Source organism: Castellaniella sp. UC4447_H14, assembly GCF_052978285.1.
In genome coordinates this window covers 1299284-1356344 of the sequence record NZ_CM129666.1, presented here as the reverse complement: position 1 = coordinate 1356344, position 57061 = coordinate 1299284, and the positions used below count along the sequence as shown (strand labels likewise).

The 57061-nt window shown below is 65.1% G+C and carries 52 protein-coding genes (2 of these 52 cut by a window edge); 30 read left to right on the top strand and 22 right to left on the bottom strand.

Features of this window, described 5'->3' with window-relative positions:
• A protein-coding gene (locus ACVCMJ_RS06535) for a hydantoinase B/oxoprolinase family protein (RefSeq protein ID WP_447080626.1) crosses the window boundary here: on the top strand, positions 1-179 show its 3' end. The gene continues 1483 nt to the left of window position 1, outside the view; 179 of the gene's 1662 nt are visible here — the last part of the coding sequence; the start codon falls outside the window, past its left edge; the stop codon is at positions 177-179.
• A 29-nt stretch (positions 180-208) separates the two neighbouring features.
• Positions 209-1579 carry an FAD-dependent oxidoreductase gene (locus ACVCMJ_RS06530; RefSeq protein WP_447080625.1) on the top strand — a complete coding sequence of 457 codons (1371 nt, stop codon included), beginning with the start codon at positions 209-211 and terminating at the stop codon, positions 1577-1579.
• A gap of 75 nt (positions 1580-1654) precedes the next feature.
• On the opposite strand, the gene ACVCMJ_RS06525 is transcribed toward ACVCMJ_RS06530, so the two are convergent.
• From ACVCMJ_RS06525 to ACVCMJ_RS06500, 6 genes are all read right to left on the bottom strand, one after another.
• The gene (locus tag ACVCMJ_RS06525) at positions 1655-2095 is read right to left on the bottom strand and encodes a DUF2231 domain-containing protein (RefSeq protein WP_447080624.1); all 441 of its coding nucleotides are present in this window, start codon (positions 2093-2095) and stop codon (positions 1655-1657) included.
• 346 nt (positions 2096-2441) lie between these two features.
• Positions 2442-3830 carry an NAD(P)/FAD-dependent oxidoreductase gene (locus ACVCMJ_RS06520; RefSeq protein ID WP_447080623.1) on the bottom strand — a complete coding sequence of 463 codons (1389 nt, stop codon included), beginning with the start codon at positions 3828-3830 and terminating at the stop codon, positions 2442-2444.
• 124 nt (positions 3831-3954) lie between these two features.
• Positions 3955-4407 (bottom strand): hypothetical protein, encoded by a 453-nt coding sequence (locus ACVCMJ_RS06515; RefSeq protein ID WP_447080622.1) that lies wholly within the window; start codon positions 4405-4407, stop codon positions 3955-3957.
• A gap of 37 nt (positions 4408-4444) precedes the next feature.
• Positions 4445-5242 (bottom strand): EcsC family protein, encoded by a 798-nt coding sequence (locus ACVCMJ_RS06510; RefSeq protein ID WP_447080621.1) that lies wholly within the window; start codon positions 5240-5242, stop codon positions 4445-4447.
• Between the two features lie 19 nt (positions 5243-5261).
• The gene (locus ACVCMJ_RS06505) at positions 5262-6572 is read right to left on the bottom strand and encodes an MFS transporter (protein WP_447080620.1); all 1311 of its coding nucleotides are present in this window, start codon (positions 6570-6572) and stop codon (positions 5262-5264) included.
• A 99-nt stretch (positions 6573-6671) separates the two neighbouring features.
• Positions 6672-8447: a monovalent cation:proton antiporter-2 (CPA2) family protein gene (locus ACVCMJ_RS06500; RefSeq protein ID WP_447080619.1), complete on the bottom strand. Its 1776-nt coding sequence runs from the start codon at positions 8445-8447 to the stop codon at positions 6672-6674.
• 357 nt (positions 8448-8804) lie between these two features.
• Here ACVCMJ_RS06500 and coxB point away from each other — a divergent pair, with 357 nt between their 5' ends.
• Genes coxB through ACVCMJ_RS06475 form a run of 5 tightly spaced genes read left to right on the top strand, consistent with a single transcriptional unit; the run spans position 8805 to position 14257 of the window.
• Complete coding sequence (gene coxB / locus ACVCMJ_RS06495; protein WP_447080618.1) at positions 8805-9743, top strand: cytochrome c oxidase subunit II; 939 nt, start codon at positions 8805-8807, stop codon at positions 9741-9743.
• A 24-nt stretch (positions 9744-9767) separates the two neighbouring features.
• Complete coding sequence (gene ctaD, locus ACVCMJ_RS06490) at positions 9768-11756, top strand: cytochrome c oxidase subunit I (RefSeq protein WP_447080617.1); 1989 nt, start codon at positions 9768-9770, stop codon at positions 11754-11756.
• On the top strand, positions 11753-12355 hold the full coding sequence (locus tag ACVCMJ_RS06485) for a cytochrome c oxidase subunit 3 (protein WP_447080616.1): 603 nt from the start codon (positions 11753-11755) through the stop codon (positions 12353-12355). The genes ctaD and ACVCMJ_RS06485 overlap by 4 nt, the downstream gene beginning before the upstream one ends.
• A gap of 10 nt (positions 12356-12365) precedes the next feature.
• The gene (locus ACVCMJ_RS06480; protein ID WP_447080615.1) at positions 12366-12896 is read left to right on the top strand and encodes a hypothetical protein; all 531 of its coding nucleotides are present in this window, start codon (positions 12366-12368) and stop codon (positions 12894-12896) included.
• Between the two features lie 5 nt (positions 12897-12901).
• The gene (locus ACVCMJ_RS06475; protein WP_447080614.1) at positions 12902-14257 is read left to right on the top strand and encodes a c-type cytochrome; all 1356 of its coding nucleotides are present in this window, start codon (positions 12902-12904) and stop codon (positions 14255-14257) included.
• A gap of 74 nt (positions 14258-14331) precedes the next feature.
• Here the strand turns inward: ACVCMJ_RS06475 and ACVCMJ_RS06470 are convergent, their stop codons facing one another.
• From ACVCMJ_RS06470 to ACVCMJ_RS06450, 5 genes are read right to left on the bottom strand one after another with little or no spacing between them, the layout of a single operon-like run.
• Entirely contained in the window at positions 14332-14706 is a 375-nt protein-coding gene (locus ACVCMJ_RS06470; RefSeq protein ID WP_447080613.1) for a sensory rhodopsin transducer, read from the bottom strand.
• 50 nt (positions 14707-14756) lie between these two features.
• Positions 14757-15800: an SDR family oxidoreductase gene (locus tag ACVCMJ_RS06465; protein WP_447080612.1), complete on the bottom strand. Its 1044-nt coding sequence runs from the start codon at positions 15798-15800 to the stop codon at positions 14757-14759.
• A gap of 12 nt (positions 15801-15812) precedes the next feature.
• Positions 15813-18806 carry an FAD-binding and (Fe-S)-binding domain-containing protein gene (locus ACVCMJ_RS06460; protein WP_447080611.1) on the bottom strand — a complete coding sequence of 998 codons (2994 nt, stop codon included), beginning with the start codon at positions 18804-18806 and terminating at the stop codon, positions 15813-15815.
• A gap of 15 nt (positions 18807-18821) precedes the next feature.
• Entirely contained in the window at positions 18822-19958 is a 1137-nt protein-coding gene (locus ACVCMJ_RS06455) for an enolase C-terminal domain-like protein (RefSeq protein ID WP_447080610.1), read from the bottom strand.
• A 1-nt stretch (position 19959) separates the two neighbouring features.
• Positions 19960-21759 carry a thiamine pyrophosphate-requiring protein gene (locus ACVCMJ_RS06450; protein WP_447080609.1) on the bottom strand — a complete coding sequence of 600 codons (1800 nt, stop codon included), beginning with the start codon at positions 21757-21759 and terminating at the stop codon, positions 19960-19962.
• 289 nt (positions 21760-22048) lie between these two features.
• Here ACVCMJ_RS06450 and ACVCMJ_RS06445 point away from each other — a divergent pair, with 289 nt between their 5' ends.
• A complete protein-coding gene (locus tag ACVCMJ_RS06445; protein WP_447080608.1) occupies positions 22049-23701 on the top strand; it encodes a phospholipase D family protein in 1653 nt (550 codons plus the stop codon).
• Positions 23702-23783: 82 nt separating this feature from the next.
• Here the strand turns inward: ACVCMJ_RS06445 and ACVCMJ_RS06440 are convergent, their stop codons facing one another.
• Complete coding sequence (locus tag ACVCMJ_RS06440; RefSeq protein WP_447082691.1) at positions 23784-24866, bottom strand: tartrate dehydrogenase; 1083 nt, start codon at positions 24864-24866, stop codon at positions 23784-23786.
• A gap of 399 nt (positions 24867-25265) precedes the next feature.
• On the opposite strand from ACVCMJ_RS06440, the gene ACVCMJ_RS06435 reads away from it, so the two are divergent.
• Together ACVCMJ_RS06435 and ACVCMJ_RS06430 are read left to right on the top strand one after the other, a co-directional pair.
• On the top strand, positions 25266-26600 hold the full coding sequence (locus tag ACVCMJ_RS06435) for a hypothetical protein (RefSeq protein ID WP_447080607.1): 1335 nt from the start codon (positions 25266-25268) through the stop codon (positions 26598-26600).
• Positions 26601-26930: 330 nt separating this feature from the next.
• A complete protein-coding gene (locus tag ACVCMJ_RS06430; RefSeq protein ID WP_447080606.1) occupies positions 26931-27641 on the top strand; it encodes a TerC family protein in 711 nt (236 codons plus the stop codon).
• A 109-nt stretch (positions 27642-27750) separates the two neighbouring features.
• Here the strand turns inward: ACVCMJ_RS06430 and ACVCMJ_RS06425 are convergent, their stop codons facing one another.
• Together ACVCMJ_RS06425 and ACVCMJ_RS06420 are read right to left on the bottom strand one after the other, a co-directional pair.
• On the bottom strand, positions 27751-28401 hold the full coding sequence (locus tag ACVCMJ_RS06425) for a hypothetical protein (RefSeq protein WP_447080605.1): 651 nt from the start codon (positions 28399-28401) through the stop codon (positions 27751-27753).
• Positions 28402-28444: 43 nt separating this feature from the next.
• Entirely contained in the window at positions 28445-29278 is an 834-nt protein-coding gene (locus tag ACVCMJ_RS06420; protein ID WP_447080604.1) for a TrmB family transcriptional regulator, read from the bottom strand.
• A 166-nt stretch (positions 29279-29444) separates the two neighbouring features.
• On the opposite strand from ACVCMJ_RS06420, the gene ACVCMJ_RS06415 reads away from it, so the two are divergent.
• Both ACVCMJ_RS06415 and ypfH read left to right on the top strand, forming a co-directional pair.
• Positions 29445-30389 carry a ketopantoate reductase family protein gene (locus ACVCMJ_RS06415; RefSeq protein WP_447080603.1) on the top strand — a complete coding sequence of 315 codons (945 nt, stop codon included), beginning with the start codon at positions 29445-29447 and terminating at the stop codon, positions 30387-30389.
• Positions 30390-30443: 54 nt separating this feature from the next.
• Positions 30444-31172 carry an esterase gene (gene ypfH, locus ACVCMJ_RS06410; RefSeq protein ID WP_447080602.1) on the top strand — a complete coding sequence of 243 codons (729 nt, stop codon included), beginning with the start codon at positions 30444-30446 and terminating at the stop codon, positions 31170-31172.
• Positions 31173-31300: 128 nt separating this feature from the next.
• Here ypfH and ACVCMJ_RS06405 read toward each other — a convergent pair whose 3' ends face one another.
• The 7 genes from ACVCMJ_RS06405 to ompA all read right to left on the bottom strand — a co-directional run bounded on the left by ACVCMJ_RS06405 (position 31301) and on the right by ompA (position 36580).
• Positions 31301-31642 (bottom strand): carboxymuconolactone decarboxylase family protein, encoded by a 342-nt coding sequence (locus ACVCMJ_RS06405; RefSeq protein WP_447080601.1) that lies wholly within the window; start codon positions 31640-31642, stop codon positions 31301-31303.
• A gap of 111 nt (positions 31643-31753) precedes the next feature.
• Entirely contained in the window at positions 31754-32314 is a 561-nt protein-coding gene (locus ACVCMJ_RS06400; RefSeq protein WP_447080600.1) for a DUF924 family protein, read from the bottom strand.
• 80 nt (positions 32315-32394) lie between these two features.
• Positions 32395-33546 carry an ABC transporter ATP-binding protein gene (locus ACVCMJ_RS06395; RefSeq protein ID WP_447080599.1) on the bottom strand — a complete coding sequence of 384 codons (1152 nt, stop codon included), beginning with the start codon at positions 33544-33546 and terminating at the stop codon, positions 32395-32397.
• Positions 33498-34487, bottom strand: a complete 990-nt coding sequence (locus tag ACVCMJ_RS06390; RefSeq protein WP_447080598.1) for a diaminopimelate dehydrogenase — start codon at positions 34485-34487, stop codon at positions 33498-33500. Before ACVCMJ_RS06390 ends, ACVCMJ_RS06395 begins: the two co-directional genes overlap by 49 nt.
• Before the next feature lie 21 nt (positions 34488-34508).
• Entirely contained in the window at positions 34509-35210 is a 702-nt protein-coding gene (gene gph, locus ACVCMJ_RS06385) for a phosphoglycolate phosphatase (RefSeq protein ID WP_447080597.1), read from the bottom strand.
• A 2-nt stretch (positions 35211-35212) separates the two neighbouring features.
• Entirely contained in the window at positions 35213-35920 is a 708-nt protein-coding gene (gene ubiG, locus ACVCMJ_RS06380; protein ID WP_447080596.1) for a bifunctional 2-polyprenyl-6-hydroxyphenol methylase/3-demethylubiquinol 3-O-methyltransferase UbiG, read from the bottom strand.
• A 93-nt stretch (positions 35921-36013) separates the two neighbouring features.
• Entirely contained in the window at positions 36014-36580 is a 567-nt protein-coding gene (gene ompA / locus ACVCMJ_RS06375; protein ID WP_447080595.1) for an outer membrane protein OmpA, read from the bottom strand.
• Between the two features lie 396 nt (positions 36581-36976).
• Here ompA and gyrA point away from each other — a divergent pair, with 396 nt between their 5' ends.
• From gyrA to cysM, 15 genes are all read left to right on the top strand, one after another.
• Positions 36977-39655, top strand: coding sequence for a DNA gyrase subunit A (gyrA, locus tag ACVCMJ_RS06370; protein ID WP_447080594.1), 2679 nt, complete (start codon positions 36977-36979; stop codon positions 39653-39655).
• A 19-nt stretch (positions 39656-39674) separates the two neighbouring features.
• Entirely contained in the window at positions 39675-40805 is a 1131-nt protein-coding gene (gene serC, locus ACVCMJ_RS06365) for a 3-phosphoserine/phosphohydroxythreonine transaminase (protein WP_447080593.1), read from the top strand.
• Positions 40798-41886 (top strand): prephenate dehydratase, encoded by a 1089-nt coding sequence (pheA, locus tag ACVCMJ_RS06360; RefSeq protein ID WP_447080592.1) that lies wholly within the window; start codon positions 40798-40800, stop codon positions 41884-41886. The genes serC and pheA overlap by 8 nt, the downstream gene beginning before the upstream one ends.
• A 10-nt stretch (positions 41887-41896) precedes the next feature.
• On the top strand, positions 41897-43018 hold the full coding sequence (hisC, locus tag ACVCMJ_RS06355; protein WP_447080591.1) for a histidinol-phosphate transaminase: 1122 nt from the start codon (positions 41897-41899) through the stop codon (positions 43016-43018).
• Positions 43019-43022: 4 nt separating this feature from the next.
• On the top strand, positions 43023-43916 hold the full coding sequence (locus ACVCMJ_RS06350; RefSeq protein WP_447080590.1) for a prephenate dehydrogenase: 894 nt from the start codon (positions 43023-43025) through the stop codon (positions 43914-43916).
• Positions 43913-45241, top strand: a complete 1329-nt coding sequence (aroA, locus tag ACVCMJ_RS06345) for a 3-phosphoshikimate 1-carboxyvinyltransferase (protein WP_447080589.1) — start codon at positions 43913-43915, stop codon at positions 45239-45241. Before ACVCMJ_RS06350 ends, aroA begins: the two co-directional genes overlap by 4 nt.
• Before the next feature lie 40 nt (positions 45242-45281).
• Complete coding sequence (gene cmk, locus ACVCMJ_RS06340) at positions 45282-45956, top strand: (d)CMP kinase (RefSeq protein WP_447080588.1); 675 nt, start codon at positions 45282-45284, stop codon at positions 45954-45956.
• Between the two features lie 104 nt (positions 45957-46060).
• Entirely contained in the window at positions 46061-47773 is a 1713-nt protein-coding gene (gene rpsA, locus ACVCMJ_RS06335) for a 30S ribosomal protein S1 (protein ID WP_447080587.1), read from the top strand.
• The gene (locus tag ACVCMJ_RS06330; protein WP_447080586.1) at positions 47773-48132 is read left to right on the top strand and encodes an integration host factor subunit beta; all 360 of its coding nucleotides are present in this window, start codon (positions 47773-47775) and stop codon (positions 48130-48132) included. The genes rpsA and ACVCMJ_RS06330 overlap by 1 nt, the downstream gene beginning before the upstream one ends.
• 134 nt (positions 48133-48266) lie before the next feature.
• Entirely contained in the window at positions 48267-48590 is a 324-nt protein-coding gene (locus tag ACVCMJ_RS06325) for a LapA family protein (protein WP_447080585.1), read from the top strand.
• A 13-nt stretch (positions 48591-48603) separates the two neighbouring features.
• On the top strand, positions 48604-49818 hold the full coding sequence (lapB, locus tag ACVCMJ_RS06320; RefSeq protein WP_447080584.1) for a lipopolysaccharide assembly protein LapB: 1215 nt from the start codon (positions 48604-48606) through the stop codon (positions 49816-49818).
• Positions 49815-50750: a D-glycero-beta-D-manno-heptose-7-phosphate kinase gene (rfaE1, locus tag ACVCMJ_RS06315; RefSeq protein ID WP_447080583.1), complete on the top strand. Its 936-nt coding sequence runs from the start codon at positions 49815-49817 to the stop codon at positions 50748-50750. The genes lapB and rfaE1 overlap by 4 nt, the downstream gene beginning before the upstream one ends.
• Positions 50747-51745 (top strand): ADP-glyceromanno-heptose 6-epimerase, encoded by a 999-nt coding sequence (rfaD, locus tag ACVCMJ_RS06310; RefSeq protein WP_447080582.1) that lies wholly within the window; start codon positions 50747-50749, stop codon positions 51743-51745. The genes rfaE1 and rfaD overlap by 4 nt, the downstream gene beginning before the upstream one ends.
• Positions 51746-51854: 109 nt before the next feature.
• Positions 51855-52277 carry a ComEA family DNA-binding protein gene (locus ACVCMJ_RS06305; RefSeq protein WP_447080581.1) on the top strand — a complete coding sequence of 141 codons (423 nt, stop codon included), beginning with the start codon at positions 51855-51857 and terminating at the stop codon, positions 52275-52277.
• A gap of 39 nt (positions 52278-52316) precedes the next feature.
• Positions 52317-53228 (top strand): cysteine synthase CysM, encoded by a 912-nt coding sequence (gene cysM, locus ACVCMJ_RS06300; protein ID WP_447082690.1) that lies wholly within the window; start codon positions 52317-52319, stop codon positions 53226-53228.
• 56 nt (positions 53229-53284) lie between these two features.
• Here cysM and mltB read toward each other — a convergent pair whose 3' ends face one another.
• Positions 53285-54442 carry a lytic murein transglycosylase B gene (mltB, locus tag ACVCMJ_RS06295; RefSeq protein WP_447080580.1) on the bottom strand — a complete coding sequence of 386 codons (1158 nt, stop codon included), beginning with the start codon at positions 54440-54442 and terminating at the stop codon, positions 53285-53287.
• A 10-nt stretch (positions 54443-54452) separates the two neighbouring features.
• Between mltB and ACVCMJ_RS06290 the strand changes: the two genes are divergently transcribed.
• From ACVCMJ_RS06290 to ACVCMJ_RS06280, 3 genes are all read left to right on the top strand, one after another.
• Entirely contained in the window at positions 54453-55376 is a 924-nt protein-coding gene (locus tag ACVCMJ_RS06290; protein WP_447080579.1) for a histone deacetylase family protein, read from the top strand.
• Between the two features lie 73 nt (positions 55377-55449).
• Complete coding sequence (locus ACVCMJ_RS06285) at positions 55450-56199, top strand: electron transfer flavoprotein subunit beta/FixA family protein (RefSeq protein ID WP_447080578.1); 750 nt, start codon at positions 55450-55452, stop codon at positions 56197-56199.
• Positions 56200-57061 carry the 5' portion of an electron transfer flavoprotein subunit alpha/FixB family protein gene (locus ACVCMJ_RS06280; protein ID WP_447080577.1) on the top strand. 68 nt of this gene lie beyond the right edge of the window, so 862 of the gene's 930 nt are visible here — the first part of the coding sequence; its start codon is at positions 56200-56202; its stop codon lies beyond the right edge, outside the window.

Here is a 57061-nt window from a genome sequence, read left to right as displayed (position 1 = left end):
GCATCGGCTCCAAGGATTCATTTGAGCTCCGCAAGGGTGACGTCGTCGAAATTTTCCTGGGTGGCGGCGCTGGCTATGGGGTGCCGAATGAGCGCGACAAGGAAAGTGTTCGGGCTGACGTCCGAGAGGGCCTGCTGTCAACGCAGTCGGCGAACGAGGTTTATGGGGCGGGGTTCTGACGGGTTCGACGCGTGCAGGGCTCAAGTTGATGAATCGGTGGTTTGACTGGAAGGGTGACATGAAAAATACGATACACGAGGCAGCACGTGATGTGCCGGTGCGGGCTCGACCTGATGTTCTGGTCGTGGGGGCGGGTGCCGCCGGGATGATGGCGGCGTGCGCCGCGGCGCGTGCCGGAGCCGACACCTTGCTGATCGATTCCCATGGAAGTTGCGGTGGAACACTGGCGCTGACCACCTTGGGCGGATTTTGCGGAACCCACGCAATCATCGACGATGAAAGGCTTGGACGTACCGTCGGGGGCCTCTATCTGGATCTGGAGGATCGTCTCAGGCACCGTGAGGCGTTGCTGGCGCCACGGCGCCATGGCAAGATCATCGGTGTTCCCTATGATGCGGTTGTCCTGCGCCTGGTAGCGGATGAGTTGCTGCAAGCCCATGGCGTCAAGGTGCTGCTGAACACGTTTGCCGTCGATGTCCAGGCTGATGACGGTCGTGTGCGCGCAGTGCTGATAGAGAACAAGGGCGGTCGGGGCGCCATTGTGCCGAAGGTCGTCATCGATTGTTCGGGAGATGGGGATGTGGCGGTCAGGGCTGGTGCGGCATTTGCCCTGGGCGATCATGGCGAGACTCAGTACGGTTCGGCAATGTTCCGGCTGGCCAATGTGGATCAGCAGCAAGCGGAGCGATTGACGCGCCCCCTGATTCGGGAGCGACTTGAACAGGCCGTAGCGGATGGCTACGTGCTGCCGCGAACGGCCGTCGGGTTTCACGTCAATCCAGTTCCTGGCCTGGTCCATTTGAATGTCACGAAACTCGGGGCGGCAGATGGCTCCCCGTTCAATTTGGTCGATCCGGGACAGCTGAGTGAAGCCGAGCGTGAAGGACGCCGGCAGATATGGCTATATGAAGAGGTGTTTCGTAAGTACGTGCCAGGTTTTGAGCATGCGCGAGTGGTGGATATCGGTGCCAAACTCGGCATTCGCGAGACACGGATGATTGGGGGAGATAGTGTCCTGACGGAAGAAGATGTGCGCGGTTGCCGCAAGCCCGACGATCGTATCGCCTGCACCAGCTGGCCTCTGGAGGTCCATGGCAGGGGACAGGGCACCCATTGGGAATTCCTTCCGGATGGCGAATATTATGGTCTGTCCTGGGGAACCCTTCTGGTGAAGGGCTTCGATAATCTCCTGGTGGCGGGCCGTAACCTCTCGGCCACCCATCTGGCGCAATCGTCGGCTCGTGCGGGGGGTATATGTTTCGCGATGGGAGAGGCCGCTGGGCTTGGCGCGGCACTGAGCCTGAGCCAGGCGGACAATGATATCCGTTCCGTGCCAATCGGGGCGCTGCAGAATCAACTGGAGCGCCAGGGCGCCATCCTTACGCCCGAACTTGTTTAGGTGGCGAGGGGCTGGGCGATGGCGTTCACATGGATGTCACTCTCGCCCGGCCCGGATGTGATATCACTTTCGCGGCTATTCGCGCGTACTCACGCCGACGCCATGAACATGCACCATCTGGCCTCCGATCCAGCCGGATACGGCAATCAGCACGACGCCGACGATGGACAAGGTGAGAGGCGCCTTCATGCTCGTGGGGTGGCCGCTTCGGATCCAGATATTGATGATATAGAGGACCACGGCGACGAGGTTGATGACCATGTGGGCTACCGCAAGCTTCTGAACCGAGGGGACGGCTTTGAGCGAGACGAGATCCACGAGCCCCGGGATGGCGGCACACAACGCGCCGACCGTTCCGCCCACCATGGTATAGAACGCTACCGTCTGCCACGTCGCGGGCGTGCTGGCCCATGTGCTGATCACGTCGCAGATGAGCGAGAAAATCCACAAGCCGATCGGGAAAACCACCAGCATTGGGTGGATGGGATGTTGGGCAATGCTCGCAGGGGTGCGCATGGGATGTTCCTCTTCGCCATAGACGACGCGGGTCGGGGCTTGTTGTCATGTTGCGCCCGCTCGTCGTGACGGGCCCGCAATCCACTCCGCCCAGCCCGTACTTGCTCCGTTACATCATTTCGGCAGCAAAACTCGTGCCTGCGGCCCCGGTCGCCGAATCCGTGATATACAGTGATTGCAAAGTTTATGGTCTATCAAGCGGTCACGCCGGGGGAAACATGAGCAAAAGTCAGGACGCCAAAAAGTCTCAGAAAAAGGAACCCACACGGACTCCGAAGGAGAAAAAGGAACTCAAGCGGCAGAAGAAAGAGGCGGCCGGTCGTTAGTTCCGACCGATACGCGTCCCTCAATGCAGCTTCACACGCGGGTTGCCGCGGTTGAGCAATAGCCGCCCGAGGGCGATCGCGCCGGTCCGTACCACCCCTAACACTACCAGGTGGTGCCTGAGATGCAAGCTCATGTACATGAGGCGGGCCAAGAGACCTTCGACGAACCAGCGTTTATCGAATAACACGCCCATCAGGCTGCCCAGCCCGTCCGAGCGCCCTATCGAGACCAGTGAGCCGTGGTCGCGGAAACGAAATGGCGTTGTCCCCGGGGGATGTCCCTTGATGCGCGCCTGCAACGTGTCATAGAGATACGCAGCCTGCTGGCTGGCTACCTGGGCCTTGGCCGGTAGCGACTGGTTTTGGCCCGCCCAAGGTGCTTGGGCGCAATCGCCGAATGCAAGAATATGAGGATCGCTTGCCTGCAATCGTTCGTCCACCACGATTTGGTGGCGCCGGTTGGCCTCCAGGCCCAGTTCCGACAAAATGGACGGCGCTTCTATCCCGGCCGCCCACACGCACAAATCGGCCGGGTAGCGGTGTCCCTCGCTGTCCTCGAGGCAGTCCGCGTGGACGGCGGCCACTCTTACCGACGTCTTCACGATGATGCCGCGTTCGAGCAATAGCTGTTGCGCCTTGGATGACACCTTTTCCGGTAGGGCGGCCAGGATGCGGTCCCCACCCTCGAGCACGGTGATCGCCACGTCGCGGGCAGGGTGCAGATCTTCCATTCCGTAATACGCGAGGCCTGCCAGCGAATCGACGAGCTCTGCCGCAAGCTCGACGCCGGTCGCTCCGCCGCCCACGATGGCAATATTCAGTGCGTCGTTCTGCCGTACGGCAGTGTGGTCATCAGCGGCCGCATCCCGGGCGGCGTCGACACCCTCCGGTGTGCCGGCGCGCGCGTCGACCTGTTTTGCGATCCTTCTCCCGTTGAGCAGCGCAAGGGCCCGCAATATGTTTTGACGAAAGTGTTCTGCATCGGCGGTGGAATCGAGCGCAAAGGCATATTGGGATGCGCCCGGCGTACCGAAGAAATTGGACTTGCTGCCGATTGCCAACACCAGGGTATCGTAGGGTACGGTGCGCGCCGGGAAAATCTGTTCTCCGCCAGCCTCATGCACGGGCGCCAGCAGGGCGTGTCTTGTGTCGCGGTCTATGCCCCGAATCGACCCATGCAGGAAGGTGAATCCGCAGTCGCGTGCCACCGTGAAATACGACAGCGCTTCGCGGTGGACGTCCAAGGTGCCGGCGGCCACCTCGTGCAGCGACGGCTTCCAGATATGACTGTCCACCTTGTCGATCAGGATAACGTTTTCGGGACCGAATCGGTGTCCCAGGCGGGCCGCCAGTTCCAACCCGCCGGCTCCGCCGCCAACGATGACGACCCGGTGCGCATGCTGCCTCATTCCTGTTGCTCCTTGTGCGGGGAGCCACGCCTGAGCCGGTGGCGCCCTCCGAGCCCCTCGCTGCGGCTCTACAGAAGCATCGCACAGCACGCCGCATGCCGCAGGGCGCCATCGGAACTTACTGTCACGGTGGGCCGACAAAATCTCCCGCGGCATCTTCCTGTGCGTTGATATCGCTCATGCTCACGCCGGCAAGGAGCTTCCCGGCCTCCTTGCACGCCTTGTGCATCACCGGTTTTCGGCCTTTATACACGAGTAGGCCCTCAAAATTCCATCCTCTGCCGATACCGCTGTAGGCGACGTAGCTGTATGCACCATGGGTGAAGCGCACGTAGATGGCCCCGCCGCCGGAGAACATCGGTTCGGCCTTGTAAACCTGGCTTCCGGAAGCTGGGCCGGAAAGGGTCATTTCGATCTTGTCGGCCTGACCATAGGTGTAGGTGGGGCGGGTGTCGAGGCGGGTCAGGGCGAGCGTCCTGCCGTTGGTGAGGACGCAGCTTGTGTCGCGCGCTTCGGCGGATACCGCAAACAGCGAGGCCGCCGCAAAGACTACAGAAATAGCGGTGTTGAGCTTCACTGTTCTGATGCGATTCCTCGCCGAAGATCCCGGCATTTCATTCGGCTCCCAGCGCGAGATAGGCCGCATGGACCGCCTGCTCGCCGTATTTCCGCTCCAGACGGCGCACGGTGAAATGGCCGCGCGCCATATCCTGGAAGTGGTCGATGAACAGCGTGTTGACCAGGGCGCCTCCAGCGGCACCTAATGCGGGAATCGCCTGGGCGGCGAGCTTCTCGGTCACCTGGATGCCAAAGCGGTCAGCCACGGCTGAAATCAGCCGGGCGATTGCGGGAGCGGTCGCACTATCGACCGCCGCTTGTGCAGCCAGGTAGTCGGCGGCTTGAGCGACCGCCTGGACCAGCGCCACGCGCGCGGCGTAGTAACCGCTTTCCGCGGCGTTGTCGCTGGTGGATTGGCCGCCCAGCGCGAAGACGGAAAGGCACGCCTGGCGTGTGCCGGCATCTTGCAGGGATTCACCTTCGCTGCGAGCGATGGCCGCGATGGAACGCATCATCAGCGTGGTGGAGATCGGCAGTTCGACGGCGAGCCCCGCAATACCGAAGAATCCTCCGACACCGCCGGTGATGGCGGCTCCCCATTTATGCCAACGATCGGCGCTTTTGCTGCCGGGGGCGTCGTCCAGCGTGAAGATCGCGGCTTCTGTCGCCTTGCCGAGCGCCGTTCGCGTCAGATCTCCGATTCGCGCCGACCAGCCTGCGGGGAGCATGTCGAGCCCCTTTTCGATGGGCGTTCCGATCAGGTTGGTCATGCGCGCCGCGAGGCCTGGGTTTTCAAGCAGATGGCGCGCCGTGCGCAGGTCGTTCAGATCAGTGCTGTCCAAGGGCGTGTCCATATCTCCCGCCGATCTATCCTCAGGCGTGCGCCGACGAGTTCATCAATGGTGCTGTGCCGGCCGACTCTGCATTCGCTTCTTCGCCGGTCGGTGGACGTACGTCCGGCAGGAACACCGCCAGCAGCCCGATCAGCGGTAGAAACGAGCTGATTTGATAGACGAAATCAATGCCGTAGCGATCGGCCACCGCCCCGAACAGTGCGGCGCCGAGTCCGCCGAGGCCGAAGCTGAATCCGTAGAACAGGCCCGAGATCATCCCGATTCGGTGAGTGAGCATGTCCTGGGCGTATACGATGATGGCCGGATACGCGGACGCCAGCACCAGACCGATGACGACACTGAGCGCGACAGTCCAGCCCAGCCCCACGTAAGGCAGCATCAGCGTGAAAGGCGCGCAGCCGAGAATCGAGAACCAGATGACCCACTTGCGGCCGATACGGTCGCCCAGCGGGCCGCCGATCAGCGTGCCACCGGCGACCGCCAGGAGAAATACCCCCAGCAGATACGCGGCATTGTGGTCGGACAACCCGAAGCGGTGGATGAGGAAGAACTCGTAGTAGCTATTGATGCTCGCAAGGTAGAAGAATTTGGACACCATCAGGACGAACAGCACGCCGATCGTGCGGCGCACGACCGGCTTGGAGTAGCGGCGTGTCCCGTGTCTCCGCTTGGACTGGCGCAGGTTGAGATGATGCGCATACCAGCGGCTGACCTGCAGCAGGATCACGATTCCGATCAGGGCCGCAAGTGCGAACCAGGTAATGCGCGCACGCCCCTGCAGGCCGTACTGCAGCACGAGGGCACCGGCCACGATCGGGCCCAGGGCTTGCCCCGTGTTGCCGCCAATCTGGAAGAGCGACTGGGCCAGGCCGAAGCGTCCGCCGGCGGCCGTGCGGGCGACTTGCGCCGATTGCGGATGGAAGATGGAAGAGCCGCAGCCGATCAGCGCGACGGCGAGCAGCAGTAACGTGTAGTTGGGGGCCGCCGACAGAAGAATCACACCCGTCAGGGTGAAGCACATGCCGACCAGGGTCGCGTACGGCAGCGGATATCGATCCGTCACCATGCCCACGACGGGCTGCAGCAGCGATGCCGTCATCTGGAAGGTCAGCGTGATGAGCCCGATCTGGACGTAGCTCAGATGGAACTGCGCACTGAGCAGTGGGTAGACGGTGACGATCAGCGACTGCATGATGTCGTTCATCATGTGGCCGACGCTGACGCCCGCGATCACGGCGTAGTGGGTGTGGTGGGACGGTCGGCGCACGGCATGGGCCGATGGCTGGCTGCCTGCTTCAGGAGCCGTGGAAGTCGGGATGTTCGAACTCATATGAGAGGTGGCATTTTTTGATGCGCGGAAATCCGCCCTTTCGCAGCATAAACCAGATCGGGAGGACGCCTGCAACGCTGATCGGGCACCGTTTTTGGCTCAACGTCCCTTGCGCGCGTCCTCGGACAGCAACTGTTCGAGCTCCTCGGCCACTTGCCGCGTGGTTTGCAGCAACTGCTTCTCGTCGTGAAAAACCGCGTACTGTCGATCCAGCAACTCGTGATCGTAGCGTCGGAAGCGCTCGAGCGCGTCTCGCGTCTCATGAGCGGGCTGGCCCAGTCCCTCCAGCACATTCTTGGTCAGTTCCAGGCTCGAGTACAGCGTCTCCCGCACGCTGAGCTTCACGCCCAGTTCGCGCAGCAGGTGAGCATGATGCCGGTTGCGGGCACGCGCGTAGATCTGCACGCCTGGAAAATGATTGCGTACAAGGGTCGCCACATGGACCGAGTCCTGCACGTCATCGATGGCCAGCACGAAGATCCTCGCCGCGGCCACATGCGCGGCGCGCAGCAGGTCGAGCCGCGTGGCGTCGCCGAAGTAGACCTTGTTGCCGAAGCGGCGAATCGTGTTGACTTCATCCAGATCCGCGTCCAGCGCCGTGAACGCGATGTTCTGCATGGCGAGCACGCGCCCCACGATCTGCCCGAATCGTCCAAAGCCGGCGATGACGACTTCCGTGCCCTTGTCGGTGATGACATCGAATTCAGGCGGCGCGTGGCGGGCCGCGCGAACGTCCAGCACCTTCTCGTTGACCATCACGAGGAATGGCGTCGCCACCATGGAGAGCGTCACGGCCAGATTGAGCAGGTCGGCGGTGTGCCGGGGGAGCATGTGATACGCCGCCGCCGTGGCGAAGATCACGAAGGCGAACTCGCCCCCCAGTGCCAGCACCGCGGCGAAGTGGCGCGGCGCCGGCGCCGGCAGGTTAAAGAGGCGGGCCGCTCCGTAGAGCACCAGCGCCTTCACCACCAGGAACCCCGCCGTGACGCCCAGCACCCGCAGCGGAATGGCGGCGAGCAAACCCAGGTTCACCGACATGCCCACGGCCACGAAGAACAAACCCAGCAGCACCCCTTTGAACGGTTCGATGTCGGCTTCGAACTCGTGTCGGTACTGCGAGTCGGCCAGCAACATGCCGGCCACGAATGCGCCCAGCCCCATGGAGAGCCCCAGGCGTTCGGCGGCGAGGCTCGCGCCGATGACGATCAACAGCGCCATGGCGGTGAAAATCTCCGGGGTGCCGAAGCGCATGATGAAACTGAACGCCCAGCGCACCACGTATCGGCCGCCCAGGAACAGCAGCGCCACGGCAGTCGCGACGATCAGCAGCGCCGATGCAAGGCTGGTGCCGGGCTCGCCACCCCCGCCGCCCGAGAATACCTTGAGCAGGGCGAGCACCGGTATGGCGGCGATATCCTGGAACAGCAGCGTGCCGAACGCCGCACGGCCGTGATGGGTGGTGAGCTGCTTTTTCTCGGCCAGCATTTGCAGGACGAAGGCGGTGGAGGAGAGCGAAAGCCCGAATCCCGCGATGAGGGCCGGCACCCAGGCCACGCGGAGCGCACGGGCGGCCAGCACCAACAAGACGGTCGTCGCCGCCACCTGCAGCGCCCCTACGCCAAACACGGTGCGCCGCAGTGCCCACAAGCGGGACGGCTGCAGTTCCAGCCCGATGATGAACATCAGGAGCACGACGCCGATCTGCGAAAAGCTCAGCAGTGCACCCACCCCGGTGATGAGCCGCAATCCCCACGGCCCGATCAGAACGCCGGCAATCAGATAGCCGAGGACAGAACCGAATCCCGACTTGCGCGACAGAGGCACCGCCACGCAGGCGGCAATAAGGAAAATGAGAACCTGGGGCAGGAAGGTCATGGGCGGCGGCTCTCTGCTTCTTTTCTATGCGGAAGGGCGGCCATGGAGCCGCAATCAAGGCTACAACAAAAGAGTGCGGCTCTGCATCCGCAAAATGGGATGCGTCAGGCGAAAGTGCGCTCCTGACGCAAGCGGATACACACGTCGCGTTGCGACGCACGCGTGCCTATCCCACAATGACAGGGTAGTCTGGGCGGGCGCCAGCGTGTCAGACGTCGTCGCTCCCACAGTTCTGGGTGATTGGACCCATTCAGGAGGCCATGAGTCACGACTGATCTGATCTCCATCATCGGTTGGCGCCTGCTTGCAGCGGCGGGCCTGCTCGCTGGGTCGGCGTCCGCGGATGCCGCCACGCCCATGGGCTACTTTTCGCAGGCGTCCGGGCCCGCCGCAGTCCCGACGATGCACTTGGCCTGGGCCATCACGGCGCTGTCTGTTGCGGTCATCGTCATCATTGCCGTGATGCTGGCCGCGGCGCTGCTCAGGCACCGGCCGCCGGCAGAGTCCGATGCAGTAGGTCCCGACCATGGCGGCATGACATTCGTCTACGTCAGTGTGGGCGTCTCCGTGGTTGCATTGCTGGCGGCGCTGGTCTACACGCTCATGACGCTGGAAGCCGTCGCCCGGCCGTCGTCCGCACCGGCCTTGACGATTACCGTGACCGCCCACGACTGGTGGTGGGAGGCCCGCTATCAGGACTCCTCGGAGCCGGGCCGGTATTTCGTCACCGCCAACGAGATCCATATCCCGACGGGCGTGCCCGTCCGCATCGAACTTCAGAGCGTGGACGTCATCCATTCATTCTGGGTGCCGCATCTGGCGGGCAAGACGCAGGCGATACCCGGCCAGGTGAATCATCAGTGGATCCAGGCGGACGCGCCGGGCGTCTATCGGGGCCAGTGCGCCGCCTTCTGCGGCGCGCAGCACGCCCACATGGCATTTGAAGTGATCGCGCAGGCGCCGGCGCAGTTCGAGGCCTGGCGCGACGCTCAGCTGCGGCCGGCCGAGGATCCTGCGGACGTTCCCGGTCGCACGGGCCGGAAATTTTTCATGGAACGCTGCGCGGGTTGCCACACGGTACGCGGCACCGAGGCGCAGGGTGCTTTCGGGCCGGATCTGACGCATCTGGGTTCGCGCCGGCGAATCGCCGCTGGCACGCTGGCCAATACGCCTGAAGAGTTGCTGGATTGGGTCCGTCATGCGCAAAAGATCAAACCCGAATCCCTCATGCCCAGTTTCTCGCTGAAGCCGCGGGAGGCGGCGGCGCTGGGCGCCTATCTGGCGACGCTGCACTAGCGCCCGCGCCCCGAGGAGACCCGCATGCCCCATGACGCGCCGAATTCCCTGGACCTGCATTTGACCCGTGAGCCCGAGATCGGCGGGCTCGCGCAGGGGTCGGAGCGGGAACAGAGGTTGCGCGAATTATGGGAAGGCCGCTCGGGTTGGCGCGGCTGGCTCGCCACCGTGGATCACAAGCGCATCGGCCTGCGTTATATCGTCACGGCGTTCATTTTCCTGATGGTGGGCGGCATCGAGGCGCTGATCATGCGGGTGCAGCTGGCGCAACCCGGCCTGCATGTGGTGTCGCCCGAACAATACAGCGAGCTCTTCACGATGCATGGCATCACGATGATCTTCCTGTATGCCTCGCCGATCCTGTCGGGGTTTTCCAATTATCTGTGGCCGCTGGTGCTGGGTGCGCGCGACATGGCGTTCCCGCGCCTGAACGCCTTGTCCTACTGGGTGTTTCTGTTTGCGGGCATTTTCCTGTATGCCAGTTTTCCGCTGGGACAGGCGCCGGATGCCGGCTGGTTCAATTACGTGCCGCTGTCGGGGCTGACGTATGACCCAGGGCCGAACATCGATGTCTACGCGCTCGGCATGGTGTTGCTGGGGGTGTCCACGACGGTGGGTTCCATCAATTTCGTGGTGACGCTGCTGCGCATGCGCGCGCCTGGCATGTCGATCAACCGCGTGCCGATCCTGGTGTGGGGAACGGTGACGGCCTCGGTGGCTAATCTGCTCGTGGTGCCGGCGGTCAGCCTGGCGTTCGTGATGCTGTGGCTCGATCGGCAGTTCGGCACCCAGTTCTTCGACGTGGCCGGCGCGGAGCGGCCCATGTTGTGGCAGCATCTGTTCTGGATGTTCGGCCATCCCTGGGTCTATGTCGTCGTCCTGCCGGCGATGGGCATCGTCTCGGACGCGCTGCCGACGTTCTGCCGCCGCCCGCTGGTCGGCTATACGGCGGTCGCGGTGGCCACCGTGGCGACGATGGCGGTCGGCTTTGTCGTGTGGATCCACCATATGTTTGCCAGCGGCATCGCGCCGCTGGCGCTGTCGTTCTTCGGAGCCACCAGCACGATCATCTCGATTCCCAGCGCGGTGGCGACATTTGCCTGGATCGCCACCATCTGGCTCGGGCGTCCGGTGTACCGGGCGCCTTTCCTGTTTTTCGCCAGTTTCATCCTGATGTTTGTCGTGGGCGGCGTGTCGGGTGTGATGACGGCGGCCGTGCCGCTCGACTGGCAGTTGACCGGCACCTATTTTGTCGTCGCCCATCTGCATTATGTGTTGTTGGGCATCAATGTCTTTCCAGTGCTCGGAGGCCTGTATTACTGGTTCCCCAAGGTCACCGGGAAGATGCCCAATGAGTCGCTCGGCAAGCTGGCGTTCTGGGTGATTTTCATCGGCTTCAACGTGGGATTCTTTCCGATGCACATTGCCGGCCTGCTGGGAATGCCGCGCCGCGTCTATACCTACCCGAGCGGCCTGGGATGGGCGGCACCGAACCTGGTCACCTCCGTGGGTTCGTTCGTGTTCGCCCTGGGGATCCTGATCTTCCTGGTTGATCTGGCAGTCAGCCTGCGGCGGGGCAAGCCGGCGGGCGACAACCCCTGGGATGCGGCGTCGCTGGAATGGACGATCTCGTCGCCGCCGCCGCCCTACAACTTCGCCGTCGTGCCGTTGGTGGCGAGCCGCCATCCATTATGGGAGAAACGCCTCGGGCATCTGCCTCGCTCCTCCGTGGATGAGGGCTATGTGCTGGACCACGGCCGCGAGGCGATGGGCACGACTTGGCTCGATGCGCGGCCCGACATCATTCTGAGGATGCCCGAAGACTCATTCGCCCCGTTGCTGCTGGGGCTGTCCAGCGCCATGCTGTTCGTGGCCTTGTTGCTGCATGGCTGGATTTTCGCGGGGCTGATGGTCGTGGCATGCGGGATATCCATCCTGGTATGGCTGTGGCCCGAGCGCCTGCTGATCCAGCGTGAACCCCGGGCAGTGCAGGACGCGGGGGAGACGCCATGAACGAACTGCATTACTACGATCTTCGCGCCTTCCCGGTCGGCAGTGCAGGGGCCCGATCCAGCGGCTGGTGGGGCATGATGGCCCTGATCGCGACCGAGGCCGCCTTGTTCAGTTATCTGATCTTTTCCTATTTCTATCTGGGCTCCCAGACGGGGCAGCACTGGCCGCCCGAGGGGCTGCCCAAGCTCGGCATCGGCGCGCTCAACACGGGCGTGCTGCTGTCCAGCAGCGTTTTCGTGTGGCTCTGCGAACGCCTGGTGCGGCGCCGCAGGATCCGCTGGGCAGCGGCGTCGATGGGAACGGGCATCCTGCTCGGCCTGATCTTCGTCGGGATCCAGCTCAGGGAATGGCACAACCATCCGTATGGAATCGCCACACACCAGTATGGGTCGCTGTATTTCACGATCACCGGCTTCCATGTCCTTCATGTGTTGGTGGGGCTCGTCGTGCTGTCCATGCTGCTGATATGGGTCGCGATGGGTTATTTCGACGAAAGGCGCAGCGCGGCGTTGAAGATCGGCAGTCTGTATTGGCATTTCGTCGATGTCGTGTGGATTTTCATTTTCACGACGCTGTATGTGACACCTTTTCTTTTCTAGGAGAGTGACCATGGCAGCCACGGGGATTTATCCGGATCGCGCCCGCCATCGTCGGCCATCCGGGTGGGGTGCCGTCCGAAGCGAGCGGTACCGGGATCCTGCCGCAGTTTCCTCTCGGCGTGCCGATCCGCGTAGCGGTCGGCGCCGGGAGTCGCGGCCGGGGGGGTGGGCCATGCTGTTCGGGCTGGTCGGTACGGCCGCCGCCTGGTTCCTGCTGACGGAGTTTGGCGAGACGCTGACGGCCCAGGTCTGTTTTCGGCACGAGATGGCATCGTCCCTGCCGCGATGGCTGATGCCGTCGATCCACGCGATCACGGTGCTGGCCTTGGTGATCGGCCTGATGGGCGTGGCGGTTGCGGCGTGGAACTGCTGGCACACGCGCACGGTCCCGTCCAGCCCCAGGCATGTGCTGGATACCCGGCCGGGGCGGCGGCATTTTCTGGCGACGGCAGGCTTGTTGTTCAGTCTGCTGTTTCTGTTCGGACTCGTGGCGGCGGGGCTTGCCGTGTGGCTGGTATCGCCCTGCGGCCCATGGCGGTGATCGACATGAATCGCTTCCTTCGGCGCGCCTTGCATGTCGCCCTGACCTTGTCGGCGCTGGCGGCCGCGCTGTACGGCCTGGCCTGGCTGAATATCCCGGCATACGCGCTGCCGTCGGATGATTCGGGTTCGGTCGACTTCACCGATCCGGCTTTGGTGGCGCGCGGGGCCTACGTGGCTCGACTGGGCGACTGTGCCGGCTGCCATACGGCGCTGCAGCCCGGCAGTCCGCCATTCGCGGGCGGCCAGCCCATGAATGCTCCCTTTGGCATCATCTACACCACCAACATCACGCCCGATCCGCAGACCGGCATTGGCCGCTACAGCTACGCCGACTTCGAGCGAGCCGTGCGCGATGGCGTTAGGCCTGACGGCAAGCGACTGTACCCGGCCATGCCGTATCCGTCTTTCACCAAGGCCAGTGATGATGATATCCGCGCCTTGTATGCGTACTTCATGCATGGCGTGGCTCCTGTGCGGCACCGTCCGCCCACTACCCAATTGGCGTTTCCTTTCAACCAGCGCTGGGGGATTCTGTTCTGGGATTGGGCGTTCGTGCCGCATGGCCGCTTTCAGCCCCCTTCGGGCAACCATGACGTGCAGTGGCTTCGCGGCGCGTATCTGGCTCAATCGCTGGGGCACTGCGGCGCCTGCCATTCGCCCCGAGGTCCGGCCTTCGAAGAACGCGGCTACGACGAGTCGTCCGCCGCCTTCCTGACGGGCGGCATCAATGACAACTGGTTTGCGCCCAACCTGACCGGTGACCCGGGTTCGGGGCTCGGCCGGCTGTCCGAGCAAAATATTGTCGAGTTCCTGAAAACCGGACACGGCAAACCGCTGCATATCGTCGCGTTCGGCAGCATGGTGCCGGTGATTGAAAAGAGCACCCAGCACTACACCGACGACGACCTGCGCGCGATCGCGCATTACCTGAAGAGTCTGCCCGCGCAACGCGCCTCGGGCGATTTTCGGCCGGCTACCTCGCGCGGTCGGCTGGTGATGGACAATCGGCGCGCCGCCGGCCAGGTGCAGCCGCCGGGCGCGGGCCTCTACATGTCATTTTGCGTCAAATGCCATGTGGCCGATGGGGGCGGCAAGCCGGATAAATTCCCGGCCCTGGCCGGGAATCCGGCCGTGCTGTCGCCCGACGCCACCTCGCTGATCCGGCTCGTCCTGAAGGGCGGCGCCACTGCACAGACCGAGGAAGGCCCCGAGTCTCGCAAGATGCCGGCTTTCGCGGACAAGTTGACCGATACGGAAATCGCCCGGGTGCTCACCTTCGTGCGCACAGCGTGGGGGAATCAGGCACGGCCAGTGACTGCGCGCCAAGTGTCGGGCTTGCGCGGCCAGCTCGCACCGTGATCCGCCCGGGCGACGCCCGGCGGGCCGGCGCGCGCCGTCACGATGCAGGGACGATGTGCGCAGTAGAACGCCCGTCAGTCGCTGCCGTAGGCGATCGTGCTGAGCAGCGCCAGCGCGGGCTGGCGAGAATCCAGCCGCGTGTGTTGCACCACGATGGGCTTCGTGGACTCCAGCACGCTGGAGTAAGGGGTATCGCGCGGGACGGTTTCGGGATCCGCCAGGTCGTTGAAACGCAGGTGGAGCGTACGGCGGGCCGGCACGCTGACCCGGTAGGGGCCCACCGGCTCGCGGTCTTCGAAGTACAGCGTGATCGCCACCTGCACGTCCTCGTCGTTCGTGTTGAGCAGGCAGGCGGTCTCGTGGCTGACGAAACGCGGGTCGTCCCCGCCGGTGCTGGCGGGCGGTATGTAGCCTTCCGCGATGGCCCAGTGCATTTTTCCGATGGTCATGAGGGTCGTCCTCTTCAACGTTGCGGGCGTTCTTCGGGGCTGCGACCCGATCACCGCATTCTGGAGAGCCGTGGCCGGCTGGTCTCGTGATTGGTCCAGAGCAATGCGCCCAGGCCGGCGACTGCGCCCAGGAGCAGCCAGTTCCGGTGTTCGGTGGCCCAGAGTGCGGGACTGCGACTGCGGGCGCGGTCGCTGAAGCGCCCCTGCGCTCCCTGATCGCCTTCGATGGGCGTGAACAGATTGTCGGGGCGGTCCTCTTCGTCCGGCTCTGACTCGATCTGCTGGGCCCGGTAGCCCACGGAACCGAGGTAGCGGTCCGCCACTCCGGGGGCCAGCCACTGGGCGTACCGGGCCAGAATCGTGGGGTATCCCACGGTGACCCGGCGCCGGTTCTGTTCGGTAGCCCATACGATGGCCTGGGCGGCAACTTCCGGCTCGAAGATCGGCGGGACCGGTTGCGGCCGCTTCGGCATGCGGTTGCGGGCCCACCCGAATTGCGGGGTGTTGATCGCCGGAAGCTGGACCTCCGTGATGCGCACGTGGCTCTTGTCGTGCAGCAGCTCGCTGCGCAACGAATCGGTATAGCCGGTAATCGCATGTTTGGCGCCGCAATAGGCCGATTGCAGCGGAATGCTCCGGAAGGCCAATGCGGAGCTGACTTGGACGATCGTGCCGCGATCGCGGGGCAGCATGTGCTTGAGCGCGGCCCGGGTGCCGTGTACGTTGCCCAGATAGGTGACCTCGGTGACCCGGCGGAATTCATCGGCGGTGATCTGGCGGAAGGGCGCAAAGATCGTCACCATGGCGTTGTTGATCCAGATATCGATGGGGCCCAGTACCTGTTCGATCTGGTCGGCCGCGTCCTCCACGGCTTGGGCGTCGGCCATGTCGACAGGGATGGACAGCGCCTTGCCGCCCGCCAGTTCGACCTCGCGGGCAGCGGCGTTGAGCCCGTCCTTGCCGCGGGCGAGCAGCCCGATGTGCGCGCCGCGCCGCGCGAATTCGCGGACGACCGCCCGCCCGACTCCGGCCGATGCGCCGGTGACGACGACGACTTGCGGTTTTTCAGTCCGGCTTTCGTTCGAATGGTTCATGCGTGGTTCTCCTTAACGGTCATGCGCCGCATCGTGACGCTGATGCAGCGCGCGTTGCAGCACCTGTGCCAGGTGCAGGGGCTGGTGCCCCGTGGCCTGGCGGATCTGTTCCCGGCAACTGAAGCCGTCGGCGATCAGCAGGGTGTCCTCATCGGCTTTCCGTACGGCGGGGAGCAGCCGCTGCTCGCCGATGGTGAGCGACATGTGATATTTGGCCTTTTCGAAGCCGAAGGCGCCGGACATGCCGCAGCAGCCCGTATCGGGCCACGTGTCATCCAGCCCCAGCCTCTTCAGCACCGCTTTCTCGGCGCCCAGGCCAATGACGGCCGCATGGTGGCAGTGCGCATGCACGATCGCCCTGCCGCCCAGCACGGGAGGCCGATACCCGACGTGCTCCAGGAATTCGCTCAGCATGTACGTCTGGCTGGCCAGGCGCTTGGCGTCTTCGTTGGCGGGAAAGAGGTTGCCGAGTTCGTCCCGGAATGCGGCGACGCACGCGGGTTCCAGCCCGACCACCGGCGTGCCGGCACGGATGTCGTCGGCCAGTGTCGCGAGGATCCGCTGCCAGTAGCGCATGGCGCGGTCCAGCATTCCCCAGTCGTACAGTGCGCGGCCGCAGCAAAGCGGCCGGCGGGGCAGCACGACCCGATAGCCGGCGTCTTCCAGGACTTCGACCGCCGCTTTGCCGGTCTCCGTCAAAAAATGATTGGTGAAGGTGTCCGGCCACAGGATGACGCTGGGGCTGTCGGCGTTCACCACGGGCCGCTGCGCAAACCAGGCCACGAAAGTCTGCCGGGCGAACACCGGCATCTGGCGCTTCTGGGCGATTCCCGCCAGCGCCTTCAGGGCGGGAGCAAACGGCCGCGCATGCAGCGCATAGTTCACCAGGCGGGGAGCGTGGGAAGCCAGGCGCGCCCAGCGGTCGATCAGGCCCATGGCATAAGCGGCACGGGGCCGCAGGCGCCCGGCGTAGTGGTGCGACAGAAACTCGGCCTTGTAGCTCGCCATGTCCACGTTGACGGGGCACTCTCCCTTGCATCCCTTGCAGCCCAGACACAGGTCCAGGGCGTCCTTGACTTCGTGGCTGCGCCAGCCGTCCGTGATGACTTCACCGCGCAGCATCTCGAAGAGCAGGCGGGCTCGCCCCCGCGTGGAGTATTTTTCTTCGCGTGTGGCTTGATAGCTCGGGCACATGGTGCCGCCGCTTTCGCGACGGCAGTTGCCCACCCCCACGCACCGCAGCACCGTGCGCCCGAAGTTGTGGCGATCCTTGGGGAACTGAAAATGGGTGTGGGGCTGCGGCGGGTTGTAGTCGACGCCGATACGCAGATTCTCGGTCGGCAGATACGGGCGCACGATCTTGCCGGGGTTCATGCGGCCTTGCGGGTCCCAGATCGCCTTGAATTCGCTGAAGGCCTGCACGAGCTCGGTGCCGAACATCTTCGACAGGAATTCCGCTTTCGATTGACCGTCCCCGTGCTCGCCGGACAGCGATCCCCCGTAGCGCACGACCAGATCGGCGGCGTCGTTCAGGAACCGGTGAAACGTGTCGATGCCTGCCTGCGTCTCCAGGTCGAAATCGATGCGGGTATGCACACAGCCTTGGCCGAAATGGCCGTACAGGTCGCCCTGGTAATGGTAATCGTCCAGCAGCTTGCGGAAATCGCGCAGGTAAGACCCCAGGCGCTCGGGCGGGACTGCGGCGTCCTCCCAGCCCTCCCAGGTGATGGCCTTGTTGGGGACGTGTGCCGTGGCACCCAGGCCCGACTCGCGCACCTTCCAGATCATCTGTTCTTCGGCCTTGTCGTCGAACAGCTTCATGCTGGGTGCGTCGCTCTTCTGTTTCAGCGCGTGCATGAGCGCGTGGGCCTTGTCGTCCGCCTCCGCCTTGGTCTGCCCGCCAAATTCGACCAGCAGCCAGCCGCCGCCAGGGGGCAGCAGCGCGACGTCCTCCGGGTGCAGCCCGATGACCTTCATGTCCTGGATCAGACCGTCGTCTATGCCTTCCAGCCCGATGGGCTTGAAGGATAGGGCTTCCATGACGTGGTCGCCCGCACTGAACACGTCGTCGTACCCCAGGGCCAGCACGGATCGCACCGGGGGGCTGTCGACCAGGCTGACCCAGGCACGCAGGATGACCACGCAGCTTCCTTCGGAACCCACCAGCGCCCGCGCAACGTTGAAGCCGTTTTCAGGCAGCAGTTCGTCCAGGTTGTAGCCCGACACCCGGCGCGGAATCTTCGGGTAACGCTGCCGGATCAGGTCGGCATACCGGTCCCGCAAGGCTTTCAGCGCGAGGTAGATTTCGCCCCGGCGCCCGCCTTCACGGATGATGGCCTCGAGCTCGTAGTCGGGGGTCGGTCCGACCCGCAGACGCAGGCCGTCGTACGTCAGGATGTCCAGCTCCTGGATGTTGTCGCTGGTCCTGCCGCCCATGATCGAATGCACGCCGCACGAATTATTGCCGATCATGCCGCCCAGTGTGTTGTGCGTGTGCGTGGAGGGATCGGGCGCGAAGGTCAGCGCGTATCGTTCGGCGGCATCGCGCAGGTGATCCAATACGCATCCGGGCTGCACTTCGGCGAGCTTCTGCCGGGGATCCAGTTCGATGATGCCATGCATGTACTTGGAGAAGTCCATGACCACGGCCACGTTGCAGCACTGGCCGGCCAGGCTGGTGCCGCCACCGCGCGACAACACCGGCGCCCCATGGCGCCGGCAGGCTGCTACGGTCGTGATCACATCGTCGATGCTCTTGGGCAGCACCACGCCGATGGGGACCTGCCGGTAATTCGATCCGTCGGTCGCGTACAGTGCGCGGCTGCCGGTATCGAACCGCACCTCGCCCTCGATCGTGTCGCGCAATTCGTGCGCCAGCGCGCCGGCGTATTGCGGCAGCGGCCAGCGCGTCTTCACGTGGGCCGTGTACGGCGGAGCCTCTTTGAGTGCAGGACGCGACGGTCCGTCATTGTCGCGAAGCGTCCCTGATGCGGGTGTGGAGGACATTGTCATCTCCTTTTCCTAGAGCGCGTACCGTTGGGCGTCGGCTTGCTTGAACTCCAGGCCCAGGCCCGGCCGGGACAGGTCGGGGTGCAGGGATCCTCGGATTGGCGACAAGGCTCCATCGAACAGCAAGTGCTCGATGCGGACGTGATCATGAAAGAACTCGATATGCCGCAAAGGTCCGGCGGCGCAGGCGGGATGGACGTGGATCGACGGCGCGCAGTGGGCCGAGAGGGGCAGCCCATAGGCCTCGCACAGCGCGGCCGTGCGCATGAATCCCGTGATGCCCGCGCAGCGGGTCGCATCGGCCTGCAGCACGTCCACGGCGCCGGCTTCCAGCATGCGGCGAAAATAAGGCAGGTCGTACCCATATTCGCCGGCGGTGATTTCGATGCCCGCCGGGGCGCGGTCACGCATCAGCCTCAGGCCGTCCAGGTCATCGGATGAAACCGGCTCTTCGAACCAGGTGACGACCGATTCGGCCAGATGCTCGCTCATGTCCAGCGCCTGCTTGCGGCTGTAGGCTCCGTTCGCGTCGACGAGCAGGCCCACGTCCGGGCCGATGGCCCGGCGGGCGACGCTCACGCGCTGCGGATCGCGCCCGGGTTCGCGGCCGATTTTCATTTTGACCCGGGTGATGCCCTCCCGCGCCCAGCCGCCCAGCTGGGCCTCCAGTTTCCGGTCGGTGTACGAAGTGAATCCGCCGCTGCCATACACGGGGACGCTCGGCCGCGCCGCCCCCAGCAGGGTGACCAGCGGCAGCGCGAGCCACCTGGCTTTCAGGTCCCAGAGGGCGATGTCGACGGCGGCGATGGCCATCGAAGCGATGCCGGGGCGGCCGAGATTGCGGATGGCGCGCCGCATGGCCTCCCAGCACGCGGGGATGGCCAGCGCGTTCTGGCCCATCAATAGCGGCGTAAACCGGTCCCGGATGAGCGCTGCCGTGGCCGTATCGGCGTAGCTGAAGCCCAGCCCCCATTGGCCACCTGCGTGAAGGTGGACCACGACCATCGTCGTGGACGTCCACTCGAGTGTGCCATCGGATTCGGGACCATCGGTTGGCACGGTGTAGGCCTCGACCCCGATCCGGTCGATGAAGACGGTCTCGTCCGCCGCCTTGGGGACGCCCGGCGCATCGATGCCTGTGCCCGCCATCTCAGTCTTCTCTGTCGTTGGCGGGGCTCAGGGCGGCCAATGTCTGCTTGACCGACTGCGCGAGCATGCCGCCGGTATCGCTGTCGCCCTTGAGCATCGAGGAAGCAAAGGCGGCAGCCTGCTTCAGGCTGATATGGGGCGGAAGCGGAGGAACGTCCGGGTCTGTGATGGCTTCGATCACGCAAGGCCGATCGGCCGACAAGGCTTCGTCCCAGGCGGCGCCCACCTGGTCGGGCAAATTCACCATGATGCCCTTCAGACCCAGCATTTCGGCATAACGCGCGTAAGGGAAATCGGGTACGTGCTGGGCGGCGTCGTACTTCGGGTCGCCCGCCATGGCGCGCTGCTCCCACGTGACCTGATTCAAGTCACGGTTGTTCAATACCAGGATGACCAGGCGCGGATCCGACCATTGCTTCCAGTAGTCCGCAATGGTGATCAATTCGGCGTTGCCGTTCATCTGCATGGCGCCGTCGCCCACCAGGGCGATGGCCACACGATCCGGGAAGGCGAACTTGGCGGCAATGGCATAGGGAACGCCTGGGCCCATGGTCGCCAGGCCGCCCGAAAGAGAGGCCATCATGCCCCGGCGGATCCGGATGTCGCGGGCGTACCAGTTGGCGGCTGATCCCGAGTCCGAAGACAGAATGCAGCGGTCGGGAAGGCGCGGCGACAGTTCTGAAAACACACGCTGCGGGTTGATGGGCACTGCGTCCATCAGGGCGCGTTTCCCCAACAGCTCCCACCACTCCGACACGTTTTTCTGGATTTTCTCGCGCCACGCATGCTCGGTCTTTTGCTGCAGAAGCGGGATGAGCGCACGCAACGTGGTCGCGCTGTCGCCCACCAGATTGACCTCCATGGGATAGCGTATCGACAGCATCTTCGGGTCCAGGTCGATCTGGACCGCGCGCGCCTGTCCTTCCTTGGGCAGGAATTCGGAATAGGGGAAGCGCGAACCGATCATCAGTAGGGTGTCGCATCCCATCATCATGTCCCAGCTTGGCTTGGTGCCCAGCAGCCCTATCGATCCGGTGACATAAGGCAGGTCGTCGGGCAGCGCTGCTTTGCCCAGCAAGGCCTTGGCCACGCCGGCATCGAGCAGATCGGCGACCTGCATGACTTCGTCAGTGGCCGCGAGCGCACCCGCGCCGGCCAGGATCGCCACCTTTTTGCCGCTGTTGAGGACCTCGGCCGCGCGTCCCAGGTCGGCATCGGTCGGAATCACCCGCGGTGCGCTGTAGCCGACCCCCGAATGGATCGTCCCATGGGCTCGCGGAGGCACCTCGACGGCGTCCAGCTCCTGTACGTCATTGGGCACGATGATGCACGTGACGGTTCGCCCGGCGATGGCAATGCGCATGGCCCGATCGATCACGTGGCGCGCTTGAGCGGGCACCATGATCATCTCGACGTAGTCGCCGGCGACATCCTTGAACAGCGATACCAGGTCGACTTCCTGCTGATACTGGCCCCCCAGCGCGCTGCGGGCCTGCTGGCCCACGATGGCCACGACGGCCTGGTGGTCCAGCTTGGCGTCGTACAGCCCATTGAGCAGATGGATGGCGCCGGGACCGGAAGTAGCCAGGCAGACACCCACCTGCCCGGTGAATTTGGAGTGCGCGCACGCCATGAACGCCGTCATCTCCTCATGGCGCGCCCGCACCAGCTCGAAACGGTCTCCCGCCCGGTCCATGGCACCCATGATGCCGTTGATGCCGTCGCCCGGGAAGCCGTAGATTCGCCGGATACCCCAGTCGCTGAGTCGCCGCAGGAGAAAATCGCTCACTTTTTCGCTCATGGTGCCCTTCCTTTTTGATAAGGTGCTCATGCCCGGCGAGGCAGTACAGGCGGTGATCGATCCCTCGGGGCGTCGGCACAAGCGCGAGCTGCTGCAAGTTCTGTGCCCGGATCGGGTCGTCCCAATGGCGGAGGGGCCCCGGGGATATTCTGCCTGTTGTCCAAGGCGTTCCGGCAAGATACGATGTGAACCAGACCGTTCTCCGCGACAGGATGCCGTGGCTTTCGATATCTCCGGTTCGGCGCTCCGCTTCAGGCGACGCTTGTTCAGCGATCACAGAGGCGGTCCGGTGGGCAGGTGCCCCCGCTGCCTCAGAGGATTCGTATTCGTCGCCGCCTTGCTGCTGGCCGGATGCGCCAGCCTGCCCAAGGACGTCCAACGGCCCGTCTCGCATGCGCTGACTCAGCCGGATGACACGCCGCTGGGGCAGCTCGTCGAGCATAAGCGGCCGCCCACCGTTCAGCGGGATTTGTCGGGTTTCGCGTTGCTCGCTTCGCCCAACACCGCCTACGCGGGTCGGCTCGCGTTGACGCAGCAGGCGAGCAAGACGCTCGACATCCAGTACTACTCCATCCACGTGGACCCCACCGTGACGAACCTGTTGCGCGCCGTGCGCGATGCCGCGCGTCGCGGGGTGCGGGTGCGTATCCTGCTCGACGATTTCAACAGCGTGGGGCGCGATGCGCAGGTGATGCGCATGGCCGGCGTGCCCGGTGTGGAGATGCGCATGTTCAATCCGCTGCCCGGCGACCGCAGGGCGGGCATGATGCGCGCGCTGTGGTCATTGGGCGATTTCAAGCGCATTCAGCACCGCATGCACAACAAGCTCTACATTGCCGATAACGCCTGGAGCATCATTGGCGGCCGCAATCTGGGTGACGCCTACTTCGGCACGGCCGATGGCAGCGATTTCATCGATATGGACGTGCTGACCGCCGGTCCCCTGGTGCGGGATATTTCAGCAAGCTTCGACCGTTACTGGAACAACCCCTTGGCGTATCCGGTGAGCTCGCTCATCACGCCCGCGGAGCTGGCGCGCTTGCGTGAACTCACTCCGCCCGCGCCCAAGTCCGCTGCAGCGAAGCCCGCTGAAGCGAAGCCTGCTGAAGCGAAACCCCCGGAGCTCCAGCCGGCCGAAGACAGGTCTGCTCAAGCCACATCCGACGATGCAAAGCCCGCCCCGAAGGCCCCTCCAAAGCTGCCGCCCGCCCTGGATCTGACGTCTTTGCCGCTGGCCTGGGCGCCGGCCGGACTGCTGGTCGACAGCCCGCTCAAGCTGATGCCCGAGAACGGCGACACACAGGTCGGGGGGGAGGTGATAGAAGGCCTGCTGTCCTTGTTGCGGACGGCGCAGCAGGACGTGATCATCGTCTCACCGTACTTCGTGCCAGGTGCGCAGATGATGGCGTTGTTTGCCACGCTGAGATCCCGCGGCGTGCGCGTGCGCGTGCTGACGAATTCCCTGGCGTCCACCGACGCCTTGCTGGCGCAGGTGGGCTATGCCCATCACCGCAAGCAGCTCCTGCGGCAGGGCATCGAGTTATACGAAATGCGGGCGCGCGAGCGGGCGCGGCTCAAGGAAACCGTGCTGGGCTCCGACAGCCAGGGTTCGCATGCCGGCTTGCACGCAAAGCTGGTCATCGTGGACGGGCGCACCATCGCCATCGGGTCCATGAACCTGGACCTGCGGTCCAAACTCCAGAACACGGAGATTGCCCTTGTGATCCGCAATTCGAGGCTCGCGCGTCAAGCGGCCGGACAGGTGCTGGCGGTGATCCGGGTGGGGGCCTGGCGGGTTGCGCTCGAGCCTGACGGCGCGCTGCAGTGGCATGATCCGCCAGGCCCACATGCCCGTATCTACAGTCACGATCCGGATACCAGCGTTTGGCTGCGGCTGATCGCGAAGATGCTGTCGCCCCTCACGCCCGATGAAATGCTGTAGCGGTGGCGAAGCTCTCCGGACGTGCTGTTGCGACTATGTGCCTCGCGTCATCAGTCGATGACGGCCGGACGGCGAGGCCGCCTCACGCAGCCGCAAAAGCCTTCTCGACCTGTTCACAAACGGCGGCTGTGACCTGGACCGTCGAAGCGTGACCGCCCAGGTCACGGGTATGCAGGGCCGGGTCGGATGTCACTGTTTCGATGGCGCGCATGACGCAGGCGGCTGCCTGCGCCTCGCCCAGATGCTCCAGAAGCATGACGATCGACCAGAAGGTTCCCAGCGGATTGGCGATGCCCTGGCCCATGATGTCGAAGGCCGAGCCGTGAATCGGCTCGAACATGGACGGGCTGCCCCGCTCAGGGTCGATGTTGCCGGTGGGCGCAATCCCCAGGCTTCCTGCCAGCGCGGCCGCCAGATCGCTCAGGATGTCGGCGTGAAGATTGGTCGCCACCACCGTGTCCACGGTGGCCGGCTGATTGACCATGCGCGCGGTCATCGCATCCACCAGCATCTTGTCCCAGCTCACGTCCGGGAACTCCTGTGAGACCTGACGTGCGATCTCGTCCCACATCACCATGGCATGCCGCTGTGCGTTGCTCTTCGTGACGACGGTCAAGTGCCGGCGGGGGCGGGATTGCGCGAGCCGGAAAGCGAAGCGCATGATTCGCTCGACACCGGCGCGTGTCAGGATCGACACGTCGGTCGCCGCCTCGATAGGCAGCCCCCGGTGCACCCGGCCGCCTACGCCGGAATATTCGCCTTCGGAGTTTTCACGCACGATGACCCAGTCCAGATCCTGCGGCCCGCAGTGCTTCAGCGGGGTATCGATACCGGGCAGGATCCGGGTGGGACGCACGTTGGCGTACTGGTCGAAGCCCTGGCAGATTTTCAGGCGCAGGCCCCAGAGGGTGATGTGATCCGGGATCCCCGGGTCGCCCGCCGAACCGAACAGGATGGCATCCTTGTTGCGCAGGGCCTCCAGCCCGTCGTCGGGCATCATCACCCCATGCTCGCGGTAGTAGTCCGCCCCCCAGTCGAAATTCTCGCATTCGAAGGCAAGGCCGCTTGACGCGCAGGCGAGTGTCTCCAGAAGCCGGATCCCCGCGGGGATGACTTCTTTGCCGATGCCGTCGCCCGGGATGGTCGCAATGCGGTAGGTCTTCATTCCTGTGCCTTTCATGGGTATCGCTGTGCGGATACTGTAATCAACTGGAAGGAGCGGGATCGTCGGTTGAATTCACAGCATTCTCAACTCTGGTTCATCAATGACGTCCTGTCTTTGCCGGACTGACTGCGAAGGCGGGCATCTTGCGTGGCGTGGGGGCGCGGTGGGCGCCGGGGCTGGCGTTCGCGTACATGAACTTTCATCGCGTGACTGGGACGGTGCCGGAGGCTTTTGTGAAGACATTGTGCGGCATCGTGAAGATTATGGAGATGAAAGCATGTTCCTGGCAGGTTTAGTAGTAGAAGTGACCTATGTGCTACAGGTTTGGACGATTGATGCAGGAGGGGCGTCGTTACAATGGCTTCAAGCTCAGCCGATGGGCGGAGCTGGAGATGGGTCATGAAGCGTATTGCCTCGACTGTGTTGCTGGCGGGCTGGATGGTGTTGCCCGCCTTGGCATTTTCGCCGATGGCGGCTGCGGCCGTGAGCGTGGGCGTGGGCGTGGGCGATGGAGCCTTCGGTGCGGGGATTTCGATCAGCACGGAACCGCCGCCGCTGCCCGTCTATGATCAACCCATCGCGCCGGACGAGGGGTATGTCTGGACGCCCGGCTACTGGGCCTGGGCACCCGCCGGCTATTTCTATTGGGTCGACGGCGCCTGGGTGCGGCCGCCGGCGATCGGACTCCTCTGGACGCCCGGCTGGTGGGGCTGGTCTGATGGGTTCTACCGGTGGCATCCTGGCTACTGGAGTCCCCGGGTGGGCTTCTATGGCGGCATCGACTATGGCTTCGGCTATTTCGGGGTGGGCTACGGCGGCGGCTACTGGAGGAACAATCGCTTCTACTACAACACGGCCGTCAGCCGTGTGAACAGGACCCGGATCCACAATACTTATGTCGACAGGACCGTGGTCCGCAATGTGACCGTGAACCGGGTGAGCTACAACGGCGGACGGGGCGGCGTCGCAGCCCAGCCCACGGCGCAGCAGCGGGCGCTTGCCAACGAGCGCCGGGTGGCCGCCACGCCGGCGCAAATCAACCGCAGGGACGAAGCCCTGCGCAATCCGGCCCAGCGCTACGACACCAATCGCAGCCGGTTCTCCGGTGACCGTGCCCCGCAGCCGGCAGCGCCAGGCGGCCGCGCGCCCCAGACCAATGTGATACGTGCGCCGGGAGCGGGCGGAGAACCTCGGACCAACGGTCCTCAGGCCATCCCGCAGTCCCGCAACCCGAGCGTCCAGGGAACGCAACGGCCCGCGGCGCCGAATCGTCCGCAAGTCGAGCGGCCATCCGCGCCGGTGCAGCCTTCGGTACCCGGCACACCGCGTGTCGAGCGCGGCGGCGGCTCTTCCACTATCACGGCGCCGCAGCGCGGCCCGGCGGTCCGGCCAGTCCCGCCTGAGCCGGCGCCGCGTGTGGAACCCATGAGCCGGCCTCAGGTCCAGCAGTCCCCCGCGCCTCGTTTCGAGCCAGCCAGCCGCCCGCAGGCAGCGCCGGCGGCTCCTCCCCGCGTCGAACAGCGTCCGTCCCGGCCCGACGCACCGCAGCAGCCTCGTTTCGAGCAACGCGCGCCTCATCCGCAGGCACCGCGGCAACCTCGTTTCGAGCAGCGCGCCCCCCGTCCCGAGGCCGCCCCGCGAAGCGAAACACATCCGGCCGCGCCGCGCACACAAGCGCCGGCCGAGCATCGTGGTGGCGGTCAGGATCGGGGCGACGAAAAGCGCCGCCACTGACCGATCGGACCGGCCTGAGCCGGTGTCGGTGTCGGTGTCTTGTGGGGGGCCGTTCTTCGTTTATAATTCTCCGCGTCAGGGGGAGTAGCTCACTTTCCGCCGCATCGTCAGGACGGCGCCTTCACAGGCACCCGGTGCGCGGGCGATTCAGATCGCGAGCAAGACCTTGCCTTCATGGGCAAGGTGCGTCTCCTCTCCAGGAATGACCTGTGCTCCGAAGGGCCCGGGTCATTTTCATGTCGGGCGGCAGAGGCTCATCTCATGCTCGCCGGCCGGCAGGGCGCGCTGACCTGGGCCGAAGTCCCTACCACTTCGACGACAGGAGCCGTCATGCTTGATCTTCTATACACCCTGCATTGGGGAGCCGTCTTTCAGATCGTGCTGATCGACATCCTCCTTGGAGGCGACAATGCGGTGGTCATTGCGCTTGCGTGCCGCAAGCTGGAACACCGGCAGCGGCTGCAGGGAATCGTTTGGGGCACGGTGGGCGCCATTGGCCTGCGCGTCGCCCTCATTGCTTTCGCCCTGACCTTGCTCCAGGTCCCTTTCCTGAAAGTCGTGGGCGCTGTGCTGCTCCTGTGGATCGGTATCCGGCTGCTGCTGCCCGATGATCATGCAAAGGGCGATGTGCATGCGAGCGCTTCGGTGCTGTCGGCGGTCCGAACCATCATCGTCGCCGACCTGGTCATGAGCCTGGACAATGTCGTGGCCATCGCCGGCGCCGCGCAGAACGCGCATGAGACCCATCAATTGGGCCTGGTGGCCTTCGGGCTGGTACTCAGTGTGCCCATCATTGTCTGGGGCAGCACGCTGGTGCTGCGCTTGATCGACCGTTTTCCGCTGGTGGTCACGGCGGGCGCTGGATTGCTGGGATGGATTGCCGGCGGCATGCTGGTGACTGACCAGGTCATCACGGCAGCCATCGGCACGCCCACGGGCCTGAAAATCGGCGCCGAAATCGTGGGGGTCATTCTGGTCGTGGGGATAGGCAGCTTGCTGGCACGCCGCCGCGCGGCCGCTGCGCCCAACGAAGTCGTTTGATGCCGATGCAAATCCGGCCGGCCGCGGAAGATTGCGGTCGGCCGGCGCGGTCGAAGAGCGACGGGATCAGGGCGGACGGGGCGCCGCGCTGATGCCGCCGCGTCGCTGCTTAGTGCAAGGAGGCCAGCTTCACGTTCTTGTCACCCAGCGCCTGCGCGACGTCGTGCATGGCCTGATTCAGGATCTTGTGGGTGTTTTCATCGGCACCGTGGCCGAATTTGACGTCGATGTCGGCCATCACTTGATTGTGCAGCTTGTGCGAGATGGCCTTGTCGAACAGGTAGCCCGACCAGAACGTGTTGTCAGGGGCCGTGCCCGCCGTGACCAGCGTCTTGGCGAGCTTGACGCCCGTCAGGTCGGCGGGAGCAGCCGGCAGCTTGACGCCGGCTTCGGTGGCGCGCTTCAGCCCGTCGTTGATGGCGAAGGTCATGCCGGCGATGAAGTTCTTCACGTTCTGCTCACCGTATTGCTGGGTCAGCTTGGCGACTTCGGCGTTGACCGTCTTCTCGCCCAGCATGGATACCAGCGCCTTGTCGAAGGTGAAGTGCTCGGCGCCGCCGCCCGCCTTGACCAGCGCGGCAGTCACTTCCAGCGCGGGTGCGCCTTCATAGGCCGGGCCTCCAAACCAGTTCATGGTGTGGGATTCGGCTTGCGTGTGAGCGGGTGCGGCGACAGCCGTCAGGGTGGCGCCGCCCAGGGCCAGACCCAGTGCAGCAGCCAGCACAGCGGGCGCTGTCGCAAATTTGCGGGAGATCTTCATGATGCATTCCTTTTCAGGTAAGGAGCCCTGCGTACCGGCGCCTTCAGGCGGCCCGGCTCCCCAGGGCTTGTAGATAGGCGGGAAACCCCCCGTCCGGGTATAAATCGTTCAACTGCGCCAGCGTCTGTGGCGACAGCAGTCCTTCGAGACGATCGCCCAGGCTCTGGCAGATGGCGGCCAGTCCCAGGTTCTGCCGGATGAAATCCGCCGCCAGCTCGACCACTAATTGCTGATGGGTCGTCATGCCTTCGGAAGCGCCGCCGCCGATCTGGCCCACGAGCGCGATCTGCTGGTCGGCCACCAGCACCAGCCAGCGCAGGACGCCTCCCCGTGCCAGCGCGTAGCGGTGGACGGCGCCTTGGCACCCGCGGCACACTCCTTCGCACGCCTGCAGACAGAGCGTCGTGATGTGAACGCCGCGATCGCTGGCGCGTTGCAGGGCCGGCGCCAGGGCGGCGGCGTCGGCTGGCTGGATGGCCACCAGCAGGGAATCGTGGCAGTCGTCAATGATCGCCGCAGCCTTCGCAAGCAGTTCACCGCCGCGCAGATTGAAGACAGGAGCGGGTTCGTGTTTGGCTGGCTCCAGCGTCAGAGACTGTTGTGCCGTGTCCAACGCACGCTTGTGTTCGGTGGCGAGCTTGCGCAGCAGTTGCGCCGGGGCCACGGCGACATAGCGTTGGCCGCCTTCGTGTTCCACCCGCAGGAGCGCCCCGCGCGCCAGCAATTTTTCGGCGACGGCGTAGATATTGGCGCGCGGAATGCCCGACTGTTTGGCCAGGCCGTAGCCGTTGAGCTCTCCGGCGCTGACCAGTGCCGTGTAGGCCCGTGCCTCGTATTCGGAAAACCCCAGTTGCTGCAGGGCGGCTATGGTGTCCATGGTGGAACTAGTAGTTGTGTGTATGACTACTATAATCCGAAAAAAACGGATGTCAAGAAATGCAGCGTGCAAAGTCAGTGGGGCATTGCATCCTTCGGCGGCCCGCGTCACACGCGCCCGATGCGTGTTGACCTATGATGATCACAGTTCTTCCTGGAGCGTACCCATGAAAATTGCAGTTGTAGGAGCGGGCGGAGTCGGCGGCTATTTCGGGGCCATGCTGGCCCGGTCCGGTACGGACGTGGCGTTCATTGCGCGCGGCGCGCATCTGGCAGCGCTGAAGGAAAAAGGGCTGCTGATCGAAAACACCAAGGGCGAGAACCTCTGCCTGGACCGCGTGCAGGCCACGGACGATCCCGCCACGGTGGGGCCCGTGGATCTGGTGCTGTTTGCCGTGAAGCTGCCGGATTCCGAGACTGCGGTCCGCGCGCTGCGCCCGCTCTTCGGCCCCAGGACCGCGATTGTGTCCTTTCAGAACGGCGTGCAGAAAGACGATCTCCTGCGCCGGGAATTTGGCAATGAAGCCGTGATGGGTGGGGTCGCCTACATCTCCGCATTCATCGCGCGGCCGGGCGTCATTCGCCACGTGGGCGGCATGGGCCGGCTGGTATTCGGCGAATTCGATGGCCATCGCTCGCCGCGGGCGCTGGCTTTTCTGGAAGCCTGCCAGCAGGCTGGCTTCGACATCGAGCTGGCGGAGGATATTCGCCGGCGGATCTGGGAAAAATTCGTGCTCCTGGTGGGATTGTCGGCTGCGACGGCCTCCATGCGCATGCCTGTGGGCCCGATCCGCGAAAATCCGTTGACCCGCCAGTTCCTGCTGGACCTGATGCGGGAAACGGCGGCGGTCGGCCGGGCGCTCGGCGTCGCGTTGCCAGACGGCTATGCCGAGGACCGGCTGGAGTTCACCCGGAAGTTTCCGCCGACCATGACGGCTTCCATGTGCCACGACCTGGAGGAAGGCAAGCCGCTCGAGGTCATGTGGCTCAGTGGTGCGGTGGTTGACCTGGGCCGGCAGGCCGGCGTCGCCACCCCGGCGAACCGCGCGGTGCGCGATATCCTGGTGCTCCACGCCCAGGGGCACGGCGCGCCGGCGGCTGCCTCGCACTGACGGCGCTAGCCGTTCTGCCGTTAAACTGCGGGGGATGAAACACGGATGGTGGTGATGAGACCGGAACCCTTGCTGATTCTGCCGGCAACGACGCCGTCAGCCCAGTTGTTCGTGCTTCTGCATGGCGAATCTGCGGATCCCGCACAGTTGCTGGACGTGGTGGCTGCCATTCGGCAGGCTTTCACTTCGGCTGTGATCGTTCAGCCTTATGCCCCCTTCGGAGAGGGGGCAATGCGGCGCTGGATCGCGCAGGCGGCACCCGACGCCGCGGGCTACCTTCGGCTCGTGGAGCAGGCGGCGGCGTTGCTGGCGCGCGAGGTCCATGGCTGGCAGCGTCAGTACGGACTGGGGGGCGAGCAGACGGCCCTCGTCGGTTTTTCCGAAGGCGCCGCTGTGGCGCTGGAAGCCTGTGCGGTGCCGGGGCTGGCCGGACGGGCGCTGCTGTTTTCCACCCGTTTTGCGACGTTGCCGGGGTCCGCGCCCCAGGCGACCACGCTGCATTTGCTGCACGGTGAGCGGGATCCCGTGGCGCCCGTGGATCAGGCGCAGCAGGTCCATGCCCGTTTTGCGGAGCTGAACGCCGATATCACGCTGGATATCGCCTCGGGCGTGGGGCACGAGCTGCACGCGGCGCTGATCCATCAGGCCATCGTCCGGCTGCAGACCTGCGTCCCGCTGCGCAGCTGGGAGGCCGCGATGGGCGCGCCTGACCTGCGTGTGGATGAATACAGCGCCGTCGACCCGGACAGCAAAGTGCCGCCAGGTTCCCGAACGCTGCATTGATTGCCGCGTCGGGACGGGGCGCGAGGCCGTGGCCCCCGAACGCTGCGTCGATTGCGACGTCCAGGCGCATGGCGGTCGCGGCCGCGGGCTCGACGCAGGCGCACTCCCCGCGATGCGAGGATCCTCGGCTACTTTGCGCCGTGCAAATCGTGCAAGGTCTGCAGGGCGAGGTTCGAATGGGCATAAGCGCCACCCGCCCGCATTTCGGCCGCTACCCAGATGGCCTCCATGATTTCTGCATCCGTGGCGCCAGCACGCGCCGCACCTTCCGTGTGCCCTTTGATGCAATAGGGACATTGGGTCACGTGGGCCACTGCGACGGCAATCAGCTGCTTGGTCTTGGCATCCAGGGCGCCGGGTGCGAACACCGCCTTGCTGAAGGCCCGGAAAGCGGCCAGCGGTTCAGGCGCAAGTTCCGAACGCTGCTTGGCCAGATCGGCAGTCGGGTGGGGATAAATCGGCGAGTCCATGGGAAGCCTCCTGGAATGTCGGGCGATGAGAGGCGTCCATCATAGCCCCGCTTCAGGTGCGCGAGCGTGGTGTCCCGGCCGCCGACAGGGATGTGCCGGCACAGGAGACCGCTAACCGGCGAATCCGCCACCGTCCAGAAACGCCTGTTCCGGGGCGCTGGTGTCCCGGCCCAGCAGCCGGTTCCGGTGCGGGAAGCGCCCGAAGCGTGCGATGATGTCCCGATGCTCGATCGCCCAGTGGAGGGAATCCGGAATGCGGTCGCGGTAAAGCAACACCGATTCTTCCTGTACCGGCAAGCTCTCCGCGTGCATGAAGGGGAGGCAGATGAAATTGCGCAGTGCGGGTTCGATGGCGTCGAGATGAGGCAGACTCAAACGTGCATAGTGCAGTGCGAGGCCGTCGGTGGCAAACATGTGCGCCGTGTCGCGGAATGCATTTCTCGGGTATTGGTCCAGCAACAGGATCAGCGCCAGCGCCGATTCAGGCTGGGGGAGCCATCCTTCAAGCTGCTGACGCGCGGCCGCGAAATGCGCGTCCTGGAAGCGCGTCCGGAATTCGGTGTCGAAGTCGACGTCCTTGCTGAACCAGCGCTCGGGACCCGCGTCGCGCCAGAAGGCGACGATGGCCGATGCATCGGCAGACCCACGAAGTGCTGTGTTTGAATGCGTCATGGTGGTGGAGGCGGCGGTCAAAGGGATTATGGCTACGGTACACCGTTTTTTGCTCGCTCAGCACGGCCCGGCGCCCGGAGTCAGGCGTCCAGGAAGCGGCAGCGCCCGGGGTCCAGCCAGATCTCGACGGCGTCTTCCAGGGCCAGGCGCAGGTTCGGCGCCGCGCGGGTACGGACCACCTGGTCGTTCACGCGGATCTCCGCGTCATAGAATTCTCCCGCGAATTCCAGCGCTTGCACACGGCCTTCGATCATGTTGAAGCCGGGGCCGGAGTCGGGCCGGCTGACACGGATGAATTCGGGCTGAATGCTCAATGTGCCGGGCGTACCCTCGGGCAGGTCACGTAGCTGGCAGTGGAGTGTGCCAAGCGGGGTGCGCGCCAACAGAAAATCATGTTCGACGCCCCTCACCGTAGCTTCGAACAGATTGGCGTGCCCCAGGTAGCTGGCGACCATCGGGTGCGCAGCGCTGAAATAGAGCGATTCGGGCGTTCCCGCTTCGAGGATGCGCCCGCCGTGCATGAAAGCCATGGCGTCCGATTGCGCCAGCGCGTCGGACCGGCTGCGGGTCGCCAGGATGACGGTGGCGCCGGCGGTTTTCAGGCAATGCCGCAGGCGCCGGCGTGGCGCAGTGCGGGATTCGTGAAACAGATCCGCCAGCGGGTCGTCCAGCAGCACCAGCCGTGGCGCGCTTGCCAATACCTGGGCGAGTGCGACGAACCACTGTGATTCGGCGTCCAGGCTGCCGGCGGGCTGATCAGCCGATCGCTCCAGTCCCACGAGCGCCAGGGCCTGGCGGGCGTGGGCATTGGCCTCCGACTTTGGCAGGCGCTGGACGCGCAGGGCGAAGGCGGCGTTCTCCAGGACGGTCTTCCGCGGCCAGAGTTGCGGCGGGCACGTGACGAGACCCAGGCCGCGTCTATCGGCCGGTACGAAGGTTCTGGGTTCGGCCGACCAGAGCACCCGATCGTCCATCTGTATGGACCCCGCGTCCGGTGCGTCCAGCCCGGCGATGCAGCGCAGCAGCGCGGTCTTGCCGCAGCCTGACGGGCCCAGCAGTGCGAGGATCTGTCCCGCCGGAACCTCCAGGCTGACGCCGTTCAGGACCGTGTGCGCGCCGGCCCGGTCGGTATGGGTCTTGCGCAGATCATCGAGGCGGATGTCCGCGCCGGCGGGCGGCTCGCTCAGAGCAGCTCCTTGCGCAGGGTTTCGGGCGACTTGGCCGAGAGCCACCCCGGAGCGACATCGAGGACGGTATGGGCGCCCGTTTGTCCCGACACCTTCATGCGCCAGGCCGCACGGGCGTAGGCCACCAGTACGTTGGCGGTGAATCCCGGGTTGCTGGCGAGCTTCAGCGAGAATTCCATGACCTGGGAATCACCGGTGCCGGATTGGCCGGTGCGCATGACGAATCCGCCATGTGGCATGCCGGCATGGTCCCGTTTGAGCTCGGCTTCCGAGATGAAGTGGGCCGTGGTGTCGTAGTCGGCAAAGTAATCCGGCATCGACGCGATGTCGTGCTCGACCTTTTTGGGATCGGCGCCGGGTTCCAGCACCACGAAGCATTCACGGGTGTGCTTGTCGCGCGTGCTCAGCGCCGGGTTTTCGCCGGCGCGCACCCGTTCCAGTGCCGACAGTACCGGGACCGTGTACTGGACGCCGGCGCGCACGCCGGCCACGTGGCGGATGGCATCCGAATGCCCCTGGCTGACGCCTTTGCCCCAGAAGGTATAGGGCGTGCCCTGCGGCAGGACAGCCTCGCCGATGGCGCGGTTGACCGAAAACAGACCCGGGTCCCATCCCACCGAAATCAGGCTCAAATGGCCGCTGGCACGCGCCACGTCGTTGATCCGGGCGAAGTACTGCGGGATCTTCGGGTGGGTATCGAAGCTGTCCACGGTATTGAACCACTGCGCCAGTTCGGGGCCCTGGACCGGCAGGTCATCCTTCGAGCCGCCGCACAGGATCATCACGTCGATGTCCCGTTGATGGGCTTGTGCGTCTTTCAGCGATTGGACGGGGATGGAGGCGTTTGGCAGTTTGACCGTACCCGGCTCGCGGCGGGTGAAGACCGCGACGAGCTGCATGTCGGGCTGCTGGGCGATGGCAGCCAGTACCCCGCGCCCCAGGTTGCCATAACCGGCGATGCCGACGCGGATGATGGGGGAGTCCATAAAGTTCCTTCTTGTCAGACTTCAAACATCCCGACCTTGTGCGGGATCGGAGCGATCGGACATCGTTTCAGCCCAACGCCGGATCAGCGGCCAAAGGTCGGAGGGAGCCCGCGCGACGGCGTCCGCGCCCCATCGGGCCGGGTCGTCCAGCGAGCAGTAACCGTAGCCGGCCGCGATGGTCGCCATGCCGGCTGCCTTGCCCGCCTGGATGTCGCGCGCATCGTCGCCGATGTAGAGACTCTGGGCAGGGGACAGGCCGGCCCTGTCCGCCGCGTGCAGCAACGGGGCCGGGTGCGGCTTGGTATGCGGCGTGGTGTCGCCGCAGACGACGACGCGGCAGTGCTCGTGCAGCCCCAGGTGCCTGACCATGGGCGCCGTCAGGACCTCAGTCTTGTTGGTGACGATTCCCCAGGTGAAGCCCTGGGCCTGGAGCCTTTCGAGCAGCTCATGCACGCCCGGGAACAGCGCTGTGTGCTCGTTCATGACCCGCGCGTAGTCGCGCAGGAACTGCTCCCGGACCGGCTCGTACTGGTCGCTTTCGGCGCTCAGGTCCAGGGCGGCCTTGAGCAGGCCCCGGGCACCGTGGGAAGCATGAGGCCGCAGTGCCTCGTAGGGCAGTGGCGGCAGGCTGCGGTAGGCGCGCTGCAGGTTGGCGGCCGCTGCCAGATCGAAGGCCGTATCGGCCAGCGTGCCGTCGAAGTCGAAAAGGACGAGTGCCCGCATGGTCAGCCCGGACGGCGCGTCGCGAGAAAATAGTTCACGCTGGTGTCCCCGGTCAGGTGGTAGCGGTGAATCCATGGCTGGTAACCCAGACCCGCCAGTGCGGTGGTTTCGAGCCCCGCCGCCCGGGCGGCGGCCGCGAGTTCGCTGGGCGTCACGAAATGTTCGTACTGGTGCGTGCCGCGCGGCAGCAGGCGCAGCACGTATTCGGCTGCCACAATGGCCAGCAGGAACGACTTCGGGTTGCGGTTCAGTGTGGAGAAGCATACCAGGCCGCCCGGGCGGACGAGCTGGCCGCAGGCCCGCACGACCGACGCCGGGTCCGGGACGTGCTCCAGCAGTTCCATGCACGTGATCAGGTCGAATTGGCCCGGTTGCTGCATTGCGTATTCTTCCGCGCTGACGCATTCGTAATGCACTTGCACGCCCGATTCGTGGCCATGCAGGCGGGCGATCTGCAGGGAATCGCGGGCCAGGTCGATGCCGGTGACCTGCGCGCCTTCAGAGGCCATCGCTTCGGCGAGCAGCCCCCCGCCGCAACCGACGTCGAGCACCCGCAGGTCCCCCAACGGCCCCGCCTGGCTGCGGATCCAGTCCAGGCGCAGCGGATTGATGTCATGCAGGGATTTAAGGTCGCCTTGAGGGTCCCACCAGCTCGATGCCAGGGCGCTGAATTTGTCGACTTCGGCCGGGTTGGCGTTGATCGGGGGCATGGGGGCGACGGCTCCAAAAAAATAGGGCTCCGCGGATGCGGAACCCTATTGTATCCGCCACGCGTAGCGCGTGGCGGCTCAGTCAGCCAGCAATTATTTGCGGGTACCGACGATTTCGATTTCCACGCGGCGATTCTTCGCGCGGCCTTCGCGCGTCTTGTTGGTCGCGACGAAGTTGGTCTTGCCCTTGCCTTCGGCGTAGATGCGGTCAGCCGGAACGCCCTTGCTGATCAGGTAGTTCTTGACCGAGTCGGCGCGGCGCTGGGACAGCTTCAGGTTGTAAGCCACGGAACCGATAGAGTCGGTGTAGCCGGTGGCGATGACCGTTTCCAGATTGATCGAGGTGGCTTGTTGAGCGACTTGGTCGAGGACCTGGCGGCCTTCGGGTTTCAGGTTCGATTTGTCGAAGTCGAAGAAGGTGTCGGCGTTCAGGACGACCTTGCTGGCGGTCGGAGCAACGACGGGAGCCTGGGCGACAGGTTTGCCGCATTCGGCGGCAGCCGTGGCCGGGGTCCAGTAAGCATCGCGCCAGCAGTCGCCGTAGCTGTTTTTCCAGACGTGGCCGTCGACGTTGGTCCAGTTGTCAGAAGCAGAAGCGGTGCCGGCGGCTGCCATGGCAGCAATGGCGAGCCCGATGGCGATTTTGGAGGGTTTGTTCATGTTTCTCCTCGTTTGAGCGTGATGCTTGAAAGTGACCGCAGCGAACCCCCGCCGCATCTCGATAGAACAATTCCAGTATAGCAATGTCCAAGTCATAAACTCAGAGTTGCGCTGGGTTTCATGCGTGTTAGGCGAAATCTTAAGGCATTTTCCCCCGGGCGGTTAAGCACAAATCCATTGGTATGCGCAGTTGTCGCGATTTCCTGCGGATGAGGCGGCCGGCTGTGGGATTTTCGCAACGGCCGGCGAAGTCGGCCTGTTTTCCCCGGCGGGATGGGCATCCTGCGGGCGAACGCGGCGCAATGATAGAATCATCGGCTGGTCGTACGCCTCTCTTATGGAGATATTGAGAGGCGCCTGCTTCGACACATGCCTGAAGGTTTGCGGATACGCCATATGGATTCCTTTGCGAAAGAAACCCTGCCCATTTCTCTGGAAGATGAAATGCGGCGCAGTTACCTCGATTACGCGATGAGCGTGATCGTGGGGCGTGCCCTGCCGGATGTGCGTGATGGTCTGAAGCCGGTTCACCGGCGCGTGCTGTTTGCGATGCACGAACTGAACAACGACTGGAACCGGGCCTACAAGAAGTCCGCGCGTATCGTCGGCGACGTGATTGGTAAATACCACCCGCATGGCGATACGGCCGTGTACGACACGATCGTGCGCATGGCCCAGGACTTTTCGCTGCGCTACATGCTGGTCGACGGGCAGGGCAATTTTGGCTCGGTGGACGGCGACAATGCGGCGGCCATGCGCTATACGGAAGTACGCCTGGCGAAAATCGCCCACGAGCTGCTGGCCGACATCGATCAGGAAACCGTCGACTTCGGCCCTAATTATGACGGCAGCGAACAGGAACCGCTGCTGCTGCCGTCCCGCCTGCCCAATCTGCTGGTCAACGGCAGCGCCGGGATCGCCGTCGGCATGGCGACGAACATTCCACCGCACAATCTGTCCGAGGTCGTCGAGGGCTGCCTGTATTGTCTGCGGCATCCCGACTGCACGGTGGACGACCTCATCGAGCGCATCCCGGCCCCCGATTTCCCGACCGGCGGCATCATCTACGGCATGTCGGGTGTGCGCGAGGGTTACCGCACCGGGCGCGGGCGTGTGGTGATGCGGGCGAAAGTCCACTTCGAGGACCTGCCGCATGGCAACCGCGAGGCCATCGTCGTTGACGCCATTCCTTATCAGGTGAACAAGAAATCCCTGCAGGAACGCATTGCCGAACTGGTCAACGAAAAGAAGATTGACGGCATTTCCGACATCCGCGACGAGTCCGACAAGGACGGCATGCGCCTGGTGATCGAACTCAAGCGCGGCGAGGTCCCGGAAGTCGTCCTGAACAATCTGTACAAGAACACGCAACTGCAGGAAACCTTCGGCATGAACATGGTGGCGCTGGTCAATGGACAGCCGCGCCTGCTCAATCTGAAGCAGATGGTGGAATACTTCCTGCAGCACCGCCGCGAAGTCGTGACCCGGCGCACCATCTTCCAGTTGCGCAAGGCGCGCGAGCGCGGCCATGTGCTGGAAGGGCTGGCCGTGGCCCTGGCCAACATCGACGAGTTCATCGCCATCATCAAGGCGGCGCCCACGCCGCCGGTGGCGCGCGACGAACTCATGGCGCGGGACTGGGACTCGTCGCTGGTGCGCGAGATGCTGGCGCGCGCCGATGCCAATGTGGCGTCGGGCGGACGCGAGGCGTACCGCCCCGAAGGGTTGGATCCCCGCTTCGGCCTGCAGGCGGAAGGGCACTACCGCCTGTCGGAAGTCCAGGCCCAGGAAATTCTCAACATGCGCCTGCAGCGCCTGACGGGGCTGGAGCAGGACAAGATCGTGGGCGAATACCGCGACGTGATGGACGCGATCGCCGATCTGCTGGACATTCTGGCGCGGCCGGAACGCATCACCACCATCATCAGCGACGAATTGCAGGCCGTGCGGGCCGAATTTTCCGATCCCGCGCGCGACCCGCGCCGCTCGGAAATCGAATTCAACGCCACCGAGCTCGAGACCGAGGACCTGATCACCCCCATGGACATGGTGGTGACGCTCTCGCGCACTGGTTACATCAAGAGCCAGCCGTTGTCGGAATACCGGGCCCAGAAACGCGGCGGACGCGGCAAGCAGGCGACCGCGACCAAGGAAGACGACTGGATCGACCAATTGTTCATCGCGAACACGCACGATTATCTGCTGTGCTTCTCGGATAGGGGGCGGGTGTACTGGCTCAAGGTCTGGGAGGTGCCCCAGGGATCGCGCAACTCGCGCGGGCGGCCCATCGTCAACATGTTCCCGCTGATCGATGGCGAGACGATCACGGTGGTCCTGCCGGTCAAGGCCTTTACCGACGATCACTATATATTCATGGCGACGTCGCGCGGCACCGTGAAGAAAACCCCGCTGTCTGATTTTTCCAATCCTCGCAAGGCCGGCATCATCGCGGTGGGTCTGGATGACGGCGATTTCCTGATCGGAGCCGAACTCACCGATGGCCAGCATGATGTGATGCTGTTCTCCGACGCCGGCAAGGCGGTGCGCTTCGACGAGAACGATGTGCGTCCGATGGGACGCACCGCGCGGGGCGTCCGCGGCATGTCGCTGGAAGATGGCCAGACCGTCATCGCTCTGCTGGTGGCCGGGGACGAGGCCCAGAGCGTGCTCACCGCGACCGAAAACGGCTTCGGCAAGCGCACCTCGATTGTGGAATACACGCGCCACGGACGCGGCACCAAGGGCATGATTGCCATCCAGACTACGGCGCGCAACGGCAAGGTGGTGGGCGCCGTCCTGGTCCAGCCCGCGGACGAGATCATGCTGATCACCACCGCCGGGGTGCTGGTCCGGACCCGCGTCTCCGAGATCCGCGAGATGGGCCGGGCGACCCAGGGCGTCACGCTGATCAACGTGGATGAAAACAGTCTGCTGTCGGGCGTGCGCCGCGTGGTCGAAAGCGATGCGGACGACGTCGAAGACGCCGCCGAGGAATCGCCGGCGGACTCGGGGACTCCCGGGCCGAATGCGCCGCTTCCGGACAACGGCCCGGATTCACCGGATACCAACGTTTAACCGAGGACGGGGATCTTTCATGAATCGCCCCTGGAATTTTGCGGCAGGTCCTTCGACCCTTCCGCTGGAAGTCCTGCAGCAGGCCGCTGCCGAGATGTGCGACTGGCACGGCAGCGGCGTCTCCGTCATGGAGATGAGCCATCGCAGCAAACAGTTCGGCGGCATTCGCGACGAAGCCGAAGCCAATCTGCGCACGCTGCTCGCTGTTCCCGATGATTTCGAAGTCCTGTTCATGCAAGGCGGGGCATCGGCGCAGAACGCCATCGTGCCGTTGAACCTGATCAACCGCGGCGGCGCCGGGCGTGCCGACTACGTGCTCAGCGGCCACTGGGCCAAGAAGTCGTGGACGGAAGCGCAGCGCTACGGCGACATTGCCATCGCGGCGACGGCTGGGGCCCCCGCCGACATCGACGGCCATTCGTATGGCCCGTGGTGCTGGTTGCCGGAAACGTCCCAGTGGCATGTCCGCCCCAACGCGGCTTACCTGCATCTGTGCGCCAACGAGACCATAGGCGGCATCGAACAGAGCGTCATGCCGGACATGGCGGCGCTGGGGGCGCCGGACGTTCCGGTCGTGGCTGACATGTCCTCCAATATCCTGACGCGCCCCGTCGATTTCTCCGGGCTGGGGATGGTCTATGGCGGGGCCCAGAAAAATGCAGGGCCCGCGGGCGTTACCCTGGCCTTTGTCCGCAGGGACCTGCTGGGCCACGCCTTGCCGCATTGTCCCTCGGTGTTCGATTACGCGAACGTGGCCAAAGCTCAATCCATGTTCAACACGCCGCCGACCTACGCCATCTACATGGCCGGTCTGGTGTTCAAATGGCTGCTGGCGCATGGTGGGGTCGAGGCCATGGCCGCGGCCAGCCAGCGCAAGTCCCGGGCGCTGTATGAGTGCATCGACGGCTCCGATCTTTACGAGAACCGGATTCAGCCGGCACGGCGCTCGCGCATGAACGTGCCGTTCCTGCTGCGTGACGAGTCGCTGAATGCGGCCTTCCTCGCCGAATCGGAAGCGGCCGGCCTGCTGGCTCTGAAGGGCCACAAGTCGGTGGGCGGCATGCGCGCGTCGCTCTATAACGCCATGCCTTACGAAGGCGTGCTGGCCCTGATCGATTTCATGCGCGATTTCGAGGCCCGACATGGCTGAGGACGAGCTGCAATCGCAGTTGATGCCCCTGCGCGAACGCATCGACACGCTGGACGAGCAGATTCTGACGCTGCTCAATCAGCGCGCGCAGGCCGCGCTGCAGGTGGGCGACATCAAGAAGCGGCTCGACACAGAAGGTCCCGTGTTGAAGCCCGATCGCGAGGCGGCGATCATTCGCCGCCTGCAGCGGGCCAACTACGGGCCGATCCCTGAAGCGGCCGTGGCGGCGATCTGGGGCCAGATCATCTCGACCTGCCGGGGCCTGGAAAGCGTGCTGACGGCTGCCTTCCTGGGACCCCAAGGGTCGTTCTCGGAGCAGGCGGCGTTCGAGCATTTTGGCCATGCGATCAACGGCCTGCGCTGCGAGTCCTTTGACGAGGTCTTCCGGGCCGTCGAAGCAGGCCAGGCCGACGTGGGCATGGTGCCGGTGGAAAATTCCACCGAAGGCGCCGTCAATCGCAGTCTGGATCTCTTGCTGAATTCGTCGCTCAAAGTCCTGGGCGAGCGGACCATCCGGATTCACCACAATCTGCTCACGCTCACGGGCGGCCTCGAGGGCGTCTCCCGGGTCCTCGGTCACCCGCAGGCGCTGGCGCAGTGCCAGGGGTGGCTGGGCCGCAATCACCCCCACCTGGAACGGATTCCCGTGGCGAGCAATGCCGAGGCGGCTCGGATCGCGTCCGGGGATCCCGCGTGTGCCGCGATCGCGGGCGATGCGGCCGCCGCGGCCTGGGGTCTGAGCGTGGTGGCCAGCGGCATCCAGGACGATCCGCAGAATCAGACCCGGTTCCTGGCCGTGGGGGCGCGGGATGCCGGCCCCACCGGTTATGACAAGACCAGCCTGATCCTGGCTGTGCCGAACCGGGCGGGCGCGGTCTACGAGATGCTCGCACCCCTCTCGGCGCATGGCGTCTCCATGACGCGGTTCGAGTCCCGCCCGGCCCGCACCGGTCAGTGGGAATACTATTTCTACGTGGATCTGCTGGGCCATCGCGAAGACGCGCCGGTCAGCCAGGCCCTGGCCGAGCTGCGCCAGCAGGTCGCATTCTTCAAGGTGCTGGGTTCCTACCCCAGGCAGTAAGAGACCATCCATGTCCCGATCATCCGCCCCTGTCCACATCCGGGCCATTGCGCCGTATCAGGCGGGCAAGCCCATCGAGGAGCTCGCCCGCGAATATGGGCTGGACCCGGCCATCATCATCAAGCTGGCTTCCAACGAGAATCCGCTCGGGTGTTCCGGCCGGGTGCGCGAGGCCCTGGCGGAAGCAGCCGCCAGCCTGCACGGACGTTATCCGGATGCCAACGGCTTCGATCTGAAGGCGGATATCGCGGCCTTCCAGAAGGTTCCGATGGACTGGATCACCCTGGGCAACGGGTCGAACGACTTGCTGGAGCTCGCCTCGCTCGCCTTCCTGGATGCCGCCTCGTCGGCGGTATACGCGGAGCACGCCTTTGTCGTCTATCGGCTCGCCACACAGGCGCGCGGAGCGCGGCACTTGATGGTTCCGGCGCGGAATTACGGCCATGATCTGCCGGCCATGCTGGACGCCGTGACGGACGACACCCGTCTCGTTTTCATCGCCAATCCCAACAATCCGACCGGCACCCATCTGCCGCCTGCCGACGTGCATGCGTTTCTGGTCCAGGTGCAGGCACGGCATGGCGATAGCGTTACGGTATTGCTGGACGTGGCCTACGACGAATATCTGGATCCCGGAGAACGCGCCGACTATGCGGCCTGGGTCCGTGAATTTCCGAATCTGATCGTGACGCGCACCTTTTCCAAGGCCTATGGGCTGGCCGGGCTGCGCGTGGGCTACGCGCTGGCCCAGCCGGCGATCACGGACCTGCTCAACCGGGTCCGCCAGCCTTTCAACGTCGGGGTGCTGGCCCAGCTTGCCGCCCGCGTGGCCTTGAAGGACACCGATTTCCTGGCCCAGACCCATGCCTTGAATCGGCAGGGCAGGGAGTTGCTCCAGACGGGCTTTGCCCGCCTGGGCCTGGATTATGTGCCCAGCCATACCAATTTCGTGCTGGTCCGCGTGGGCGACGCCCCGCGCGTGAACGAGGAACTGCTGCGGCGCGGCATCATCGTGCGGCCGGTCGCGGGCGACGGATTGCCGCACCACCTGCGGGTCACGATCGGGCTGCCCGCCGAGAACGACCGGCTCCTGCAGGCGCTGGCCGATATCCTGGTCGCTCCGGGGCACTAGCGACATGAGCGATCAACCGACCCCTCTGGTGCCGGTGCTGGCCGTGGTCGGCATCGGGCTCATCGGTGGTTCGTTCGCGGCGGCCCTGCGCCGAGTGGGCCAGGTGGGCCGTGTGCTGGGAGTCGGGCGCAATCCGGCGTCGCTGGAGCGCGCGCGGGAACTCGGCCTGATCGACGAGATCGCCGACTTTCGCCGCGCGGCGGCGCGGGCCGACCTGATCCTGCTGGCGACGCCGGTGGGCGCCATGCCAGCTGCCCTGGAGGCGCTGGCGCCGCTGCTGCGCTCGCCGACCCTGATCACCGATGCGGGCAGCACCAAGTCGGATGTGGCGCGCATGGCGCGCGAGCTGCTGGGCGACCGCTGTGGCCAGTTCATCCCCGGGCATCCCATCGCGGGGTCCGAGATGACCGGACCGGAGGCAGCCGATGCCATGCTGTATCACGGCCGAAAAGTCGTGCTGACTCCTTTCGAGGAAACCCCGGGTGCGGTTCTGCATCGCCTCATCCGCGTGTGGGAAGCATGCGGCGCACGAGTCCAGCTCATGGACCCGCCGTCTCATGATCGCGCGCTGGCCTCGGTCAGCCACGTGCCTCACTTTCTGGCGGCGGCCTACATGGCGCAGGTCGTCCAGGCAGCGGATGCTGACGCGCGCCTGGGCCTGGCCGGCACGGGTTTCCGGGATTTCACGCGGATCGCGGCAGGATCGGCCGAGGTCTGGCGGGACATCTTTCTGTCCAACCGCGAGGCCGTCCTCCGCGAGCTGGACGACTTCGATCGCGTGCTGCAGACGCTGCGCGCGACGCTGGAGGCCGACACCGATCCGGCCGGCCTGGAGGCCTTGCTGGAGCAGGCCGCCTTGGCGCGCAGGTTCTGGGGCGGCCGGAACACCATGTCATGACGGCAGAATCTCCCACCTCCCTGAAGCTGGCGCCCGCCGTCCATGCGTCGGGTACAGTCGCCTTGCCGGGCTCCAAGAGCATTTCCAACCGCGCCCTGTTGCTGGCTGCGCTGGCCGACGGCCAGACGGAGTTGACGGGCCTGCTGGATTCCGACGATACGCGGGTCATGATCGCGGCGCTGCGTACGCTCGGAGTGCCGCTCGAACAGCCCGGGTCATCCCGCGTCCTGCTGTCGGGATCCTCGCGCTGGCCGCAAAAGCGCGCGGATCTGTTCCTGGGCAATGCGGGCACGGCGTTCCGGCCGTTGACGGCAGCATTGGCCCTCATGGGCGGCGATTACCGCCTGTCGGGCGTGCCGCGCATGCACGAGCGCCCCATCGGCGATCTGGTGGACGCGTTGCGCGCTCTGGGCTGCCGCGTCCGCTACGAGGGACGTGAAGGCTACCCGCCCTTGCGCCTGGCCCCCGGGGGTCCGGCGGACGACCGCCCGATACGGGTGCGCGGTTCGGTCTCCAGCCAGTTTCTGACGGCGTTGCTGCTGACGGCGCCGCTCGCAGCGGAGCGCGGTGGGCGCGATCTCGTGATCGAGCTGGACGGGCCGCTGATTTCCAAGCCCTATATCGGCATCACGCTGGCGCTGATGGCGCGCTTCGGTGTGGCAGTGCGGCGCGATGGCTGGGAGCGGTTTACGGTGTCGGCGGACGCGCACTATCGCAGTCCCGGCCTGTTTCCCATTGAAGGCGATGCCTCCTCCGCCTCCTATTTTCTGGGCCTGGGCGCGATTGCCGGGGGGCCGGTCCGCATTCAGGGGGTGGGCGGCGACAGTGTCCAGGGGGACATCGCCTTTGCCGACGTGGTGCAAGCCATGGGGGCGAATGTGATGCGCGAATCCCAGGCCCTGGTCGTGCGCGGTCCCTCCGTGGCGCAAGGCGCCCGGCTGCGGGCCTTCGACCGGGATTTCAACCTGATCCCGGATGCGGCCATGACGGCGGCCGTGCTGGCCTTGTATGCCGACGGTCCTTGCCGCTTGCGCAACATCGCAAGCTGGCGCGTGAAGGAAACCGATCGCATTGCCGCGATGCAGTCCGAACTCGGCCGCCTGGGCGCACGCGTCGAGGCCACCGACGACAGCCTGACGGTGCATCCCATCCAGGACGGTCAATGGCGGGCGGCCGAGATCCGCACCTACGACGACCACCGGATGGCCATGTGCTTCTCGCTGGCAGCCTTTGGTCCGGTGCCGGTCACGATTCTGGATCCGGGGTGCGTGAGCAAGACCTATCCAGACTATTTTGCGGATTTCCAGCGATTGGTGAATGCCTGACGCGGCAAGGATGGGGGCGCGGGACTATGGGGAGGGATTCATGGAAGACAGCATGACGGTGCCGGTCATCACGATCGACGGGCCCACGGCTTCCGGCAAAGGAACGATCGCGCAGCGCGTAGCCCAGGCGCTGGGGTGGCACGCGCTGGACAGCGGTGCGCTGTACCGGCTCACCGCGCTGTCGGTGCTGCGGGCGGGGGGCGACGGTTCCGACGAGGCCCAGGCCGCCGGCCTCGCGCGGGCGCTGGATGCGCATTTCGAACCGGGCATCATTCGGCTGGGCACCGAGGACATCACGGACGAAATCCGCCGGGAAGCGGTCGGCAATCTGGCCTCCAGGGTCGCGGCCTGGCCGGCCGTGCGCAAGGCCTTGCTCGCGCGGCAGCGGGACTTTCGCCGGGCGCCCGGACTGGTGGCCGACGGCCGCGATATGGGGACCGTGGTGTTCCCGGACGCGCCGCTGAAGATATTCCTGGATGCGGATGTGGAAATACGCGCCCATCGTCGTCATAAGCAGTTGATGAGAAAAGGCTTTTCTGCTAAGCTATCCGACCTTTTGGAAGATCTTCGCGCCCGTGACTCACGGGATCGGGATCGGGCCCATGCGCCGCTTGTGGCGGCGCGTGATGCCGTGACGGTGGATTCGTCCCGCATCGGGATCGACGAGACCGTCGCCAGGGTGCTCGACCTTTGGTCGGCACGCGGGCCCGCGTAGGATTTGCCGGTAGGTCGGCCGTCCTTCTGCGGGATTTGTTCACTCCGCCGGGTATGGTCCCGGCGTGTCATGATCGCCCTTCGGGCGTTATGGATCAATCGTTCATGTCCACCCTTTCCACCGAAGCCGCAATCGGCGGCGAAAGCTTTGCCGACCTGTTTGCCGCAAGCATCAAAGATCAGAACATGCGCTCCGGCGAGGTCATCTCTGCCGAAGTCGTGCGTGTCGATCACAATTTCGTCGTCGTCAACGCCGGGCTCAAGTCAGAAGCCTATATTCCCCTGGAAGAATTTCTGAATGACCAGGGTGACCTGGAAGTCCAGTCCGGCGATTTCGTGTCGGTTGCCATCGATTCCCTGGAAAATGGCTACGGCGACACCATTCTGTCGCGCGACCGTGCCAAGCGCCTGTCGGCCTGGCTGCAGCTTGAACAGGCCCTGGAGTCCGGCGAACTGGTCACCGGTACCATCACGGGCAAGGTCAAGGGCGGCCTCACGGTCATGACCAACGGCATCCGCGCGTTCCTGCCGGGCTCGCTGGTCGACCTGCGGCCCGTCAAGGACACCACGCCCTACGAGGGCAAGACCATGGAATTCAAGGTCATCAAGCTCGACCGCAAGCGCAACAACGTCGTGTTGTCGCGCCGCGCCGTGCTCGAGGCCAGCATGGGCGAAGAGCGCGAAAAGCTGCTCGAGACGCTGCACGAAGGTGCCATCGTCAAGGGCGTGGTCAAGAACATCACCGACTACGGTGCGTTCATCGACCTGGGCGGTATCGACGGTCTCTTGCACATTACCGACATGGCCTGGCGCCGTGTCCGCCATCCCTCCGAAGTGCTGCAGGTGGGCCAGGACATCGAAGCCAAGGTCCTCAAGTTCGACCAGGAAAAGTGCCGCGTCTCGCTGGGCGTGAAGCAACTGGGCGAAGATCCCTGGATCGGGCTGGGCCGCCGCTACCCGCAGGGCACCCGGCTGTTCGGCAAGGTCACGAATCTGACCGACTACGGTGCGTTCGTTGAAGTCGAAGCCGGTATCGAGGGTCTGGTGCACGTGTCCGAAATGGACTGGACCAACAAGAACGTCGATCCGCGCAAGGTCGTGACCCTGGGCGAGGAAGTCGAAGTCATGGTCCTGGAAATCGACGAGGACCGCCGCCGCATCTCGTTGGGCATGAAGCAGTGCCGCCCGAACCCCTGGGAAGACTTCGCCGCGAACTTCAAGCGTGGCGACAAGGTCAATGGCGCCATCAAGTCCATCACCGACTTCGGCGTGTTCGTCGGTCTGCCGGGCGGTATCGATGGCCTGGTGCACCTGTCCGATATCTCCTGGACGGAAACCGGCGAAGAAGCCGTGCGCAACTTCAAGAAGGGCGACGAGATCGACGCCGTGGTCCTGGGTATCGACACCGAAAAGGAACGCATCTCGCTGGGCATCAAGCAGATGGAAGGCGATCCGTTCAACAACTTCGTCGCGACCTACGACAAGGGTGCCGTCGTCACGGGTACGGTGAAGTCCGTGGAACCCAGGGGTGCCGTGGTGACCCTGTCGGTGGACGTGGACGGCTACCTGCGGGCTTCGGAAATTTCCGCAGGCCGTGTGGAAGACGCCAGCACCGTGCTGCATGCGGGCGACTCGGTGGAAGCCATGATCGTCAACATCGACCGCAAGGCGCGTTCCATCCAGCTCTCCATCAAGGCGCGTGACAACGCCGAGACTGCGGAGACCATCCAGCGCATGACGGAAGCCAGCGCTTCTTCGGGGACGACCAATCTGGGCGCCCTGCTGAAGGCCAAGCTCGACCAACAGCGCGACGAGTGATGCCTGGTCTCACCAAGTCCGAGCTGATCGCCGCCCTGGCGAGCCGCTACCCTCAGTTGGCGGCTCGCGACATGGATCTTGCGGTCAAGACCGTGCTCGATGCGATGTCCGAGGCCCTCGCCCAGGGGCAGCGCATCGAGATTCGCGGTTTCGGCAGCTTTTCCCTGTCGCGGCGTCAGCCGCGCGTGGGGCGCAACCCCAAGTCGGGCGAGAGAGTGCATGTGCCGGCCAAGCTGGTCCCTCACTTCAAGCCGGGCAAGGAGCTTCGCGAGCGTGTGGACGAGGGTCCCGATGGCGGAGACGCCGACGAGCCGGTCACGGTGGCTGATCTTTATCAGGCGCGCCTGATGAACCAGTAAGCCGCTTTCGCTGTGCCGCCCATCGCGGCCACCTGGCATCATACCGACCGGCCCGCGAGGGCCGGTTCTTTTTGCCGGCGGACGGGCCGATTTTTCACCGTACAATGTCGGGATTCCCACTCGGAGCTGGAAGAATGCGCTACCTGGTCTGGATATTGCGGCTGGTGATTTTTGTCATCGTGCTGCTGTTTGCCCTGAGGAACACGGCGCCGGTGGACGTGGGCTTCTTTGGCGGCCACGTGGTTCAGCAGGTGCCTCTCATTGTGGTGATGCTGGCCGCTTTCGTCCTGGGACTGGCCTTCGGCCTGCTGGTGGCTGCAACCGCCATGCTCAAGCGCCGGCGCGAGATCAATCGCCTGCGGCGCGAGCTCGCGAGGGCCCAGGACGCCTTGCCGAAGACACGGGTCGTGCCCCAGCCCGTGATTCCCGAGACGGCGGCTCCGCTGGCTCCCTTGTGAAACGCAGGTCCGCGTGAATTTCGAACCTTGGTGGCTCATTATCGTTCCCGTGCTGTTCGGCCTCGGGTGGGTGGCCGCGCGCTTCGACTTCCGGCAGATGCTGTCCGAAAGCCGCAATCTGCCGGATTCGTACTTCAAGGGGCTGAATTTCCTTCTGAACGAGGAGCCCGATCGCGCCATCGACGCCTTCATCGAAGTCGCGAAACTGGACCCTGAAACCACCGAGCTGCATTTCGCCCTGGGCAGTCTTTTTCGCCGGCGCGGCGAAGTCGAACGGGCCATCCGCGTGCATCAGAGCCTGCTGCTGCGCGAGGACCTGCCGCTGCCCGACCGCGAGAATGCGCAGATCGAGCTGGCGCAGGATTTTTTCAAGGCCGGCCTGCTGGATCGTGCCGAGCACGGATTCCAGGCCGTGCTGCACACCGGCCACGCGGTGGAGGCCTTGCGCGCCCTGATCCGGATCTATGAGTCGGAGCACGACTGGCCTCGCGCGATCGAGGCGGTGCAGCATCTGCGGGGCCGCATCGATGAGCCGGTGCCTCAGCTCGCCCACTATCACTGCGAGCGGGCGCTCGCCTGCCTGTCCGCGCAGCCGCCTGATCAGGAGGGCGCCGCCCAGGCACTGGAAGCCGCCGAGAACGCCATCCGGCAAAACGGAGGCTCGCCGGCGTCCGAGACGCGGGTGCGAATGCTGCGCGCCAAATGGTGCGGGCTGCGTGGCGACATCGAGGGGCAGTGCGCGAATTTGCGCGATGTGCTGGCCAGCGCGCCGGAGTATGCCGGCCTGGTGGCGGACGCGCTGCTGCAGTGCCATGGCGCGCTGGGGCGTGCTGACGAAGGTCTGGCGCTGTTGCAGGCCCACTACGCGCGCACGCCCACGCTGGACCTGTTCAATGCGATATTCCGGGGGTTGCGGGAGCACAGCGGCTCCAGACCCGCCTGGGGATTTGCGCGCGATGCGCTTCGGGCTCACCCTTCGCTGCTCGGGCTGGATCGCCTGCTGGAGGTCGAGCTGGCCCATGCCGCGGACGGGGCGCCAACCAACGACGCACTGGTTCCGGGTGCGGACCTGGGACTGCTGCGCAGCATGATCCACAAGCATTCCCAGCGCCTGGACCGTTACGCCTGCTCGCAGTGTGGCTTCGAGGCGCGCCGCTATTACTGGCAGTGTCCGGGCTGCAATGCCTGGGAAACGTATAGCCCTCGCCGACTGGAGGAAATTCGATGAAACCGTATCCGTTGCAGGCGGCGCGAGCCGCCAGGATACTGGTCGTGGGCGACATCATGCTGGACCGTTACTGGTTTGGCGAAGTCGATCGCATTTCGCCGGAAGCCCCGGTCCCTGTTGTGCGCGTCGCGCGCCGCGACGATCGCCTGGGGGGCGCCGCGAATGTGGCGCGCAACATCGTGGCGCTGGGCGCACGGGCCAGTCTGCTCGGGGTCGTGGGCGCGGACGAGGCCGGTGCCAAGATCCGCCTGCTGGCGGGCGAAGCCGGCATCCGCGATTGCCTGGTCGAGGACGCCGACGGTATGGACACCACGCTGAAGATGCGGGTGCTGGGCCGCCAGCAGCAGCTCCTGCGCGTGGATTTCGAACAGAATCCCGGCTCCGCGGCTCTGGATTCCCTGGATGCCGCCCTGCAGGATCTCCTGTCGGAGCATGATCTGCTGGTGCTCTCCGACTACGCCAAGGGCGCGCTGGGCCGGGTGGAACACCTCATCGAGCTGGCCCGTGCGCGGGGCATGCCGGTGCTGGTGGACCCCAAGGGACACCGCTATCGGCGCTATCAGGGTGCCACAATGGTGACGCCCAATCGCAGCGAAATGCAGGACGCCGTGGGCCGCTGGGTCGATGAAGACGACCTGACTCGCCGGGCCGAGGGACTGCGGCGGGAATTGGGCTTGGAGGCCTTGCTGATCACGCGCTCGGAACAGGGAATGACGCTCTACTCCGCGGCGGGCCGCCAGCATGTGGACGCTCGGGCGCACGAGGTTTTCGACGTCTCCGGGGCTGGCGACACGGTGCTCGCCGCGCTGGCCGTCACGCGCGCGACCGGGCTGAGCTGGTTCGAGTGCATGCAGTGGGCCAACCGGGCTGGCGGTATCGTCGTGGGCAAGCTGGGAACATCCATCGTTACTGCAGGGGAGTTGTCATCATGATCGTCGTCACGGGCGCAGCGGGATTCATCGGCAGCAATCTGGTCCGTGGGCTCAATGCACGCGGTGTGACCGACATTCTGGCGGTCGACGATCTGACGGACGGCGACAAATTCCGGAATCTGGCGGGCCTGGCCATTGCCGACTATCAGCACAAGGACGAGTTCCGCCGCCGGGTGCTGAGCGGTGAACTGCCCCGGCCGGATGCCGTTCTCCATCAGGGGGCGTGCTCGGACACCACGGAGCGGAACGGGCAGTTCATGATGGACAACAACTTCCGTGTCACGCTGGAGTTGCTGGATTACTGCGAGGCGCGCGAGGTTCCTTTCCTGTACGCGTCGTCCGCCGCCGTCTATGGTGCCGGACCGTATTACGTCGAGGACCCCAGATTCGAGGCTCCCCTGAATGTCTACGGGTATTCCAAGCTGCTTTTCGACCAGGTTTTGCGTCGCCGCATGGATGGCCTGAAGTCCCAGGTGGTGGGGCTGCGCTATTTCAACGTCTATGGTCCGCGCGAGCAGCACAAGGGCCGCATGGCGTCGGTCGCATTCCACAACATGAACCAGTATCGCCGCGAACAGCACGTGCGCCTGTTCGGCGGCTGGGACGGGTATCCCGACGGTGGCCAGCGGCGCGATTTCGTATTCGTCGATGACGTCGTGAAGGTCAATCTGTTCTTCCTGGACCATCCCGGGATTTCCGGCATCTTCAATTGCGGAACGGGCCGGGCCCAACCCTTCAATGACGTGGCGCAGACCGTGGTCAACACGCTGCGCCTCAGCGAGGGGCTGCCGGCGCTGTCGCTGGAGAGCCTGGTGGCTGGCCGGCATCTGCGCTACATCCCGTTCCCCGATGACCTGAAGGGCCGATACCAGAGCCATACCCAGGCGGATCTGACGCAGCTGCGCGCGGCTGGATATACGGCACCTTTTTGCGACGTGCAGACTGGCGTGGCGGCCTATGCCACCACACTGCTGGAATCCGGCCGCCTGTCCTGAATTGTCCGTGCGGGTTGTCCCGCTGGGACAAAACCCGGCGCGGGGCCTGCCTCGCGGGGCGGCTGAGCGGCATCATGAGCCTACCTTTTTCATTGATGGGAGTGTGCTCATGAACCCCTTTCTCTCCTCGACGGTTGCGTTGCCCGGACGTTCGGGTTGGCCTCGCATTCTGCGGGCTGCCGGCCTGGCGGCCCTGACCTGGACGGGGGCAGCGGGCGCCGTGGATTTGAACACGGCCACGCTGGACCAGTTGCGCGGCGTGCGCGGCATCGGGCCCAAGACGGCCCAGATCATCCTTCAGGAACGCGAGCGGGGCGGGCGCTACCTGTCCTTTGCCGATCTGTCGGACCGGGTGCGCGGCATCGGTCCGAAGCGGGCGCAGACCCTGCAGTCCGCGGGGCTGACCATCGACGGTGGCGGTCTGCGGGTCTCGGGACAGGGCGAATCGGCGCGGCGGACTGCTTCGCCGGCGGCGATGGGGGCGGCCCCGCCAGGGCGGCCCGCAGCCCCCGCGAGGGCGCGCGCCCAGTAGGGTAGTCCCGCTTTCGCGGCGAATTCCGGGTGTATGATTTTGCTCATGAAAACGTACCCCACCATCGAAGACGTCATTGGTTCAACCCCCCTGGTGCGCCTGCAACGCCTCCCGGGGGACTCTGGCGCGGCGCGAGGCAACACGATCCTGGCAAAGCTCGAAGGCAACAATCCCGCGGGTTCGGTCAAGGACCGTACCGCGGCCAGCATGATCCGTCAGGCTGAACTGCGGGGTGCGATCAAGCCCGGCGATACGCTGATCGAGGCAACCAGCGGCAATACCGGTATTGCACTGGCGATGTTCGCGGCCGTGCGTGGCTACCGGATGATCCTCATCATGCCGGACAGTTCTTCCCAGGAACGCTGCGCGGCCATGAAGGCCTACGGCGCGGAGCTGATCCTGACGCCGTCGGACCAGGGCGGCATGGAATACGCGCGTGATCTGGCGCTGCGCATGCAGACGGAGGGTCGCGGCATCGTGCTGGACCAGTTTTCCAATCCGGACAATCCGCGCGCCCACCATGACGGCACGGGCCCGGAAATCTGGGCGCAGACCGATGGGCGCGTGACGCATTTCGTCAGCGCCATGGGGACGACCGGTACCATCATGGGCGTCGGTGCCTTCCTTCGGGAACGCAATCCCGCCATCCGCGTGGTGGGGGCGCAGCCCGCCGAGGGCGCCCATATTCCGGGCATTCGCAAATGGCCGGAAGCCTATCAGCCCAGCATCTATGATCCGTCGGCTGTGGATGCGTTCGAGCCTATCACCCAGGAGCAGGCCGAGTCCATGGCCCGCCGGCTGGCCGCCGAGGAAGGCATCTTCGCCGGTATTTCGTCGGCGGGCGCGGCGGTGGCGGCATTGCGAGTCGCGGCGACCGTGCGCGATGCGACCATCGTCTTCATCATCTGCGACCGCGGCGACCGCTACTTGTCCACCGGCATATTTGGCTGACATTCCCGCGGCGGCTCCGGGCGCCGCCCGGTTGTCCGTGTTGGCTCGATTGTTTACTAGTCGGGGCCGCCGTAGCCGACGCGGCGCGCAATCTCCTGGGCCAGATCGGCCACTGAGGCGGCGTAGAAGTAGCTGCGGTTGTAGTGCGTGATGGCAAAGAAGTTGGGCGTCGCGCTGCGGTATTCGTGGGTACCCCGGGTTTCATCCTGCAAGTCGATGACGCCAAGCGGCTGGCTCTGCCAGGCCGTCCCGGCGCCGGGACGAGCCACCGCCCCAGCGGCCCGCAGCGCCGGCCAGCTGCTCAGCGGTTGCAACCCGTCCTGCTCCAGACCGGCGGGATTTGCCGGGAGGCGAATCGGCGCGAAGACGGGTACACCACGAACCCACCCATGGGCCTGCAGGAAGGCGGCCACGGACGCAATGGCATCGGCCGGGTTGTTTTCCAGGTCGATGCGGCCCGTGTTTTCGCCCCGTGCATTCACCGCATAACGCATGATGCTGCCGGGCATGAACTGAGGCAGCCCGATGGCCCCCGCAAACGAGCCCTCCACCGTGCGGGCGTCCAGCTTGCCCTGGTGATCGAGCACCAGCAGGTCCGCAAGCTGATCACGGAACATCTTCTGCCGTTCGGGCCGGGTCGGGTCGGGGAAACGGAAGCCCAGCGTGGTCAAGGTGTCGAGCACCCGGTGGTTGCCGGTGAAGGTGCCGTAGACCGTTTCTATTCCCACGATGGCCACGATGATGGAAGGAGGCACGCCGGTGCGCGCGCTGGCGGCGTCCAGGCTGGCCCGGTTGTCTTCCCAGAACGCCACGCCGCGCCGAATGCGCACGGCATCCACATGGCGCTTCCGGTAGCTGGTCCATGCGCGGCGCAGCCGGCCTTGCGGGGTGGGCGGGGGCGTCATCAGGCGGACGGCCTGCGCGTTGTACCGCGCGCTGCGCAGCAGGGTGGTGACTTCGCTCAGGGGAATGGACTGGGCCTGGGACGTTTCCCGGGCAAAGCGTTGCAGTTCGGGCAGCAGGCGCCCATCGGGCTGAAGGAAATCCCCGCGTGCGGATTCCCCGGTGGCGGGGGCGATGGCGGCCGGGATCTGGTTATTCAAAAGCGGAAGCCGGTTCTGCCCCCCGGTGCCCGAGCCCCCGCTCGTGGCGGCACAGCCGGACAGAAAAAACGACGCTACGGCAACTTGCAAAATACGGGTGGGTCTGAACATAATCGCCCTTATGGAGACGCTCTATATTACCCATCCGCTATGCCGCCTGCACGAGATGGGCGCCTGGCACCCCGAGTCCCCGCAGCGCCTGGATGCCATCGGGGATCAACTGGTCGCCTGCGGCCTGATGGACTATCTCGTCCCCTGCGAGGCGCGCCTGGCCTCTCCCGCGGATCTGCTGCGTGTGCATGCACCAGACTATCTGGACTATTTGAGCCGACACGTTCCTGAGCGGGGCTATTTTCCGGTCGATTCGGATACGATCATGAATGCGGACACTCTGGGCGCCGCTCACGCCGCGGCCGGGGCCGGCCTGACGGCGCTCGATCGGATCCTGTCGGGGCAGGCGCGCACGGCGTTTTGCGCGGTCCGGCCGCCCGGGCATCATGCCCGGCCCGGCCAGGCGCTGGGGTTCTGCTTCTTCAACAATATCGCGGTGGCTGCCCGCTACGCCCTGGACCATCATGGGGTGTCCCGGGTGGCCATCGTGGATTTCGACGTGCATCATGGCAATGGCACCGAGGAAACCTTTCTGCACGAAGATCGTGTCATGATGTGCAGCTTTTATCAGCACCCATTCTTTCCCGATCTGCATGCGGCCGACCCGGGGCCCAATATGATCAATGTCCCCGTGGACGCGTATTCGGCCGGCGACGTGATCCGCGACATCGTCAGCCGGCAGTGGCTCCCGGCCTTGCGGCGCTTTCGCCCCGAGCTCATCCTGATCTCGGCGGGGTTCGATGCGCACCGCGAGGACGACATGGGCGGCCTGAAGCTGGTGGAGGCCGACTATGCCTGGATCACGGATCGCCTGGTCGAACTTGCGGCGGACTGTGCCCAGGGGCGTATCGTCAGTTTTCTCGAGGGCGGCTACGCCATGTCGGCGTTGGGCCGCAGCGCCGTGGCGCACATTCGTGCGTTAGGATGCTATTGAATCAGGGAATGTCGAGTGAAACGTGCGGCATGCCAGCCATCAATTTTTTTCTTCCCATTCTGGAGTAAGCCCGATGAAGGTCCTGGTACCGGTCAAGCGCGTCGTTGACTTCAACGTCAAGGTACGCGTCAAGTCCGATCACACTGGCGTGGACGTCGCCAACGTCAAGATGTCGATGAATCCGTTCGATGAGATCGCCATCGAAGAAGCTGTACGCCTGAAAGAGAAGGGCGTGGCCACCGAAGTCGTGGCCATTTCCTGCGGGGTCGCCCAGTGTCAGGAAACCTTGCGCACGGCTCTGGCCATCGGTGCCGATCGCGGCGTGCTGGTTCAGACCGACGTGGAGCTCCAGCCCCTGGCGGTGGCCAAGCTGCTCGCGGCGATTGCCCGCAAGGAAACGCCGCAGCTCGTGATCCTGGGCAAGCAGGCGATCGATGACGATGCCAACCAGACCGGCCAGATGCTGGCCGCGCTGCTGGACTGGCCGCAGGCGACCAACGCCAGCAAGATCGATATCCAGGGCGATCGCGCGCAGGTCACGCGCGAGGTCGACGGCGGCCTGGAGACCGTGAGCCTGGCGCTGCCCGCGGTCATCACGACCGACCTGCGGCTGAACGAGCCGCGCTACGTGACGCTGCCCAACATCATGAAGGCGAAGAAAAAGCCCATGGAAACGGTATCTCCGGCTGATCTGGGAGTCGACCCCGCGCCCCGCCTGAAGACCCTGAAGGTCTCCGAGCCGGCGGCACGCTCGGCGGGGGTCATCGTGCCCGACGTGGCCGCCCTGGTGGACAAACTGAAGAACGAAGCGAAGGTGGTGTAAATGAGCATTCTGGTAATCGCGGAACACGATAATGCGCATCTGAGCGCGGTCACGCGCAACGCCGTGGCGGCGGCCGTGGCGATTGGCGGCGAGGTCCACATTCTGGTGGCCGGGTCGAACGCACAGGCTGTGGCCGACCAGGCTGCGCAGCTCGCCTCGGTGGCGAAGGTCCTGCTGGCCGATGGGCCGGCCTTGGCCGACGGGCTGGCGGAGAACATCTCGGCCCAGGTGCTGGCGCTGGCCGATGGCTACAGCCATATTCTGTTTGCGGCCACGGCCGCTGGCAAGAACGTGGCTCCGCGCGTGGCGGCCAAGCTCGACGTGGCCCAGATCTCGGACATCGTCGCGGTGGAGTCGGCCGACACGTTCGTGCGCCCCATCTACGCGGGCAACGCGCTGGCCACGGTCCAGTGCGGCGACCCGAAAAAGGTCCTCACCGTGCGCACCACCGCCTTCGACCCGGTGGCGGATCACGGCGGCAGCGCAGCCGTGGAAACGGTGGCGGCTGTGGCCGATTCGGGCCTGTCCTCGTTCGTGGGCCGCGAGCTGGCGCGAAGCGATCGGCCGGAGCTCACGGCCGCCAGCGTGGTGGTCTCGGGCGGACGGGGGCTGGGCAGCGCGGAAAACTTCAAGATTCTCGATCCGCTGGCCGACAAGCTGGGGGCGGCGCTGGGGGCTTCGCGCGCGGCCGTGGACGCCGGTTATGCGCCCAACGATTGGCAGGTGGGCCAGACGGGCAAGATCGTGGCCCCGCAGCTCTACGTGGCCGTCGGCATCTCGGGGGCCATCCAGCACCTGGCGGGCATGAAGGACTCCAAGGTCATCGTGGCGATCAACAAAGACGCCGAGGCGCCCATCTTCG

Coding starts and splice junctions, on each gene's coding strand:
- rfaD (WP_447080582.1), top strand. CDS start 50,747: ATGATCGTCGTCACGGGCGCAGCGGGATTCATCGGCAGCAATCTGGTC.
- ACVCMJ_RS06455 (WP_447080610.1), bottom strand. CDS start 19,958: ATGGCGGGCACAGGCATCGATGCGCCGGGCGTCCCCAAGGCGGCGGAC.
- coxB (WP_447080618.1), top strand. CDS start 8,805: ATGGGCTACTTTTCGCAGGCGTCCGGGCCCGCCGCAGTCCCGACGATG.
- ACVCMJ_RS06325 (WP_447080585.1), top strand. CDS start 48,267: ATGCGCTACCTGGTCTGGATATTGCGGCTGGTGATTTTTGTCATCGTG.
- ACVCMJ_RS06305 (WP_447080581.1), top strand. CDS start 51,855: ATGAACCCCTTTCTCTCCTCGACGGTTGCGTTGCCCGGACGTTCGGGT.
- ACVCMJ_RS06460 (WP_447080611.1), bottom strand. CDS start 18,806: ATGTCCTCCACACCCGCATCAGGGACGCTTCGCGACAATGACGGACCG.
- ACVCMJ_RS06285 (WP_447080578.1), top strand. CDS start 55,450: ATGAAGGTCCTGGTACCGGTCAAGCGCGTCGTTGACTTCAACGTCAAG.
- gph (WP_447080597.1), bottom strand. CDS start 35,210: ATGCGGGCACTCGTCCTTTTCGACTTCGACGGCACGCTGGCCGATACG.
- ACVCMJ_RS06510 (WP_447080621.1), bottom strand. CDS start 5,242: ATGGACACGCCCTTGGACAGCACTGATCTGAACGACCTGCGCACGGCG.
- ACVCMJ_RS06520 (WP_447080623.1), bottom strand. CDS start 3,830: ATGAGGCAGCATGCGCACCGGGTCGTCATCGTTGGCGGCGGAGCCGGC.
- serC (WP_447080593.1), top strand. CDS start 39,675: ATGAATCGCCCCTGGAATTTTGCGGCAGGTCCTTCGACCCTTCCGCTG.
- mltB (WP_447080580.1), bottom strand. CDS start 54,442: ATGTTCAGACCCACCCGTATTTTGCAAGTTGCCGTAGCGTCGTTTTTT.
- ACVCMJ_RS06470 (WP_447080613.1), bottom strand. CDS start 14,706: ATGACCATCGGAAAAATGCACTGGGCCATCGCGGAAGGCTACATACCG.
- ctaD (WP_447080617.1), top strand. CDS start 9,768: ATGCCCCATGACGCGCCGAATTCCCTGGACCTGCATTTGACCCGTGAG.
- rpsA (WP_447080587.1), top strand. CDS start 46,061: ATGTCCACCCTTTCCACCGAAGCCGCAATCGGCGGCGAAAGCTTTGCC.
- ACVCMJ_RS06485 (WP_447080616.1), top strand. CDS start 11,753: ATGAACGAACTGCATTACTACGATCTTCGCGCCTTCCCGGTCGGCAGT.
- gyrA (WP_447080594.1), top strand. CDS start 36,977: ATGGATTCCTTTGCGAAAGAAACCCTGCCCATTTCTCTGGAAGATGAA.
- ACVCMJ_RS06290 (WP_447080579.1), top strand. CDS start 54,453: ATGGAGACGCTCTATATTACCCATCCGCTATGCCGCCTGCACGAGATG.
- ompA (WP_447080595.1), bottom strand. CDS start 36,580: ATGAACAAACCCTCCAAAATCGCCATCGGGCTCGCCATTGCTGCCATG.
- aroA (WP_447080589.1), top strand. CDS start 43,913: ATGACGGCAGAATCTCCCACCTCCCTGAAGCTGGCGCCCGCCGTCCAT.
- ACVCMJ_RS06405 (WP_447080601.1), bottom strand. CDS start 31,642: ATGGACTCGCCGATTTATCCCCACCCGACTGCCGATCTGGCCAAGCAG.
- ACVCMJ_RS06465 (WP_447080612.1), bottom strand. CDS start 15,800: ATGAACCATTCGAACGAAAGCCGGACTGAAAAACCGCAAGTCGTCGTC.
- ACVCMJ_RS06350 (WP_447080590.1), top strand. CDS start 43,023: ATGAGCGATCAACCGACCCCTCTGGTGCCGGTGCTGGCCGTGGTCGGC.
- ACVCMJ_RS06430 (WP_447080606.1), top strand. CDS start 26,931: ATGCTTGATCTTCTATACACCCTGCATTGGGGAGCCGTCTTTCAGATC.
- ubiG (WP_447080596.1), bottom strand. CDS start 35,920: ATGCCCCCGATCAACGCCAACCCGGCCGAAGTCGACAAATTCAGCGCC.
- ACVCMJ_RS06480 (WP_447080615.1), top strand. CDS start 12,366: ATGGCAGCCACGGGGATTTATCCGGATCGCGCCCGCCATCGTCGGCCA.
- rfaE1 (WP_447080583.1), top strand. CDS start 49,815: ATGAAACCGTATCCGTTGCAGGCGGCGCGAGCCGCCAGGATACTGGTC.
- ACVCMJ_RS06420 (WP_447080604.1), bottom strand. CDS start 29,278: ATGGACACCATAGCCGCCCTGCAGCAACTGGGGTTTTCCGAATACGAG.
- ypfH (WP_447080602.1), top strand. CDS start 30,444: ATGAGACCGGAACCCTTGCTGATTCTGCCGGCAACGACGCCGTCAGCC.
- ACVCMJ_RS06390 (WP_447080598.1), bottom strand. CDS start 34,487: ATGGACTCCCCCATCATCCGCGTCGGCATCGCCGGTTATGGCAACCTG.
- ACVCMJ_RS06450 (WP_447080609.1), bottom strand. CDS start 21,759: ATGAGCGAAAAAGTGAGCGATTTTCTCCTGCGGCGACTCAGCGACTGG.
- ACVCMJ_RS06435 (WP_447080607.1), top strand. CDS start 25,266: ATGAAGCGTATTGCCTCGACTGTGTTGCTGGCGGGCTGGATGGTGTTG.
- ACVCMJ_RS06525 (WP_447080624.1), bottom strand. CDS start 2,095: ATGCGCACCCCTGCGAGCATTGCCCAACATCCCATCCACCCAATGCTG.
- ACVCMJ_RS06530 (WP_447080625.1), top strand. CDS start 209: ATGAATCGGTGGTTTGACTGGAAGGGTGACATGAAAAATACGATACAC.
- cmk (WP_447080588.1), top strand. CDS start 45,282: ATGGAAGACAGCATGACGGTGCCGGTCATCACGATCGACGGGCCCACG.
- ACVCMJ_RS06505 (WP_447080620.1), bottom strand. CDS start 6,572: ATGAGTTCGAACATCCCGACTTCCACGGCTCCTGAAGCAGGCAGCCAG.
- ACVCMJ_RS06500 (WP_447080619.1), bottom strand. CDS start 8,447: ATGACCTTCCTGCCCCAGGTTCTCATTTTCCTTATTGCCGCCTGCGTG.
- hisC (WP_447080591.1), top strand. CDS start 41,897: ATGTCCCGATCATCCGCCCCTGTCCACATCCGGGCCATTGCGCCGTAT.
- ACVCMJ_RS06440 (WP_447082691.1), bottom strand. CDS start 24,866: ATGAAGACCTACCGCATTGCGACCATCCCGGGCGACGGCATCGGCAAA.
- ACVCMJ_RS06415 (WP_447080603.1), top strand. CDS start 29,445: ATGAAAATTGCAGTTGTAGGAGCGGGCGGAGTCGGCGGCTATTTCGGG.
- pheA (WP_447080592.1), top strand. CDS start 40,798: ATGGCTGAGGACGAGCTGCAATCGCAGTTGATGCCCCTGCGCGAACGC.
- ACVCMJ_RS06475 (WP_447080614.1), top strand. CDS start 12,902: ATGAATCGCTTCCTTCGGCGCGCCTTGCATGTCGCCCTGACCTTGTCG.
- ACVCMJ_RS06330 (WP_447080586.1), top strand. CDS start 47,773: ATGCCTGGTCTCACCAAGTCCGAGCTGATCGCCGCCCTGGCGAGCCGC.
- ACVCMJ_RS06425 (WP_447080605.1), bottom strand. CDS start 28,401: ATGAAGATCTCCCGCAAATTTGCGACAGCGCCCGCTGTGCTGGCTGCT.
- ACVCMJ_RS06400 (WP_447080600.1), bottom strand. CDS start 32,314: ATGACGCATTCAAACACAGCACTTCGTGGGTCTGCCGATGCATCGGCC.